The 57,043-nt window shown below is 67.4% G+C and carries 49 protein-coding genes (1 of these 49 running past the window's edge); 24 read left to right on the top strand and 25 right to left on the bottom strand.

Features of this window, described 5'->3' with window-relative positions:
• The 3 genes from AC3IS2_RS09675 to AC3IS2_RS09665 all read right to left on the bottom strand — a co-directional run.
• A protein-coding gene (locus AC3IS2_RS09675; protein ID WP_489197484.1) for a FecR family protein crosses the window boundary here: on the bottom strand, window positions 1-905 show its 5' portion. The gene continues 442 nt to the left of window position 1, outside the view; the window shows 905 of its 1,347 coding nt (coding positions 1-905); the start codon lies at window positions 903-905; its stop codon lies beyond the left edge, outside the window.
• Window positions 905-1,654, bottom strand: coding sequence for a response regulator transcription factor (locus tag AC3IS2_RS09670; RefSeq protein ID WP_489197483.1), 750 nt, complete (start codon window positions 1,652-1,654; stop codon window positions 905-907). The genes AC3IS2_RS09675 and AC3IS2_RS09670 overlap by 1 nt, the downstream gene beginning before the upstream one ends.
• 86 nt (window positions 1,655-1,740) lie before the next feature.
• Complete coding sequence (locus AC3IS2_RS09665) at window positions 1,741-2,646, bottom strand: LysR family transcriptional regulator (protein WP_489197481.1); 906 nt, start codon at window positions 2,644-2,646, stop codon at window positions 1,741-1,743.
• Between the two features lie 103 nt (window positions 2,647-2,749).
• Here AC3IS2_RS09665 and AC3IS2_RS09660 point away from each other — a divergent pair, with 103 nt between their 5' ends.
• On the top strand, window positions 2,750-4,252 hold the full coding sequence (locus AC3IS2_RS09660) for a CoA-acylating methylmalonate-semialdehyde dehydrogenase (RefSeq protein ID WP_489197480.1): 1,503 nt from the start codon (window positions 2,750-2,752) through the stop codon (window positions 4,250-4,252).
• A gap of 135 nt (window positions 4,253-4,387) precedes the next feature.
• Here the strand turns inward: AC3IS2_RS09660 and AC3IS2_RS09655 are convergent, their stop codons facing one another.
• Window positions 4,388-5,842 (bottom strand): short-chain fatty acyl-CoA regulator family protein, encoded by a 1,455-nt coding sequence (locus AC3IS2_RS09655; RefSeq protein ID WP_489197479.1) that lies wholly within the window; start codon window positions 5,840-5,842, stop codon window positions 4,388-4,390.
• 86 nt (window positions 5,843-5,928) lie between these two features.
• On the opposite strand from AC3IS2_RS09655, the gene AC3IS2_RS09650 reads away from it, so the two are divergent.
• The 6 genes from AC3IS2_RS09650 to mce all read left to right on the top strand — a co-directional run bounded on the left by AC3IS2_RS09650 (window position 5,929) and on the right by mce (window position 14,236).
• Entirely contained in the window at window positions 5,929-7,464 is a 1,536-nt protein-coding gene (locus AC3IS2_RS09650) for an acyl-CoA carboxylase subunit beta (RefSeq protein ID WP_489197477.1), read from the top strand.
• Window positions 7,465-7,529: 65 nt separating this feature from the next.
• A complete protein-coding gene (locus tag AC3IS2_RS09645) occupies window positions 7,530-8,270 on the top strand; it encodes a hypothetical protein (RefSeq protein ID WP_489197475.1) in 741 nt (246 codons plus the stop codon).
• 16 nt (window positions 8,271-8,286) lie between these two features.
• Window positions 8,287-10,263, top strand: coding sequence for an acetyl-CoA carboxylase biotin carboxylase subunit (locus tag AC3IS2_RS09640; RefSeq protein WP_489197474.1), 1,977 nt, complete (start codon window positions 8,287-8,289; stop codon window positions 10,261-10,263).
• Entirely contained in the window at window positions 10,264-11,658 is a 1,395-nt protein-coding gene (locus AC3IS2_RS09635; protein ID WP_489197473.1) for a methylmalonyl-CoA mutase family protein, read from the top strand.
• Window positions 11,655-13,814, top strand: coding sequence for a methylmalonyl-CoA mutase (gene scpA / locus AC3IS2_RS09630; protein WP_489197472.1), 2,160 nt, complete (start codon window positions 11,655-11,657; stop codon window positions 13,812-13,814). The genes AC3IS2_RS09635 and scpA overlap by 4 nt, the downstream gene beginning before the upstream one ends.
• Window positions 13,814-14,236: a methylmalonyl-CoA epimerase gene (gene mce / locus AC3IS2_RS09625; RefSeq protein WP_489197470.1), complete on the top strand. Its 423-nt coding sequence runs from the start codon at window positions 13,814-13,816 to the stop codon at window positions 14,234-14,236. Before scpA ends, mce begins: the two co-directional genes overlap by 1 nt.
• Window positions 14,237-14,275: 39 nt before the next feature.
• On the opposite strand, the gene AC3IS2_RS09620 is transcribed toward mce, so the two are convergent.
• Window positions 14,276-16,750 (bottom strand): TonB-dependent receptor plug domain-containing protein, encoded by a 2,475-nt coding sequence (locus AC3IS2_RS09620; protein ID WP_489197469.1) that lies wholly within the window; start codon window positions 16,748-16,750, stop codon window positions 14,276-14,278.
• A 223-nt stretch (window positions 16,751-16,973) separates the two neighbouring features.
• Complete coding sequence (locus AC3IS2_RS09615) at window positions 16,974-19,034, bottom strand: TonB-dependent receptor (RefSeq protein ID WP_489197467.1); 2,061 nt, start codon at window positions 19,032-19,034, stop codon at window positions 16,974-16,976.
• Window positions 19,035-19,205: 171 nt separating this feature from the next.
• On the opposite strand from AC3IS2_RS09615, the gene AC3IS2_RS09610 reads away from it, so the two are divergent.
• Window positions 19,206-20,396: a glycine C-acetyltransferase gene (locus AC3IS2_RS09610; protein WP_489197466.1), complete on the top strand. Its 1,191-nt coding sequence runs from the start codon at window positions 19,206-19,208 to the stop codon at window positions 20,394-20,396.
• A gap of 24 nt (window positions 20,397-20,420) precedes the next feature.
• Here AC3IS2_RS09610 and AC3IS2_RS09605 read toward each other — a convergent pair whose 3' ends face one another.
• Both AC3IS2_RS09605 and xrtH read right to left on the bottom strand, forming a co-directional pair.
• Window positions 20,421-21,071, bottom strand: a complete 651-nt coding sequence (locus AC3IS2_RS09605) for an exosortase H-associated membrane protein (protein WP_489197464.1) — start codon at window positions 21,069-21,071, stop codon at window positions 20,421-20,423.
• The gene (gene xrtH, locus AC3IS2_RS09600; protein ID WP_489197462.1) at window positions 21,071-21,613 is read right to left on the bottom strand and encodes an exosortase H; all 543 of its coding nucleotides are present in this window, start codon (window positions 21,611-21,613) and stop codon (window positions 21,071-21,073) included. The genes AC3IS2_RS09605 and xrtH overlap by 1 nt, the downstream gene beginning before the upstream one ends.
• 216 nt (window positions 21,614-21,829) lie before the next feature.
• Here xrtH and tdh point away from each other — a divergent pair, with 216 nt between their 5' ends.
• Entirely contained in the window at window positions 21,830-22,879 is a 1,050-nt protein-coding gene (gene tdh, locus AC3IS2_RS09595) for an L-threonine 3-dehydrogenase (protein ID WP_489197461.1), read from the top strand.
• 57 nt (window positions 22,880-22,936) lie between these two features.
• Here the strand turns inward: tdh and AC3IS2_RS09590 are convergent, their stop codons facing one another.
• A complete protein-coding gene (locus tag AC3IS2_RS09590; protein WP_489197459.1) occupies window positions 22,937-23,335 on the bottom strand; it encodes a hypothetical protein in 399 nt (132 codons plus the stop codon).
• 216 nt (window positions 23,336-23,551) lie between these two features.
• Here AC3IS2_RS09590 and rlmJ point away from each other — a divergent pair, with 216 nt between their 5' ends.
• Complete coding sequence (rlmJ, locus tag AC3IS2_RS09585; protein WP_489197458.1) at window positions 23,552-24,373, top strand: 23S rRNA (adenine(2030)-N(6))-methyltransferase RlmJ; 822 nt, start codon at window positions 23,552-23,554, stop codon at window positions 24,371-24,373.
• Here rlmJ and AC3IS2_RS09580 read toward each other — a convergent pair.
• The gene (locus AC3IS2_RS09580; protein WP_489197457.1) at window positions 24,370-24,687 is read right to left on the bottom strand and encodes an antibiotic biosynthesis monooxygenase family protein; all 318 of its coding nucleotides are present in this window, start codon (window positions 24,685-24,687) and stop codon (window positions 24,370-24,372) included. The two genes, rlmJ and AC3IS2_RS09580, sit on opposite strands and share 4 nt — an antisense overlap.
• A gap of 83 nt (window positions 24,688-24,770) precedes the next feature.
• Here AC3IS2_RS09580 and AC3IS2_RS09575 point away from each other — a divergent pair, with 83 nt between their 5' ends.
• The gene (locus tag AC3IS2_RS09575; protein ID WP_489197455.1) at window positions 24,771-25,502 is read left to right on the top strand and encodes a type 1 glutamine amidotransferase; all 732 of its coding nucleotides are present in this window, start codon (window positions 24,771-24,773) and stop codon (window positions 25,500-25,502) included.
• 90 nt (window positions 25,503-25,592) lie between these two features.
• Complete coding sequence (locus tag AC3IS2_RS09570) at window positions 25,593-28,091, top strand: hybrid sensor histidine kinase/response regulator (protein ID WP_489197454.1); 2,499 nt, start codon at window positions 25,593-25,595, stop codon at window positions 28,089-28,091.
• Between the two features lie 16 nt (window positions 28,092-28,107).
• Here AC3IS2_RS09570 and hemF read toward each other — a convergent pair whose 3' ends face one another.
• Window positions 28,108-28,962, bottom strand: a complete 855-nt coding sequence (gene hemF, locus AC3IS2_RS09565) for an oxygen-dependent coproporphyrinogen oxidase (protein ID WP_489200138.1) — start codon at window positions 28,960-28,962, stop codon at window positions 28,108-28,110.
• Between the two features lie 177 nt (window positions 28,963-29,139).
• Between hemF and AC3IS2_RS09560 the strand changes: the two genes are divergently transcribed.
• A complete protein-coding gene (locus tag AC3IS2_RS09560) occupies window positions 29,140-30,414 on the top strand; it encodes a dipeptidase (RefSeq protein ID WP_489197452.1) in 1,275 nt (424 codons plus the stop codon).
• Between the two features lie 40 nt (window positions 30,415-30,454).
• Here the strand turns inward: AC3IS2_RS09560 and AC3IS2_RS09555 are convergent, their stop codons facing one another.
• The gene (locus AC3IS2_RS09555; RefSeq protein WP_489197450.1) at window positions 30,455-30,910 is read right to left on the bottom strand and encodes a tRNA (cytidine(34)-2'-O)-methyltransferase; all 456 of its coding nucleotides are present in this window, start codon (window positions 30,908-30,910) and stop codon (window positions 30,455-30,457) included.
• A 194-nt stretch (window positions 30,911-31,104) separates the two neighbouring features.
• On the opposite strand from AC3IS2_RS09555, the gene petA reads away from it, so the two are divergent.
• The 7 genes from petA (at window position 31,105) to AC3IS2_RS09520 (ending at window position 38,187) form a co-directional block, all read left to right on the top strand.
• Window positions 31,105-31,665 (top strand): ubiquinol-cytochrome c reductase iron-sulfur subunit, encoded by a 561-nt coding sequence (gene petA, locus AC3IS2_RS09550; protein WP_489197449.1) that lies wholly within the window; start codon window positions 31,105-31,107, stop codon window positions 31,663-31,665.
• A 17-nt stretch (window positions 31,666-31,682) separates the two neighbouring features.
• Window positions 31,683-32,981, top strand: a complete 1,299-nt coding sequence (locus tag AC3IS2_RS09545; protein WP_489197448.1) for a cytochrome b — start codon at window positions 31,683-31,685, stop codon at window positions 32,979-32,981.
• 5 nt (window positions 32,982-32,986) lie between these two features.
• Window positions 32,987-33,862: a cytochrome c1 gene (locus AC3IS2_RS09540; protein ID WP_489197447.1), complete on the top strand. Its 876-nt coding sequence runs from the start codon at window positions 32,987-32,989 to the stop codon at window positions 33,860-33,862.
• Between the two features lie 117 nt (window positions 33,863-33,979).
• Window positions 33,980-34,561, top strand: a complete 582-nt coding sequence (locus AC3IS2_RS09535) for a DUF1579 domain-containing protein (RefSeq protein WP_489197446.1) — start codon at window positions 33,980-33,982, stop codon at window positions 34,559-34,561.
• Window positions 34,562-34,642: 81 nt separating this feature from the next.
• Entirely contained in the window at window positions 34,643-36,304 is a 1,662-nt protein-coding gene (locus AC3IS2_RS09530) for a M28 family metallopeptidase (RefSeq protein ID WP_489197445.1), read from the top strand.
• A 111-nt stretch (window positions 36,305-36,415) separates the two neighbouring features.
• Entirely contained in the window at window positions 36,416-38,026 is a 1,611-nt protein-coding gene (locus tag AC3IS2_RS09525) for a M28 family peptidase (protein WP_489197444.1), read from the top strand.
• On the top strand, window positions 38,026-38,187 hold the full coding sequence (locus AC3IS2_RS09520) for a hypothetical protein (protein ID WP_489197443.1): 162 nt from the start codon (window positions 38,026-38,028) through the stop codon (window positions 38,185-38,187). Before AC3IS2_RS09525 ends, AC3IS2_RS09520 begins: the two co-directional genes overlap by 1 nt.
• An 88-nt stretch (window positions 38,188-38,275) precedes the next feature.
• Here the strand turns inward: AC3IS2_RS09520 and ychF are convergent, their stop codons facing one another.
• From ychF to AC3IS2_RS09500, 4 genes are all read right to left on the bottom strand, one after another.
• Window positions 38,276-39,373: a redox-regulated ATPase YchF gene (ychF, locus tag AC3IS2_RS09515; RefSeq protein WP_489197442.1), complete on the bottom strand. Its 1,098-nt coding sequence runs from the start codon at window positions 39,371-39,373 to the stop codon at window positions 38,276-38,278.
• A 275-nt stretch (window positions 39,374-39,648) separates the two neighbouring features.
• Window positions 39,649-40,128: a copper chaperone PCu(A)C gene (locus AC3IS2_RS09510; RefSeq protein WP_489197441.1), complete on the bottom strand. Its 480-nt coding sequence runs from the start codon at window positions 40,126-40,128 to the stop codon at window positions 39,649-39,651.
• Window positions 40,129-40,149: 21 nt separating this feature from the next.
• A complete protein-coding gene (locus tag AC3IS2_RS09505; RefSeq protein WP_489197440.1) occupies window positions 40,150-42,222 on the bottom strand; it encodes a TonB-dependent receptor family protein in 2,073 nt (690 codons plus the stop codon).
• A 78-nt stretch (window positions 42,223-42,300) separates the two neighbouring features.
• Complete coding sequence (locus AC3IS2_RS09500; protein WP_489197439.1) at window positions 42,301-42,687, bottom strand: hypothetical protein; 387 nt, start codon at window positions 42,685-42,687, stop codon at window positions 42,301-42,303.
• Between the two features lie 117 nt (window positions 42,688-42,804).
• Here AC3IS2_RS09500 and AC3IS2_RS09495 point away from each other — a divergent pair, with 117 nt between their 5' ends.
• Window positions 42,805-44,205: a DUF4139 domain-containing protein gene (locus AC3IS2_RS09495; RefSeq protein WP_489197438.1), complete on the top strand. Its 1,401-nt coding sequence runs from the start codon at window positions 42,805-42,807 to the stop codon at window positions 44,203-44,205.
• Between the two features lie 4 nt (window positions 44,206-44,209).
• Window positions 44,210-45,826: a DUF4139 domain-containing protein gene (locus tag AC3IS2_RS09490; protein WP_489197436.1), complete on the top strand. Its 1,617-nt coding sequence runs from the start codon at window positions 44,210-44,212 to the stop codon at window positions 45,824-45,826.
• A gap of 166 nt (window positions 45,827-45,992) precedes the next feature.
• On the opposite strand, the gene pth is transcribed toward AC3IS2_RS09490, so the two are convergent.
• From pth to AC3IS2_RS09470, 4 genes are all read right to left on the bottom strand, one after another.
• Window positions 45,993-46,610 carry an aminoacyl-tRNA hydrolase gene (gene pth / locus AC3IS2_RS09485; protein WP_489197435.1) on the bottom strand — a complete coding sequence of 206 codons (618 nt, stop codon included), beginning with the start codon at window positions 46,608-46,610 and terminating at the stop codon, window positions 45,993-45,995.
• An 87-nt stretch (window positions 46,611-46,697) separates the two neighbouring features.
• On the bottom strand, window positions 46,698-47,300 hold the full coding sequence (locus AC3IS2_RS09480) for a 50S ribosomal protein L25/general stress protein Ctc (RefSeq protein ID WP_489197434.1): 603 nt from the start codon (window positions 47,298-47,300) through the stop codon (window positions 46,698-46,700).
• Window positions 47,301-47,445: 145 nt separating this feature from the next.
• Complete coding sequence (locus AC3IS2_RS09475; RefSeq protein ID WP_489197433.1) at window positions 47,446-48,480, bottom strand: hypothetical protein; 1,035 nt, start codon at window positions 48,478-48,480, stop codon at window positions 47,446-47,448.
• A gap of 93 nt (window positions 48,481-48,573) precedes the next feature.
• A complete protein-coding gene (locus tag AC3IS2_RS09470) occupies window positions 48,574-49,509 on the bottom strand; it encodes a ribose-phosphate pyrophosphokinase (protein WP_489197432.1) in 936 nt (311 codons plus the stop codon).
• Window positions 49,510-49,750: 241 nt separating this feature from the next.
• Here AC3IS2_RS09470 and AC3IS2_RS09465 point away from each other — a divergent pair, with 241 nt between their 5' ends.
• Both AC3IS2_RS09465 and recN read left to right on the top strand, forming a co-directional pair.
• Window positions 49,751-50,566 (top strand): outer membrane protein assembly factor BamD, encoded by an 816-nt coding sequence (locus tag AC3IS2_RS09465; protein ID WP_489200137.1) that lies wholly within the window; start codon window positions 49,751-49,753, stop codon window positions 50,564-50,566.
• Window positions 50,567-50,664: 98 nt separating this feature from the next.
• Window positions 50,665-52,362 carry a DNA repair protein RecN gene (gene recN, locus AC3IS2_RS09460; protein WP_489197431.1) on the top strand — a complete coding sequence of 566 codons (1,698 nt, stop codon included), beginning with the start codon at window positions 50,665-50,667 and terminating at the stop codon, window positions 52,360-52,362.
• Between the two features lie 186 nt (window positions 52,363-52,548).
• On the opposite strand, the gene AC3IS2_RS09455 is transcribed toward recN, so the two are convergent.
• The 5 genes from AC3IS2_RS09455 to AC3IS2_RS09435 all read right to left on the bottom strand — a co-directional run bounded on the left by AC3IS2_RS09455 (window position 52,549) and on the right by AC3IS2_RS09435 (window position 56,998).
• Window positions 52,549-53,469 carry a cobalamin biosynthesis protein CbiG gene (locus AC3IS2_RS09455; RefSeq protein ID WP_489197430.1) on the bottom strand — a complete coding sequence of 307 codons (921 nt, stop codon included), beginning with the start codon at window positions 53,467-53,469 and terminating at the stop codon, window positions 52,549-52,551.
• A 75-nt stretch (window positions 53,470-53,544) separates the two neighbouring features.
• Window positions 53,545-54,060 carry a hypothetical protein gene (locus AC3IS2_RS09450; RefSeq protein ID WP_489197428.1) on the bottom strand — a complete coding sequence of 172 codons (516 nt, stop codon included), beginning with the start codon at window positions 54,058-54,060 and terminating at the stop codon, window positions 53,545-53,547.
• Window positions 54,061-54,063: 3 nt separating this feature from the next.
• Entirely contained in the window at window positions 54,064-54,849 is a 786-nt protein-coding gene (gene xth, locus AC3IS2_RS09445; RefSeq protein WP_489197427.1) for an exodeoxyribonuclease III, read from the bottom strand.
• Window positions 54,850-54,966: 117 nt separating this feature from the next.
• Window positions 54,967-55,971 (bottom strand): hypothetical protein, encoded by a 1,005-nt coding sequence (locus AC3IS2_RS09440; RefSeq protein ID WP_489197426.1) that lies wholly within the window; start codon window positions 55,969-55,971, stop codon window positions 54,967-54,969.
• A gap of 61 nt (window positions 55,972-56,032) precedes the next feature.
• Window positions 56,033-56,998, bottom strand: a complete 966-nt coding sequence (locus tag AC3IS2_RS09435) for a hypothetical protein (protein ID WP_489197425.1) — start codon at window positions 56,996-56,998, stop codon at window positions 56,033-56,035.
• Window positions 56,999-57,043: the final 45 nt, after the last annotated feature.

The raw sequence follows: 57,043 nt of genomic DNA, 5'->3' as shown, positions 1-57,043 counted from the left end.
GCGAAGGCGTCGATCATGCCCGCATCGGTCGCCAGCCGCCCTCGGAAGCGATCAGCGCCGGGCAGGGCGTCGACTCCGAAGGTCACGTCGCGGCTCGATTGAACGTCGTCGGGACGGGTGAGCGTGGGGGCGGGCAGGAGCGGGACCAGGCGCGCGCCCGTTTCATTCGCAGTCACGCCTTCGGCGGCTGCTGCGATCGCCTCGGCCGTTCTGTCACCGGAATCGACCTCGACCCTGCCCTTGATGACCTCGGTGGCGGAGCGATCGCCGTCGTCGTCGAACGAGACGCGGAACTCGGTGCCGCGCACGGCCGAAACCGAAACGGGCGTGCGCACGACAAAGCCGCCGGGACGTTGACGGGGCGTGACGCTGGATTCGGCGCGACCGGCCTCGACCGTCATGGCGTGATCGACCGCGCCGTTGAGCGCGTAGCGCCGCAGGCGCGTCAGTCGGACCCGGCTGTTGGACGGCACGACGACATGGCTGCCGTCGGACAGGGCCAGCCGCACGAAGGCGTTGGCGCCGGTGGTCAGAACGGCGCCTTCGGATACGGTCTGTCCCTGCGTCGGGACGCCCGTCGAAGGACCCTGGGTCAGGCTCACCGCGCCCCGGAACCCGGCGATCCGCGCCTGATCCGGGTCCGCCCGCAGCAGGTTGACGGGAAAGGCCAGGGTGCGCCCCACGGTCAGGCGGCGCGGATCAGCAACCCGGTTGCTACGCTGGACCTGACGATAGTCGGTCGGACGGTTCAGATAGGCGACGGCTAGGTCGATCAGGGTGTCGCCGGGCAGCACGCGGTAGTCGATCGTCTCAGGCGCCGAAGCAGGCGCCCGTGATTGTGCGAAAGAGGGCGAGGTCGAAAGCAGCGCCGCCACAAGACCGGCGGCCATCGCCCGTTTTTGCATCATTCCGTCGTCTCTTCCGCATTCCAGGTCGCGACCGAGGCCGCGGCTGCGATCCCATAGGGCGCGTTCACGCGCTCCAGACGGTATCCGTAGCTGTAAATGGGCGTCAGACGAAAGCCCTGCTCGGGCCGCAGGCCCAGTTTGGTGCGGATCCGCGAGATGTGCATGTCCAGCGACCGGCTGTTCAGATTGGGTTCGTTGCCCCAGACGGTTTCCAGAATATAGGTCCGCGACAGGGCGCGATGCAGGTTGCGGAACAGAAGCTGCGCCAGGCCGAATTCCTTGGCGGTCAGCACCACCGTCTGGCCGTCGCGCGTCACGGCGCTGGCGGAGGCGTGGAAGACGGTGTCGCCATGCACCTCGGCCCCCGGCGCGGAGGGCTGGGCGTAGGCGCGGCGCATCAGGGCACTGATGCGCGCCGCCAGAACCGGCGGAGACAGGGGCTTGGGCAGGTAGTCGTCGGCGCCGGCGTTCAGGCCCGCCACGATGTCCTCGTCCTCGGCGCGGCTAGTGACCAGCAGCATCGGCGGCGGCGGCCGCAGGTTGGTGCGCGCCCAGGCCAGAACCTCCAGCCCAGAACGATCGGGCAGGTTCCAGTCCACGATCAGGAGATCAAAAGTGTCCTTGCGCAGCGCCGAGATCAGCGCCTGGGCGCGAGAGAAAAGCACAGGACGATAACCGAGACCCTGGGCCGTTGCGGCCATGGCTTCCAGCTGGACTGAGTCGTCGTCGAGAACTGCGATCTTCATTTTACTGAACGCTCCGGGTCCCGTTGACCATAGACCGCCGGTTCGAGGTTGTGGTCAAACTCGGCCGTTCAGAATGTAAATTTGCGTCAACTCGCGCCCTGCCGCCTTTGCGCGGCGTAGGGCGACAGGCGCTCGGCGGCATCGCGGCACAGGGCCTTGATCCAGCGCCGCGCCGCCTTCAGCCGGGCGGTGCCGTGAACCTCGCGGTGGGTGCTGAGCCAGAAGCGGCGCTCGATCAGGACATGGTCGGGCAGGACCCGCGTCAGCCTCTCGGCCAGGAAACAGGGCAGGACCCCGATCCCGCCGCCCGCCGCGATCATGTCCCGCTGGGCCCGGATCGAGGACGAGGCCAGGCGCGGCCGCAGGTTGGGGCGGATCTCGTCCAGATAATGCAGCTCCGGCGCATAGATCAGGTCATCGACGTAGCCGACGATGTCGAAGCGCGGCAGGTCGTCCACGCGCTCCGGCGCACCATGACGCGCGACGTATTCGGGCGCGGCGTAGAGGGCCAGTTGATACGGCGTCAGCGGCTCGACGATCAGGCGCGGGCTGGCGGCGGGGCTGAGGGTGATGGCCATGTCCACCTCGCGGCGGCTGGGCGACAGGAAGCCGGAACTGGCGGCCAGTTCGATGTTCAGGCCCGGATGCGCCGCCAGCAGGCCGGGCAGGGCGGGGGCCAGGACGGCGCCGCCGAAGCCCTCCGAGGCGCTGATCCGCACCGTGCCGGCGATCAGGTCGGGCCGCGTCACTCGTTCGGCGGCCTCCATCGCACTCTCGGCGTCCAGCGCCGTCTCCAGCAGTTGCGCCCCCGCCGCTGTCAGCAGCAGGCCTGAGGCCGAGCGCACCACCAGCGTCGATTTCAGCGCCGTCTCCAGCCGCGCCACGCGCCGCCCGACCGTGGCCGCGTCTATGCCCAGCCGCTGGGCCGCCGTGGCGAGCGAGCCAGCGCGCGCGGCGGCGATGAAGATGCGAACGTCGTCCCAGTCGAACATTGCAGGAATGCACAGCATAGGATGCAAGATTGCAATGGGTGGCGAGGCCTCGGTCTGCTAGGCCATGATCAAACGAACAACGACATCACAGGAAACGCCTCCCATGCGCGACATTCGCCACTTCATCGACGGTGCGGCCTTCGACGGCGCATCGGGCCGTTTCGGCGACGTGTTCAACCCCAACACCGGCGAGGTCCAGGCCCGCGTCCAGCTGGCGACCGTCGCCGAGATGGACCGCGCGGTTCAGTCGGCCCAGGCCGCGTTCGAGGGCTGGTCCAGCACCAACCCGCAGCGCCGCGCCCGCGTCATGTTCGAGTTCAAGCGCCTGGTCGAGGCCAACATGAACGAGCTGGCCGAGCTGCTGTCCTCGGAACACGGCAAGGTCATCGCCGACTCCAAGGGCGACATCCAGCGCGGCCTGGAAGTTATTGAATTTGCTTGCGGCATCCCGCACGCCCTGAAGGGCGAATACACCCAAGGCGCCGGCCCCGGCATCGACGTCTATTCCATGCGCCAGCCCCTGGGCGTGGTGGCGGGCATCACCCCGTTCAACTTCCCCGGCATGATCCCGATGTGGATGTTCGGCATGGCGATCGCCGCCGGCAACACCTTCATCCTGAAGCCGTCGGAGCGTGACCCGTCGCTGCCGGTGCGTCTGGGCGAACTGATGATGGAAGCCGGCGCACCCAAGGGCGTGCTGAACGTTGTCCACGGCGACAAGGTGGCGGTCGACGCCATCCTGACCCACCCCGACGTCCACGCCGTCAGCTTCGTCGGCTCGTCCGACATTGCTCACTACGTCTATCAGATGGGCGCCCAGCACGGGAAACGCGTCCAGGCCATGGGCGGCGCCAAGAACCACGGCATCGTCCTGCCCGACGCCGACATGGATCAGGTCATCAAGGACCTGTCGGGCGCGGCCTACGGCTCGGCCGGCGAGCGCTGCATGGCCCTGCCGGTGGTGGTGCCGGTCGGCCAGCGCACGGCGGATGAACTGCGCGAGCGTCTGGTTTCGGAAATCCCCAACCTGCGCGTCGGCGTCTCGACCGACGCCGAGGCCCATTACGGCCCGGTCGTCACCCAGACCCACAAGGACAAGGTCCTGGGCTGGATCAGCAAGGGCGTCGAGGAAGGCGCCGAACTGGTCGTCGACGGCCGCGAGTTCAGCCTGCAGGGCCACGAGAAGGGCTTCTTCATCGGCCCGTCGCTGTTCGACCACGTCAAGCCCGAGATGGAATCCTATCGCGAGGAGATCTTTGGCCCGGTGCTGCAGATCATGCGCGCCGCCAGCTTCGAGGAGGCGCTGAGCCTGCCGTCCAAGCACCAGTACGGCAACGGCGTCGCCATCTTCACCCAGAACGGCCGCGCGGCTCGCGACTTCGCCGCCCGCGTCAACGTCGGCATGGTTGGCATCAACGTGCCGATCCCGGTGCCGGTGGCCTATCACTCGTTCGGCGGCTGGAAACGTTCGGCCTTCGGCGACATCAACCAGCACGGCATGGAAGGTCTGCGGTTCTGGACCAAGACCAAGACCGTCACCGCCCGCTGGCCTGACAGCGAGCTGGAGCACGCGGACAGCTCCTTCGTCATCCCGACGATGGGCTGATGCGGTTTCCTCCCCACGCAGTGGGGAGGGGGACCACGAAGTGGTGGAGGGGCTTTCTTCGGCGGAGCGGCCCCTCCGTCTCGGCGGCTTTGCCGCCGATCCACCTCCCCATTTCATGGGGAGGAGAGGGCGCGTTCAGCTCAGCGTATACGGGATCACCCCCCGCTCGTTGTCCGGCACGCGCAGCGTTCGGTCGATGGGCGGGAAGGCCCGCTGGGCGCAGTCGGTGCGCTCGCAGATGCGGCAGCTGACGCCCATGCGGGTGGGCGGGCCGTTCAGGTCGAGGCCCGCCGCATAGACCAGCTGGTCAGCGTGTTCGATCTCGCAGCCCAACCCCAGGGCATAGCGGCGGTCCGGTTCGAGATAGGAGCCGCCCGGCTTGGACACGCTCTTGGCGATGCAGATGTAGCGTGAGCCGTCCGGCATTTCCGACAGGTTGACCAGGATGCGGTCCGGGGCGCCGAAGGCCTCGTGCACGTTCCACAGGGGGCAGGCGCCGCCGAAGCGGGCGAACTGGAACCGCGTGGCGCTGTGCCGCTTGGTGATGTTCCCGGCCATGTCCACGCGCGCGAAATAGAAGGGCACGCCGCGCCAACCGGGGCGCTGCAGCGTCGAAAGCCTGTGGCAGACCTGCTCGAAGCTGACGTGGAAGCGGTTCCTCAGCCGGTCCACGTCGTGCCGCAGTTCGCGCGCCGCCTCAAGAAAGCGACGATAGGGCAGCAGCAGGGCCCCCGCCGCATAGTTGGCCAGACCGACCCGGCAGACGTCGCGCGCGGCGGGAATGTCGAAGGCGGCGCGGTCCAGTTCATGTTCGATCAGGTCGTGGAAGCGCAGCAGCACCAACTGGTGCGCCATCAGGAAGCACCGCGTGGCGCCGGGCAGGCTGGCGTCGACATAGAGGATGCGCGCCGCAGGATCGAAGCGCCGCATGGCTCCGCGCCCGTCGCCGGTGGCCAGCCGCACCCCGCACAGGTCGTTCAGGGCGGCCTCCAGATCCCGCTCCGGGTGGCCGCCGGAACCCAGCCCCAACTGCTCCGCCAGCGCCTCCGCCGCCTGATCCAGAACGTCGATGTAGTTGTCGCGATAGTGGAAGAAGTCGCGCACCGCCTCATAGGGCAGGGCGGGGGCGGCTTGCGCCCGCTCGTCGCGGCCCAGGGTCTCGTTTAGCGTCTTCAGCCGCTCATCGAGGCGGCGATAGTCCTGGTGCAGGGCCAGGAACTGTCGCGCCAGCCGGGGGGTGTTGGTCACCGCCTGCTTTAACTCGACCGGCGAGGGGGCCTCGGCGTGGCCGGCCACGTCGGTGACGGCCTCGCGCAGGTCGGCGATCAGGCGGGCGTCGCCGTCCAGATCGAACAGGCTGGCGTCCACGTCGAAGGCCCGCGTCAGGGCGATCAGAACCCGCGCTGTCGCCGGGCGTTGATTGGTCTCGATCTGCGACAGGTAGCTGGGCGACAGGGCCAGCCGTCCGGCGCAGGCTTCCAGCGTCCAGCCGCGCGCCTCGCGCAGCTTGCGCACCTTGGCCCCGAGATAGAGTTTTTCCGCCATCGCAACTTTGCAAAACAGCCCGTCGACCTTGGCAGGCTTACGCACTTACGCCCCTTTTGCAAAGTTGCGATTGCCTTTCTGCAACGGAGCGTCTTGTTGAGCCTCAAAGATTTCAGGGAGTCGCCCACACCATGAGCCAGGCCATCCTCGAGGAGCTTGAGCGCCGTCGCGCCGCCGCCAAACTGGGCGGTGGCCAGAAGCGTATCGAGAGCCAGCATGCCAAGGGCAAGCTGACCGCGCGCGAACGGATCGAAGTCCTGCTGGACGAAGGCAGCTTCGAAGAGACCGACATGTTCGTGGAGCATCGCAGCCACGACTTCGGCATGGACCAGCAGCGCATCCCCGGCGACGGCGTCGTCACCGGGCGCGGCACCATTGGCGGCCGTCTAGTCTATGTCTTCTCCAAAGATTTCACCGTCTTCGGCGGCTCTCTTAGCGGCGCGCACGCGGCCAAGATCGTCAAGATCCAGAAGATGGCCCTGACGGCGGGCGCTCCGATCATCGGCCTGTTCGACGCGGGCGGCGCCCGCATCCAGGAAGGCGTGGAATCGCTCGCCGGTTACGCCGACATCTTCCTGCAGAACACCCTGGCCTCGGGCGTCATCCCGCAGATCTCGGTCATCATGGGCCCGTGCGCGGGCGGCGACGTCTATTCGCCGGCCATCACCGACTTCATCTTCATGGTGAAGGACACGTCCTACATGTACGTGACCGGCCCCGACGTGGTGAAGACCGTCACCAACGAGGTCGTCAGCCATGAGGACCTGGGCGGAGCCCGCGTCCACGCCGGCAAGTCGGGGGTCGCCGACGGCGCCTTCGAGAACGATCTGGAGGCCCTGTCGGAAGTTCGCCGCCTGATCGGCTTCCTGCCCCTGTCGAACCGTGAAAAGCCGCCTGTCCGCGACTCCTATGACGAGCCGGATCGCGACGAAGCGTCGCTGGATACCCTGGTCCCGACCAATCCGAACCAGCCCTACGACATGAAAGAGCTGATCCTGAAGACGGTTGACGAGGCCGACTTCTTCGAGATCGGCGCCGACTTCGCCAAGAACATCATCTGCGGCTTCGGCCGCCTGGATGGCCAGAGCGTCGGCATCGTCGCCAACCAGCCGCAAGTGCTGGCGGGCGTTCTGGACATCGACAGCAGCCGCAAGGCCGCGCGCTTCGTCCGCTTCTGCGACGCCTTCCACATTCCGCTGGTGACGCTGGTGGACGTGCCGGGCTTCATGCCGGGCACCAAGCAGGAGTACGGCGCCCTGATCAAGCACGGCGCCAAGCTGCTGTTCGCCTATGCCGAGGCCACTGTGCCCAAGCTGACGGTCATCACGCGCAAGGCCTATGGCGGCGCCTATGACGTCATGAGCTCCAAGCACCTGCGCGGCGACGTCAACTACGCCTGGCCCACCGCCGAGATCGCGGTCATGGGCGCCAAGGGCGCGGTCGAGATCATCTTCCGCAAGGAGGCCGGCGACCCCGAGGCCCTGGCGGCGCGCGAGGCCGAATACAAGGCCCGCTTCGCCAACCCCTTCGTGGCGGCGGGTCTGGGCTACATCGACGACGTCATCATGCCCCACGGCACGCGCCGCCGCCTGATCAAGGCCCTGCGGACGCTGAAGAACAAGACCCAGGAAAATCCCTGGAAGAAGCACGACAACATTCCGCTGTAACTCCGACCGTTTCCAAGGGGAGAGCCTTCAGGGTGATCACGATGCAGCTTTCAAGACCAAGGGCGATGATGGTCGCCCTGAGTTTGGCGATCGGCGCTGCGGTTGCCGGTGGGACTGCTGACGCCTGCAGTTTGGTTTCCCACGCAGACAATGGCCGTTACGTCGGCGGGGACTTGCTCGCTCAGGTTACGGCGAAGGCTGATACGATCCAGATCGTGAAGGTGTCGGCGAAGCATCTTGTCAGCCGCACCTATACTGAAGGTGACTGGTATCTCCGCTTTGGGGATAGAAATGTTCCGGCAGATTTTCCCGAGTATATCGACGAGTTCGTTTTCGAGCTTGATCCGGTGGAAACGCTGAAGATCGGGAGCTTCACCTCAGACCCTGCGTACGAGAACCATCTGCGCATTCGAGGCTATGGGCCTGAGGCGCTGCAAGGTTTGGGCGGGGAAGAAACGCAGAGCGCGTTTCGCCCCAACGCTTTGCCTTACTGGCTCTTAGAGCGCCCTGGAAACGATGGTTACGCCTTCATAGGTGCGGCGGAATATGCTGGGCTTGGGGGAGGCGAGTGCTTCTCGCCCTATGTTCTCGAAGTCGGCCAAACGCTGGTGGCGTTTCGGGGCTCACTAGGGCGCCTGTATCCAGCTTCGGGCGCATTTCCCCTCGAAATAGACGTCGAGTTCCGCACCGGACGCCAGAAGCAGCGCTTCACCCTGAATATGCAGTCTCTCGTCCCCATCGCCGGTCCCGACGACGCATTCGTGGCGCACCTACGACAAGCGCTTGCAGCAGACCGAACCAGATAAATAACTGAGATTTCAAATGTTCTCTAAAATTCTCATCGCCAACCGGGGCGAGATCGCGGTTCGCATCATCAAGACCTGCCGCAAGATGGGCATCAAGACGGTGCTCGTTTACTCGGACGCCGACGCCGGTTCGCTGGCCTGCGAGATGGCCGACGAGACCATCCACATCGGGCCGTCGCCCGCCGCCCAGTCCTATCTGATCCAGGACAAGATCGTGGACGCGGTGCGTCAGTCGGGCGCCGAGGCAGTCCACCCCGGCTTCGGCTTCCTGTCGGAAAACCCGGTGTTCGCGCGTCGTCTGGAGGCCGAGGGCATCACCTTCATCGGCCCGAACCCGCACGCCATCGAGGCCATGGGCGACAAGATCACGTCCAAGAAGTTCGCGGCTGAAGCGGGCGTCTCGACCGTGCCGGGCTATATGGGCCTGATCGACACGACCGAACACGCGGTCCAGATCGCCAACGAGATTGGCTATCCGGTCATGATCAAGGCCAGCGCCGGCGGCGGCGGCAAGGGCATCCGCGTCGCCCATTCCGACGCCGACATGGCCGAGGGCTTTGCCGCGGTGAAGGCCGAGGCCCTGACCGCGTTCGGCGACGACCGGGTCTTCCTCGAGAAGTTCATCGTCAATCCGCGCCACATCGAGATTCAGGTGCTGGGCGACAAGCACGGCAATATCGTCTCGCTGTTCGACCGCGAATGCTCGATCCAGCGCCGCAACCAGAAGGTCATCGAAGAGGCGCCGTCGCCCCTGCTGGACGACGCGACGCGCAAGGCCATGGGCGATCAGGCCATCGCTCTGGCCCGGGCCGTGAACTACGACTCGGCCGGCACTGTCGAGTTCGTGGCAGGGCAAGACCGCAGCTTCTACTTCCTGGAAATGAACACCCGTCTGCAGGTCGAGCACCCGGTGACGGAACTGATCACCGGCGTCGATCTGGTTGAACAGATGATCCGTTCGGCGGCCGGCGAGACGATGGCGTTCAAGCAGGAAGACCTGTCGATCAACGGCTGGGCCATCGAGAGCCGCATCTACGCTGAGGACCCCTATCGCGGCTTCCTGCCGTCGATCGGCCGTCTGGTGCGCTATGAGCAGCCCGAGGAAGGCGATCAGGGGGACTATACCGTCCGCAACGATTCCGGCGTCCGCGAGGGCGACGAGATCTCCATGTTCTACGACCCCATGATCGCCAAGCTGTGCGCCTGGGGCGAGACGCGCGAAGCCGCCGTCACCGGCATGGCCCGCGCGCTGGAGGACACCCACCTGTCGGGTTTGGGCCACAACGTGCCCTTCCTGTCGGCGGTGATGGATCAGGAGCGCTTCAAGTCCGGCGAGCTGTCGACCAGCTATATCAAGGACGAGTTCCCCGACGGCTTCCGCGGTCTGGAACCCAGCGAAGCGCAGAAGGACATCTTCATCACCGTGGCCGCGGCGATGAACGAGGTCCTGGCCGAGCAGGCGGGCGATCCCTCGGAACGCACCGACTGGACCGTGCTGATCGGCCGCGAGGCCCACGACGTGTCGCTGTCCTATGACGAGGCGGAGGATCTGGTCATCTCGCTGGACGAGCGCGACCTGACCCTGTCGGAAATCGACTGGCGTCCGGGCATGGCCCAGTTCCGCGCTGTGCTCGACGACGAGCCCTTCACCGCCGAGGTCAAGCGCGCGCCCGACGGCTTCGACATTCGCCACCGGGCGGCCAAGGCCCGCGTCCGCGTCCTGACCCCGCGCGCGGCCGACATGTATCAGCGCCTGCCTGAAAAGGTCGCCGCCGACACCTCCAAGCTGGTGCTGTCGCCCATGCCGGGTCTGGTCGTCGACATCCCCGTGGCCGTCGGTCAGGAGGTCAAGTCGGGCGAGACCGTCGCCATCATCGAAGCCATGAAGATGCAGAACATCCTCAAGGCCGAGCGCGACGGCGTGGTGAAGGCGGTCGGGGCCAAGGCCGGTGATCCGGTCGCCGCCGACGATGTGTTGGTGGAGTTTGCGTAAATGACGACCTTTCCCACGCCGAGCCCGCTGGAATGGCGGGAACAGGCCGAGAAGGCGCTGAAGGGGCGGGCGATCGAAAGCCTGCTCCACCTCGACGCCGACGGCCTGGTCATCCGGCCGCTCTATGCCGACGCGACCGGGGTGCAGGCGCTGCGCGCGCCGCGCACGACGGACGCCGAGGGGCGGGCGTGGGACCTGCGTACCCTGGTCGAGGGCGACGAGGCGGCGGCGATCAACGCCGCCGTCCTGACCGACCTTGAAAACGGCGCCGCCTCGGTGGTGCTGAAGGGCGCGTTCACGACCGACGAGACGACGCTGGCCGCCGCGCTGGACGGTGTGGCTCTGGAACTAGCGCCCGTCGCGCTGGATGCGGGCTTTGAAGGCGTGAAGGCCGCCGAGGCCCTGTCGGCCGTGGCCAAGGGTTCGCCCCGCGCCCAGCTGCAGTTCCACCTCGATCCGATCTCGGCCTATGCCGAGGCGGGCCCCGAATCTGGGAAGGGCGAGATCGACGCCGCCGTGAGCGAAGCGGCGGACGCCGCCGTGCGTCTGGCCGGGACCTATCCCGACGCCAAGCTGTTCCTGGCCTCGGGCCGCGTGGTGCATGAGGCCGGCGGTTCGGCGGGGCAGGAACTGGCCTTCGCCGCCGCCAGCGCTGTGGCCTACGTCAAGGCCGCCGTCCTTGCGGGCCTGACCACCGAGCAGGCGCTGAAGGGCGTGGTTCTGGGTGTGTCCGTCGACGCCGAATATTTCGACGCCCTGGCCAAGGTGCGGGCCATGCGCCTGATCTGGGCCAGCGTGTCCAAGGCCTTCGGGCATGAGACGCCTGCGATCATCGAGGCCCGCTCGTCGCGTCGGATGCTGTCGGCACGCGATCCGTGGCCGAACCTGCTGCGCCTGACCGCCGCCGGTTTCGCCGGCGCTGTCGGCGGCGCCGACGTGGTGGTGCTGGACGCCTTCACCCGCGCCGAGGGCCGTCCCGACGCCTTCGCCCGCCGTCAGGCCCGCAACACCCAGCTGGTGCTGATGGAAGAGGCCAATCTGGGCCGGGTGGATGATCCCGCCGCCGGGTCCTGGTTCCTGGACAGCCGCACCCGCGATCTGGCCGAGGCCGGCTGGAAGGAGTTCCAGTCCATCGAAGCCGAAGGCGGCGTCGTCGACGCCCTGAAACACCACCTGATCCAGCCCCGCGTCGAACGCGCGCGCGGCCAGTTGGAAGCCGCGCTGAAGGACGGCGGCCGCCACATGGTCGGCGTCACCAAATACGTCGATCCCGATCCGCGCCCGGCCCCGGTCGAGACCGCCGATCCCGCCTACATCCCCCTGCACGCCGCCGCCCTGACCCCTGTGCGCTTCGCTGCGCCCTTTGAGGTCGCATCCGAGGAGGCGAGCCAATGAGCTTCCCCGACTTCTCCAAGGTCGACCTCGACCTGACCGCGACTGGCTCAGGGCCAACGCGCGACCCTTGGCTGACGCCCGAGGGCCTGACGGTTCAAACCGCCTATGGTCCCGAGGCGCTGAATGGCCTGGACGCCATCCACGGCCTGCCGGGCTTTGCGCCCTATATGCGCGGCCCCTATCCGACCATGTATGCGGGCAATCCGTGGACGATCCGCCAGTACGCGGGCTTCTCGACCGCCGAGGAGTCCAACGCCTTCTATCGTCGCAACCTGGCGGCGGGTCAGAAGGGCCTGTCCATCGCCTTCGATCTGGCCACGCACCGGGGCTATGACAGCGACCACCCGCGGGTGAAGGGCGACGTCGGCATGGCCGGCGTGGCCATCGACAGCATTCTGGATATGCGCACCCTGTTCGACGGCATCCCGCTGGATCAGATGTCGGTGTCCATGACCATGAACGGCGCCGTCCTGCCGATCCTGGCCCTCTATGTCGTGGCGGCGGAAGAGCAGGGCGTGCCGCACGCGGCCCTGACCGGAACCATTCAGAACGACATTCTGAAGGAGTTCATGGTCCGCAACACCTACATCTATCCGCCCGCGCCCTCGATGCGGATCATCTCGGACATCTTCGCCTGGACCGCGCAGGAGACGCCGAAGTTCAACTCGATTTCCATCTCCGGCTATCACATGCAGGAGGCGGGGGCCTCGGCCGACATTGAGCTGGCCTACACGCTGTCGGACGGGCTGGAATACATCAAGGCGGGCGTCGACGCGGGCATGGACGTGGACCGGTTCGCGCCGCGCCTGTCCTTCTTCTGGGCCATCGGCATGAACTACTTCATGGAGGTGGCCAAGATGCGGGCCGGCCGCCTGTTGTGGGCTGAAAAGGTCGCCGAAAAGTTCTCGCCCAAGGACCAGCGCTCGCTGTCGCTGCGCGCTCACTGCCAGACCTCGGGCTGGAGCCTCGCGGCGCAGGACGTGTTCAACAACGTGTCGCGCACCATGGTCGAGGCCATGGCGGCGGCGGGTGGCCAGACGCAGAGCCTGCACACCAACGCCCTGGACGAGGCCCTGGCCCTGCCGACCGACTTCTCGGCCCGGATCGCGCGGAATACGCAGATCCTGCTGCAGATGGAGACGGGCCTGACCCGCACCATCGACCCCTGGGGCGGCAGCTTCTACGTCGAGCGTCTGACCCACGAACTGGCCGAGCGCGCCCGCGCCCACATGGCCGAGGTCGAGGCCCTGGGCGGCATGGCCGCCGCCATCGAGGCCGGCATCCCCAAGCTGCGCATCGAGGAATCCGCCGCCCGGACCCAGGCCTGGATCGACACCGGCAAACAGACCGTGGTCGGCGTGAACCGCTATCTGAACGACACGCCCGACAGCATTCCGATGCTGAAGGTCGACAACGCCGCCGTCCTGGCCGCCCAGATCGACAAGCTGAAACGCCTGCGCGCCGAGCGCGATCAGGCCGCGACCGACGCCGCGCTGGAGGCCCTGACCAACGGCGCGCGCGGAAACGCCAACCTGCTGGAGCTGGCGGTTCAGGCCGCCCGCGCCAAGGCCACCGTGGGCGAGATTTCCGACGCGCTGGAGGCCGCCTTTGGCCGTCACATCGCCTCGGTGAAAACCGTCTCGGGCGTCTATGGCAAGGAGGCGGGCAGCGATCCCAAGGTCGCCCGCGCCCGCGACATGGTCGCGACCTTTGTCGAGAACGACGGCGGCCCGCCGCGCATCCTGATCGCCAAGCTGGGTCAGGACGGCCACGATCGGGGCCAGAAGGTCGTCGCCACCGGCTACGGCGACATCGGCTTCGACGTGACGGCAGGAGCCCTGTTCCAGACGCCCGCCGAGGCCGCGCGCGACGCGGTGCAAAACAATGTCCACGCGGTCGGCGCCTCGTCGCTGGCGGCGGGGCACCTGACCCTGGTTCCGGAACTGCGCGCCGAGCTGGCCAAGCTGGGGCGAGAGGACATCATGATCGTGGTCGGCGGCGTCATTCCGCCCGCCGACGTCCAACCCCTGCTCGATATGGGGGCGGCGGCGGTCTATCCGCCCGGCTCGGTCATCGCCGAGACGGCGGCGGACCTGATTGAAAAGCTGAACCTGCGGCTCGGCTACGCCCAGCCTGCGCCGGCGGAGACAAAGTAATGATCGGCAACCTGAACCACGTCGGCGTCGCCACGCCCTCCATCGCTGACTCGATCAAGCTGTATCGCGACATCCTGGGCGCGACGAAGATCGGCGAACCGTTCGATCTGCCGTCGCAGGGGGTGAAGGTCTGCTTCATCGACACGCCGACGGCCCAGATCGAACTGATCGAGCCCTATGACGAAACTAGCCCGATCACTGGTTTCCTGGCCAAGAACCCCAAGGGCGGCCAGCACCACGTCTGCTTCGAGGTGGCCGACATCCACGCCGCCGTCGCCGAGATGCGCGCCAAGGGCGTGACCATCCTGGGCACCGGCGAACCCCGCATCGGCGCCCACGGCACGCCGGTCGTCTTCCTGCACCCCAAGGAGATGGGCGGGGTTCTGATTGAACTGATGGAAGCGCCGAAAGAGGCGCACTAAGTCAAAAGGCCCGGTCGATGACCGGGCCTTTTCTTTTCGTTAGAACAGGATCTTGCGCAGACTGATGCGGAAGGTCCGGCCCAGCGGGTCCAGATAGTCGCTCTGATAGGACAGCGGCGTGTTCCCTTGCGCGTCGCGGACTTCGAGGCGCGAGTCGAACAGGTTCTCGACGCCGAAGTTGATGCGCGCACCCTTCAGCCAAGGATATTTCTCGACCCAGCTCGCACGCGACGACAGGTCGGCGAAGACGTTCAGCCCGACCGTCGTCTGGTCCGAGAAGGTCAGGTCCTGCGCGCCCGAGCCGCCGCCGTCGATATGGGTGGAATCCCGCCAGTTGGCGTGCATGAAGGCGCCCATGCCGCTCTTGAACACGCCGGCCTGCATCTGGATTTCGTTCTTCGGCTGACCGCCGCGCGAGCCCGTGGCGGCGCCGTTCAGCAGGTCCAGCACCGGCAGGCCGTCGCGGATCGTGATCTCATCCTGGATCCGGTAGGTGTGATAGAGCGAGAAGTTGAAACGGCCCTGGCCCGGTTGCCCGCCGCCGCCGCGCGGACCGCCGCCCATCCGCATCATCGGGCCGCCCCCGCCGCCCGGCCCCCCGCTGCTGATCGTCATCGTGGAGGGGCCGCCGCCGCCCATGCGCGAGCCGCCGCCGGGGCCGCCAGAACGCGGCCCGCCGGGACCGCCCATGCCCATGCGCGCCGCTGCGGCCGGGTCCGGCTTGCCGAAGGGGGTGGAGTAGTTGAAGCCCCAGCGGACTTCTTGGCGTTCGGTCCCCTGGAAGTTCAGGGGACGGGCGTCGATCGACAGAAGATTGCCTTCCGCGTCGCGGGTGAAGCGTTCCGGCAGGGCGGCTTCCAGTTCCGGGGTGATGGTCGGGAAGGCGGCGATCGAGTCGTCGACCTGGGTCCGCGTATAGTTGGCGGTCAGGCGCAGGTCCTTGTCCTTGATCGGGGTCAGATTGATCCCGAACCGCAGGGTCTTCCTGGTTTCTTCGGACAGGCCGAGGTTGCCGCCCTCGATGCGGGTGATGTTGACCGACTGGCCGGTGGCGAAGTCGTAGACCGGCACGTTGGGGGTCGAGATCGTCGGGTCGTTCAACTGCGACATCGACGGGGCGTTCTGTTCCTCGGCGTAGCTGGCCGAGACGTTGAACGGCTCCCACGGTGTCCAGTTCAGGCCCAGTGTGTAGGAGGTCAGGCCGCCGAAGTCCGACAGGTCTTCATAGCCCAGGTTCAGATTGGCCGAGAGATCGCCCAGAACGCTGAGGACTTCACGGCTCTTGCTGGCGATGGGCAGGTTGAAATTGCCCGAGGCGCTGGCGCGGTCGCGCGACAGCGAGCGTTCCGAAAAGACGCCCGACCGCACACTCTCGGAGTCGAGGGTCTGGGTGTTGAAGCCGACCTTGAGGGTCGAGTTCAGATTGCCGGCTGGACCTTCCCAGGCGTTGCCGTTGAACACGGCCTCGACGTTGGCCAGGCTGGAGACCGAGCGGGCGGTGTCGACGCCGCGCGCGGGAATGGCCGGCAGGTCAGGGAAGGGGGTGATCGTCCCCGTGCGCGTCTTGGTCTCGGTGCGGTCGTAGCCGCCCGTCAGCGTCCAGCGCCAGTCGCCCAGGAAGCCGTCGGCGACGAAGCCCGCCTTGCCCGCCAGGGTGTCGTTGATGCGCGACAAGGGGCTGTTGTCGGGCGGGGGCAGGCTGACGCCCGGCAGGCCCAGGTAGCTGAAGCTGGTGGTGTCCTCCAGGCTGCCGCTGACCGTCAGGGCCGTCGTGCCGTTCAGATCGCGCATCATCGAGCCGCGGACCGTGCCCTGTTCGCGCTCAGGCAACAGGGTGCGATAGGCGTTCGGGTCAACGGCTGCGGGCGCGCCGTCGGTGGCGCGGATGATGTTGCGCTCGGTCTCGAACAGCGGCGTGTCGTTCTGGTAGCCCAGATCCATCGTCCAGCGCTGCTTGCCGGCGATGCGCAGGAAGTTGCTTTCCAATTGGGTGGAGGTGCGGCCGCCCTGATCGGGGCGGCGCGTGCTGGCTTGCAGGGTGACGGAGCGGAACTGCGCCTTCAGGACGAAGTTCACCACGCGCTGGTCGGCGGTGTAGCCATAGGCGAGGGCGGCGTCCTCGGGCAGGACTTCGGTGCGCTCGATGGCCTCCGGCGGGATGCCCTGGATTTCCTGGAAGCCCGAGATGCGGCGGCCGTTGACCAGCAGCACCGGCATGCCGCCGCCACCACGCGAACTGCGCGTCTGCGGCTCGAGGGCGGTCAGAAGCTCGGCGATGCTGCTGGCGCCATAGGCCTTGATCTGTTCCTCATCCAGAACCAGCTCGGGTTCGAAATCGCCCACGGCCGCGCCGCGCTTGGCGCTGGTCGTGGCGATCTCGCCCAGGTCGTAGGTTTCTTCCTCGTCGTTCTTTCTGGCCTGTGTCTGGGCCTGTTGCGTCGGTGCGACCTCGACCGGCGCCGCGACGGCGGGGTCCAAAGAGGCGAGAGCGAGCAACATCACGACGGGCGACATGCGAAATCCTGACAGAATGCGGGGGCGGTGGACGTCGCCCCCCGTTGACGTCTGTCAGTTCGCTTAGAGACCCATGTGCGCCGAATAATGGCGGTTCACGGCCTTCAAGATTAAAGCCCTGTAATGCTGCAGAGGAACCACAACGAAGCTGACAGGTCTGTTCAAACGCAAGAAGGGGCGAAGTCCGTCGGACCTCGCCCCCTCTTTTTTATTTGGCTTGTTTCTAGAAGCGGGCGCGGACGCCGACCACCAGGTTACGGCCTCGCTGCGGCGCGACCTCGGCCAGGAAGGAGGCGTGGTTCAGCGCCAGTTCGTCCAGCAGGTTGGTCCCGCGCAGGAAGATCTGCGACTTCACGCCCGCCAGTTCGACGTCATAGGCCACGGTGGCGTTGACCATGTTGTAGCCCGGCGTCTCGCTTTCGAAGGCGGCGATGTCGTTCTGCTTGAAGGTGCGGCTGTATTCCACGTCACCGGACCACGGTCCGGAGAAGGCTTCGGCGCGGACGCCGACGCGGGCGGCGGGGATGCGGGGCAGATTGCCGCCGTCGCCCTTCAGTTCGCCGCGCACATAGTCGCCGAACACCGTGGCCGACAGCCAGGGCGTCAGTTGCTGGCGCACCTCACCCTCGATCCCGGTGAAGGTGGCGTCGGCCTGGCTGTATTGGATCAGGCGGAAGTCCTCGAACTGGTCCAGCGTCCGGGCGAAGATGTAGTCGTCATAGATGTAGTGATAGGCGCTGACCGAGGCGGTGGTGGATCCGGCGGTCTTGCGCAGCGTCAGTTCCAGCGCATTCGCCGTTTCGACGTCGAGGTTCGCGTCGCCCATCTCATAGGTGTTGGTCGCCAGGTGGACGCCGTCGGCATACAGCTCCTGGGCCGAGGGGGCGCGTTGCGAGCGCGACAGCGACACGGCGCCGGTCCAGCCGGGCATGAAGTGCCAGACCGCCGAACCCGAGATCGAGAAGGGCTTGTGCTCGGCGTCCGCCAGGCCCAGGGCCGAGGCCTCCTGCCATTCCTGACGCAGGGCGCCCTCGAAGTGCCAGTCGCCGAGTTCGTATTCCTCCATCACGAACAGGCCGGTGTTCTTGGTCGTGCTGGGGGCCAGGAAGCTCTCCTCGCCGACGGCGGCGAAGTCGCTCTTGCTCAGTTGCAGGCCGACCACGCCCTTGAAGCCGGCGATCTCGCGATGCTGGGCCTCGATGCGGCCGTCATAGCCCTCGTTGGTGAAGGTGGTCGAGACGACGCCTTCTTCCAGTTCCTGATGCTGATAGTCGGTGTAGCCGGCGCGCAGGCGCACGTTCTCGATGCCGGGCAGGGGGGCGCGCAGTTCGCCACGCAGATCGAAGCGGCGGCTCTTCAACCGAACCTCGGGCACACCGTGTTCGCCCTCATGGTCGTGATCGTGGTCGTCGTCCTCGCCCCCATGCGAACCGCAGTGCAGGGTGTCGCCATGGGGGTGGCAGCCTTCGAACTCGTGCTCGTGCCCGGCCAAGCCATAGCGGCTGGTCTGTTCGGTGTAGGCCGCGCCCAGATAGCCGCGCGATCCGATGTAGGAGGCGCCGAGCGTCGCGGTCGAGGTCTCGTTGTAGGAGCCGTCCAGACGCGGCTCGGCCTGGTCGGGCACCTTGTAGTCGTCGGCCTTGCGGGCGGCGGCCTCGACGCGGACGGCGAAGTTGCCGGCGCCGACCGTGGCGCCGACCACGCCGGCTTCTTCATTGTCGACCGAGCCGCGACGGTATTCGACCACGGCCTCGCCGCCCTCAGCCGGGACACGGGTGGGGATCTTCTTGTCCAGCAGGTTGACCGCGCCGCCGATGGCGCCGCCGCCATAGAGAAGCGCGGCCGGGCCGCGCAGGATTTCGATGCCTTCCAGCAGCAGGGGCTCGCCCGAGATGGCGTGGTCGGGCGAGACCTCGGAGGCGTCCATCAGGCCCGCGCCTTCGCTCAGCACCTTGACGCGCGGAGCGGCCTGACCACGCACCACCGGGCGGCTGGCCCCGCCGCCGAAGGTGTCCGAATTGACGCCGGGAATGCCGCTGAGGGTGTCGCCCAGGGTCGACTGGCGACGGTGGACCAGTACGTCGCCGCTCAACAGGGCGACGTGCGAACCGACGTCGTCGCCGGCCCGGCCCAGGGGCAGGGCGCGGACCACGACATCCGCGATCTCGGTCGGCTCATCCTGCTGCGCCGTCTGGACGACGTCGTCAGCGGCGAAGGCGTTGCTGGAGAGGGCGGCGGCCCCGGCGGCGGTCAGCAGGAAGGTTTGAAGTCGCAAGGCACGCATCCCCGTTACAATGTCGCGAACTTGATATGTTATAGTGTATCAGTTCGCAACCGCCGCGCTCGATTTCTTTCCAAGCGGAGCCTTTGGACGACGATCGACGCCTCAGCGTCCGCCCCCGGCGTCTGAGATCGGGGGTTCAAACCGACCGGGATTCAGCGTAGCGGAGCAGACATGACCCAGATTTTCTATGACCGCATCTCCGCTGAACTGGCTGATATCGACGCCCAGGGCCTGACCAAGCCCGAGCGCGTCATCGCCTCGCGTCAGGGGCCGGTGATTTCGGTGAATGGCCGCGATGTCCTGAACTTCTGCGCCAACAACTACCTCGGCCTCGCCGGCGACGAGCGCGTGACCCAGGCGGGCATCAGGGCGATGGAGAAGTGGGGCGCGGGCACGGCCTCGGTCCGCTTCATCTGCGGCACGCTGGAAATCCACAAGGAGCTGGAACGGGCTATCGCCGACTACCTCGGCTTTGAGGACACGATCCTGTTCGCCGCCGCCTTCGACGCCAACGGCGGCATCTTCGAGCCTCTGTTCGGGGCTGAGGACGCCATCGTCTCCGACAGCCTGAACCACGCCTCGATCATCGACGGCGTGCGCCTGTGCAAGGCCAAGCGCTATCGCTTCGCCACCTCGGACATGGCCGACCTGGAGGCCCAGCTGAAGCAGGCCCGGGCCGACGGCGCGCGCGAGATCATCATCGCCACCGACGGCGCCTTCTCGATGGACGGCTATATCGCCAAGCTGAAGGACATCCGGGCCCTGGCCGACCAGTACGGCGCCCTGATCATGGTCGACGACTGCCACGCCACGGGCTTCATGGGCGACAAGGGCCGCGGCTCCTACGCCTACAACGGCGTCGAGGTGGACTTCGTCACCGGCACCTTCGGCAAGGCCCTGGGCGGCGCCATGGGCGGCTTCATCTGCGCCCGCTCCAACGTCGTGGCCCTGCTGAAGCAGCGGGCGCGGCCCTACCTCTTCTCGAACGCCCTGGCGCCCGCTGTCTGCGGCTCGTCGCTGGAGGCCATCCGCATCGCCGCGGGCGAGGAGGGCGACGCCCTGCGCGCCCAGCTGTTCGCCAACGCCGCGCGCTTCCGCTCGGCCATGACGGCGGCGGGCTTCACCCTGCAGCCGGGCGAGCACCCCATCATCCCGGTCATGCTGGGCGACGCCAAGCTGGCGCAGGACATGGCGGCGCGGATGCTGGAACTGGGCGTCTACGTGATCGGGTTCAGCTTCCCGGTGGTGCCGCGCGGTCAGGCCCGCATCCGCACCCAGATGTCGGCGGCGCACACCTTTGAACAGATCGACGCCGCCGTGGCCGCCTTTACTCAGGCGGGCAAGGAGCTGGGGGTCATCTGACCCCCAGTTTGCTTTCGGGCGAACTCAGTCCTTCAGGCTGTCGTCGGCCATGATGACCGACCGGCCTGCGGGGTTGAGCGCAGCCCACAGCAGGACAGCGGCGACCAGCGGCGCCACCGACATGCCGATGTAGCGGCCGATGATGGCGATCTGCGCCATGACGGCGGGCAGGGGCGGCTGATCCAGCGCCTGTCGCGCGCTCGCGCTGGGCGGAGCCAGGGCGGGGTTCAGCTGCGCCGCCAGATCGCCCCAGATCAGGGACGTCAGCGACAGGGTGAACAGCAGCGTCAGGGCAGCGACCGTCACGACCGCCGCCTTGATGGGGCGCGTCGTGCGCGGCGGGGCGGTCAGGAAGGCCAGGGCCAGCGGGAACCCGAGCAGCAGTCGCCGGATCGCCGTCTCCGCGACGTCATAGTTCACGGGAACGCCCCCGCTGGTCAGACGGGTGCCGACAATCCAGCCGCCGTCCGCGCCCACGCCGATCTCGCCCGTCAGTCCGAACAGCCGGAACACCAGGCCCGCCAGTGGCCGCAGCCCGGCCGCCGCCAGATCGGCGCCCCACAGCCACCACGGCGGCAGCAGCAGGATGAACATCCCCAGCGACCACAGGCCGAAGCGACGGCGCGCGGCCTCTTCCGGCGTGCGGGCGCCCAGGGTCTCGAACCAGGCGGCCATCAGGCGGGCTCCTCTGCGGCGGTCTTGGGGGCCTTGCCAGGCTGGCGGCTCTGCCAGCGGGTCCAGAAGAAGAAGACCAGCAGGCCTTCCAGCCCGATCATCGCGTCCCAGACGTAATGGTGGAAGAACTCGAACAGGGATTCAGACCCGCGCGACAGATACAGCAGGCTGATGATCCGCAGCAGGTTGACCAGTTGCAGCGCGAGGACGCCGACGCCGGCGCCGATCAATCCGTCGCGTAGCCGGCCCGGGAAGGCCAGGATGGCGGCGATCAGCAGAGCGCAGACTTCGACCGCATTGCAGCCGGCCAGCACCTGAACCGCGCCGTGTCCGTCGGCGAAGCGCAGGATGTCGCCCTGCGCCAGAACCCGGCTGTCGAACGGCTTCAGCACCAGGGCGCAGATGTCGACCAGCAGCTGGGTGAAGGGCTGGACGAACAGCCGCTCGGCCCACGGCGTGGCCAGGACGCTGAACAGTGTCACGGCCAGTAAGGCGAACAGGCCCAGATACTGGACCGCAGGGGATTTGAAAAAGCGCGGCATGAGCTGGCGAAACGTCCACTGTCGGCGTCGCCGGGCGGAGACCAGCGTCTGGAAGATGTGTCGCTAGCTGATTCACAGGCGCCCGCACAGGCCTGTGCGTCTCAGTGTTATGCGACGGATTGACTGGTGGGCGTGGCGCAAGTTTTCCTTCGGACCGCTTGCGGTCCTCGCCAAGGCGGCCTAGCGGCTGCGTCTGACCTATCAGGAGCATGATCCATGACCGCCACCATGAAGGCCCTGGCCAAGACCAAACCCGGCGTCGGGCTGGAGCTGATTGACGCGCCGATCCCCGTCGCGGGTGACGAGGACGTGCTGATCCGCGTCCACCGCACCGCCGTCTGCGGCACCGACATCCACATCTGGAACTGGGACGAGTGGTCCCAGAAGAACGTGCCGGTGCCGATGATCACCGGCCACGAGTTCGCCGGCGAGATCGTCGCCATCGGCAAGGATGTGGATCGCCGCCTCAAGATCGGCCAGCGCGTCTCGGCCGAGGGGCACGTCATCGACCTGAACTCCGAAGCGGCCCGCGCCGGCCACTTCCACCTGGACCCCGACACGCGCGGCATCGGCGTGAACCGTCAGGGCGCCTTCGCCGAGTTCGTGGTGGCCCCGGCCTTCAACGTCATCGAGCTGCCCGACGACGTGCCCTATGAGATCGGCTCGATCCTGGACCCCTTCGGCAACGCCGTGCACACGGCGCAGCAGTTCGATCTGCTGGGCGAGGACGTGCTGGTCACGGGCGCCGGTCCCATCGGCATGATGGCCGCCGCCGTGGCGCGCCACGCGGGCGCCCGCACCGTGGTCCTGACCGATATCAACGACTTCCGTCTGGAACTGGCGCAAAAGGTTGCGCCGGGCGTGCGCACGGTGAACACCACCAAGGAGGACCTGCGCGACGTCATGCATGAGCTGGGCCTCAAGGTCGGCTTCGACGTGGCGCTGGAGATGTCGGGCTCGCCCATCGCCTTCAAGCAGTGCGTCGACACCCTGATCATGGGCGGCGGCATGGCCCTGCTGGGCATTCCGTCGAAGCCGATGGAGACGGACTGGGGCACGATCATCCTGAAGGCCCTGACCATCAAGGGCGTCTATGGCCGCGAGATGTTCACCACCTGGCGCAAGATGCTGGGCCTGCTGAAGGCCGGTCTGGACCTGTCGCCGCTGATCACCCACCAGATGCCCTATCAGGACTTCGAGCGGGGCTTCGAGGCCATGCGCTCGGGCCAGTCGGGCAAGGTGGTTCTGAACTGGGACAAGGCGTAACCGCCCGACGCCCGATGATTTCGGCCCCCTGACCGCAAGGCAGGGGGCCTTTTCGTATCAGGCGATGGCTGCGCGCGATCCGGTGGCGCGGAAGACGATGATCGCAAACAGCACCATGCCCAGCAGGATCACCAGGCCCGATAGGGCCAGAACGGGCTGGGCCAGGGCCAGGGCCGGTTGATACTGGATCAGCACGACTGGAAGGCTGGGGACCATCATCACCACGCCCGTCACGGCGACCCAGAAATGCGCCCAGGCCAGCCTGCCCCGCCCGGCCTGCGGCACGACGCGATAGAACAGACCGTAGATCGACATCGACACCCAGCCCAGCAGGTTCAGGTGGGCGTGGGCGCTGTCGGTCGAATGATCATGGGTCGCGCCCATGACGTTGCCCCAGATCATGCCGATCAGGGCGGCCACGACGGCAAGGCGCAGGAAGATGTTCGACAGGGTCATATGATCGCTCCGGTTTCGGGCGCGGCTTGCCGCATAAATAACACCGGTCTATCGTTTATCCAATCTGCAATGCCGTAAGCGTCCGCATCAGCGCCTTGTCAAAGCCTGTCCCTTGGACCCGGGCAGCGCGGCATGATCTCCGGCCTCGACATGCGCGGATGCCGAGGGTTCCGCTATTCGACTTGACCGCAGGCGCGAGGCGGGAGACGAGCGGGCATGAATTATCGCCACAGCTTTCACGCCGGAAACTTCGCCGACCTGGTCAAGCACGCCCTGGTCCTGTGGCTGCTGAAGGAGCGGCAGGAACAGGGGTCTGTCACCGTCATCGACACCCATGCGGGCGCGGGCCTCTATGACCTGTCGGGCGACGGGGCGCGGTCCAGGGAGGCCGAGGCGGGCGTGGCGCGGCTGATGACCGCCGAGGACCGGCCGCCGCTGATCGAGGCGCTGGCGGCCGAAGTGGCGGCCCTGAACCCGGACGGCGGCGCGCGCTTCTATCCGGGTTCGCCGCTGCTGATCGCGCGCGCTTTGCGTGACGGCGACCGCTACCTGGGCTTCGAGTTCAATCCCCCCGTGCAGGAGATGCTGGCCGAGGCCCTGGCTGACTGGCCCGCCGCCGAGGGGCGTGAAGGCGACGGCTATGTCGAGGCGCTGAAGGCGGCGCGCGGGGCGAAGGGGCCGCTGGTCCTGATCGACCCGCCGTTCGAGCGGCCCGACGACTATGTCCGCTCGGCCGAGACCGCCGCCGCCATCGTCCGCCATGATCGCACCGCGACCGTGGCCATCTGGACCCCGCTGAAGGACATGGAGACCTTTGACGGCTTCATCCGCCGTCTGGAGGAGGCGAAGGTCGGGCGGGTGCTGGTCGCCGAGGCGCGGCTGCGCCCGTTGAACAACCCGATGAAGATGAACGGCTGCACCATGACGGTGGTCAATCCGCCCTCGGGCGCGGAGGCGGCGGCGGGGGAAATCTGCGGCTGGGTGGCGGCGACCCTGGGCGATGCGGGCGCGCGGGCCGAGGTCTGGCGCGCAGGTTAGGCCTCCACGACCTCGCCTGGTTCGTAGAGGTGAGGCTCGAAGGTGGCGATGGCCAGGATCGGCTCCATCGCGGCCATGACTGCAGGATGGCGCGTCATGGCCTTCCATTCCGAGGCTCCGGCCCAGATGGCATGATTGGCGACAACGCGACCGTTCAGGCCTCGATGCAGGGTCGCCGAGACGAAGCCGGGCAGGGCGCGCTGCACCTGCGCCAGGGCCGTCAGGTGCTCGATCAGATCCTCCTGACGGCGCGCGTCGCACTTGAAGATATTGATCAGGACGACCGGAGAATTGGCGTTCGCGTCGGCGGTCATGAAGGGCGGCCTCGTTGCAATCGCCTGACTTCTACCCCAATCCAGAGACAGACGCTTCCTTCTCCCCGCTGGAAAACGCCGAAATGACTCGTATCGCCATTCTGGAAACCGGCCACCCGCCCGAACATCTGCGGGACGCCTTTGACGACTATCCCGCGCGCTTCCGCGCCCTGCTGGGCGAGAACGTGCCGACGACGCGGTTCGACGTGCAGTCGGGGCACCTTCCGGAAGATCCGTCCGTCTATACCGGCGTCATCGTCACCGGCTCGGCGGCGGGGGTCTATGACGACCTGCCGTGGATTGCCCCTCTGGTGGACTGGCTGCGGGCGGCGCGAGGCAAGACCCGGCTGCTGGGCATCTGCTTCGGCCATCAGGTCCTGGCCCATGCCTTTGGCGGCAAGGTCGAGAAGTCGCACAAGGGCTGGGGCGTCGGCCTGCATCGCTACGATGTCGTCAGCCGTGAGCCCTGGATGCATCCGCGGGCGCCCTCTATCGCCATTCCCGTGTCGCATCAGGATCAGGTGGTCGCGGTCGCGCCGGATACGCGGGTGATCGCGTCGTGCGAGTTCACACCCTACGCCGGTCTGGCCTGGGGCGAGGACGCCATCAGTTTCCAGTGCCACCCGGAGTTTCAGCCGGCCTACGCCGCCGCCCTGATCGAGGGGCGGCGCGGTGATCGTATTCCGCACGATCTGGCGGACGAGGCCCTGTTGAGCCTGGAAGGCGCCAACGACCGCGCCGTGCTGACGGCCTGGATTCGCGCCTATCTGCTGCTGACCCCGCCGCCGGTGGAGGGCGACGGCAGCGGCATCTGAAGCCCCGGCGGGCGACCCGCCTCATTGCGCGGCGCTAAACCTTGTTCAACTTATGGCGTGCAAGGCTGATGCGTTCAGTCTGGAAACGTCATGTCTTCACTCAGAGTCGCGGGCATCGCGGCTGCCGCATTATTGTTCAGCGGAGCGGCGACGGTGGAGGCCGCGCCGGGCGAGCGTTCGGTTGTCGATCTCGCCCAGGCGCTAGAGCAGCGCGCGGCCAGGACGAATTTCGCCAAGTTGGAAGCCTTCGGAATGGAGGCGTACAAGCGCCGCGACCGCGAGGGGCTGAACCGTCTCTATCATGTGACCTGGACGATCTTGAATCAGGGCGAGTTCGAGCGCGCGGCGGTCTGGAACCGGCGCCTTGAGCAAAAGGCGCGGGCGCAGCACGACCAACGCTATGTTCAGATCGCCCATCTGAACGCCCTGACGGCGCGCTATGATCAGGGTGATCTGACGGTCGACGCCGAACTGAGCCGGATCGCCGAGACGACCGGCGACTGGTTCGTGAAGGCGCATGCGTCTCGCTTGGCCGCCTTGAGCCTGATGGATCAGGATCGCGTCGGGGAGGGGTTGAAGCTGCTGACCCTGGCCGAAGCCGAGATCCCCGCAGACGATCCCTTCGCCGACACGGCGCACGCCGGCCTGTGGGAGGTGACCGGCATGGGGCTGATGAAGCTGAATGACGTGGTCGGCGCGGCCATGGCCTTTCAGCGCTTCGAGATCGAGTTTTCCAATCCAGACTATCCGCGGCCGGATTTCGACAGTCTTTACAATCTGACCAAGATGGCGGTGCAGGTGGGGGATCTGACGGGGGCGCAACGCTACTACGCCGCCCATCATCGCCTGACGCAGCGTGCGGGGCTGGAAAGCCTGGCGGTCTATGACGCCGGCCTATGCGCCGTCGTGGCGGACGCCCGGCAGGAGCCGCAAGAGGTCCTGGCCTGTCTTGAGCCCTATGGCGAAAGCCTGGGCGCCGCCGCCTTTCTGGCGCTGGAGGTCCTGCCGCTGCGGGCGGTCGCCCGGGCGCGCACGGGGCAATTGGACGCCGCGCGCCGGGATCTCGAAGCACTGCGGCGGCTGGATGTCGAGGGCGGGGTCGATTCCCACGTCGCCCTGGTCCAGGCCGAACTGCTGTTCGCCAGCGGGCGGGCGTCCGAGGCCTATGAGGTGCTGCGCACCTATGAACGCAACCGCGAGGTTTCGGCCGCGCAGCGTTTCAGCTCGGGCATCCGTCAGGTCACGGGGGACATGCAGGAGCAGTTGGCCGAGCGGCGGCGTCAGCTGGAAACCGCCCGCGCCAACACTGAACTTCAGCGGACGGTGATCCGCTGGCAGAACTGGATCGTCGGCATCGGCGTGGTCTTCATGCTGTCGGCGCTGCTGACGCTCCTGTGGCAAAGGCGCCAGGCCAAGCAGCTTCGCAGCGCTCGGTTCAGGGCGGAAGAGGCCAATCGCGCCAAGAGCGAGTTCCTGGCCAACATGAGCCACGAAATCCGCACGCCGCTGAACGGCGTCGTGGCCATGGCCGACGCCCTCAGCCAACGCAATCTGGCGCCCGAAGAGCATGAAATGGCCGAGGTGATCCGTTCGTCCGGCGTCACCCTGGAGCGGCTGCTCTCGGATATTCTGGACAGCGCCCGCATCGAGTCCGGTCAGGTGACGATCGAACAGGCGCCCTTCCATCTGGGCCGGGCCGTCCATGACGTGATCGCCCTGTGGCGCGTGCCGGCGGGAGAGAAGGGGGTGGCCCTGGTCGCAGACGTCCACCCGTCGCTGCATGCCGTGGTGGAAGGCGACGCCGTGCGCGTTCGCCAGATCCTGACCAACCTGGTCAGCAACGCCCTGAAGTTCACGGTCGAGGGCGAGGTGAGCCTCAAGGTCGAGCCGGCCGAGGAGGGGCGCGTCCGCTTCACCATCAGGGATACCGGCGTCGGTTTCGACGACGAGCAGAAGGCCCGCATCTTTGGGCGGTTCCAGCAGGCGGACGGCTCGATCACCCGGCGCTTCGGCGGAACGGGGCTGGGCCTGGCCATTTCGCGTGAACTGGCGGCCCTGATGGGCGGGACGCTGGAGTGCGACAGCACGCCGGGGCAGGGCGCCGCCTTCTGGTTCGAAATCCCTCTGCCGCCCGCGGAGAGCGGGCAGGAGGCGGCAAGGGAGATTGCGCCCGAGGTCGATGTCCGGGCGCGGCCCCTGAGCGTGCTGCTGGCCGACGACCACCCCGCCAACCGCAAGGTGATCGAGGTCATGCTGTCGGCGACGGCGATGGATCTGATAGCGGTCGAGGACGGGCGTCAGGCCCTGGACGCCTTCACGCGCGGCGACTTCGACCTGGTGCTGATGGACATGCAGATGCCGGTGATGGACGGACTGACCGCCACCGCCGCCATTCGCGCCTTCGAGGCGCAGAATGGGCGTACGCCGACGCCCATTCTGATGCTGACCGCCAACGCCATGGCCGAGCACGTCGAGGCGGGGCGGGCGGCGGGCGCAGACGGCCACCTGACCAAGCCGCTGACCCTCGCGGCCCTGTTCGACGGCATCGCCCGCGCGATGGCCCAGGGCGAGCGCGCCAAGGTGGCCTGAGGGGGTTAGGCCGTCGTCAGGGCCACTTCACCACGGGCGGCATGGAGCTGAGGATCGACTCGACGTTGCCGCCGGTCTTCAGCCCGAACATGGTGCCGCGGTCGTACAGCAGGTTGAACTCGACGTAGCGGCCGCGCCGGATCAGCTGTTCCTCGCGCTCCTCGGGCGTCCAGGCCTCGGTCATGCGGCCTGAGACGATCCTGGAATAGACGTCGAGGAAGGCCTTGCCGACGTCCTGGGTGAAGGCGAAGTCGCGTTCCCAGTCGCCGCTGTCGTGGTGGTCGTAGAAGATGCCGCCGGTGCCGCGCGGTTCGTTGCGGTGGGGCAGGAAGAAGTACTCGTCGCACCACTGCTTGTACTTGGCGTGCCAAGCCGGGTCATAGGCGTCGCAGACGCCCTGCATCGCCGCGTGGAAGGCCTCGGTGTCCGGGTGGTCCTGACGGCGGTCCGCGTCCAGCACCGGCGTCAGGTCGCCGCCGCCGCCGAACCAGGTCTTGGTGGTCGAGATCAGGCGGGTGTTCATGTGCACCGCCGGGACGCGCGGGCTGACCGGGTGGCAGATCAGACTGATGCCGGTGGCGTAGAAGCGCGGGTCCTCCTCGGCGCCGGGCACGTTCCTGGCGTAGTCGGCGGGGAAGGTTCCGTGGACGGTCGAGCAGTGGACGCCGACCTTTTCGAACAGGCGGCCGTGCATCATGCCCATGACGCCGCCGCCGCCCTCCTGGCGGTCCCAGGGCGTGCGCACGAAGCGGCCCGGTTCGCCGGGGAAGAGGTCGGCGGGGGCGGCGTCTTCCAGGGCCTCGAAACCGGCGTGAATCTGATCACGCAGGGTTTCGAACCAGACGCGGGCGCGCTCGCGATGCTCGACCATCAGGGTAGGGGCAGCTTGGATCATCAGGGCTTCAACCATGACGGACGGCCTTTGTGAACTGTCAGGGGTGCCGCTTGATGCGCCGTGTCGTCGCGTGGGGCCTTGATCCAGATCAGACCCGGTTCCCATGCCGCGCCGCCTGTGCCAGCGTGGCCTTATCAGTTTTGAGGGGACATCATGATCCGCACCGCCTTGCTCGCCGCCGTTTCGCTCGCCGTTCTGGCCGGACCCGCCATGGCTCAGCAGGTAAGCGCCGACGCCGCGGGGCCGGAGCGGGTGCGTCAGATCCTGCGCCGCACGCCGTTGATTGATGGTCACAACGACCTGCCCTGGGCCTTGAGGCAGGGCTTTGGGAACGATCCGTATCGTGTTGATCTGGCGATCAATCTGGATGCCTCGTCCGACCTGCACACGGACATTCCGCGCCTGCGCGCCGGGGGCGTCGGCGGTCAGTTCTGGTCGGTCTATGTCCCCGCCAGCCTGGAGCCGGTCGAGGCGGTCAAGGCCACCTTCGAGCAGATCGACACGGTCAAGCGCATCGCCGCCGCCTACCCCTCGGTGTTCGAGATCGCGACCACCGCCGACGACATCAGCCGCATCCACAAGGCGGGCCGCATCGCCAGCCTGATCGGCATGGAGGGCGGCTACTCCATCGACGATTCCCTGGGGCTGCTGCGCGAGTTTTACGATTCGGGCGCGCGCTACATGACGCTGACCCACTCCAAGACCACGACCTGGGCCGACAGCGCCACGGATGCGCCCAAGTGGGGCGGCCTGTCGCCCTTCGGCGAGCAGGTGGTCAAGGAGATGAACCGTCTCGGCATGATGGTGGACCTGAGCCACGTCTCCGAGGAGACGATGACCGACGCGATCCGCGTCTCGACGGCCCCGGTGATCTTCTCGCACTCGTCGGCGCGGGCGGTGACGGGCCATGCGCGCAACGTGCCGGACGCCGTGCTGCGTCAGATGCCGGCCAACGGCGGCATCGTCATGGTGACATTCGTTCCGGGCTTCATCAGCGAGGCCGTGCGCGCTTCGGGCGCCGCGCGCGGGGCCGAGATGACGCGGCTGACGGCTCTGAACCCCGGCGATCCTGCGGCGGTCAAGGCGGGCATGGAGGCCTTCATCGCCGCCAACCCCGCGCCCAAGGCGACGCTGGACGACGTGGTGGCTCACATCCAGCACGTTCGCGACGTGGCCGGGATCGATCATGTCGGCCTGGGCGGCGATTTTGACGGGGTGGACAGCCTGCCTGTGGGGGTCGAGGGCGTGGACGCCTATCCGCGCATCCTGGCCGAACTGATGCGTCGCGGCTGGTCCGAGGCCGACATTCGCAAACTGGCGGGCGAGAATCTGCTGCGGACCATGCGCGGCGTCGAGCGCGCGGCCACGGCCCAGCGTGGCGAGCGCCCCAACTTGGCGCAACTGCCGAACGACGGCGCGCCGGACTAGGGGCGGATATTTTCCCTCCCCATGAAGGGGAGGGAGGCTGTCAGCGGACCGGCAACTCGCCCAACTGCCTCAGCCCTTCCCACAGGGCGATGCCGGCGCTGACCGACAGGTTCAGCGAGCGCGTTTCCGGGCGGATGGGGATGAAGACCCGGGCGTCGGCGGTGTCATGGACGTAATCCGGCGCGCCGGCGCTTTCCTTGCCGAACAGCAGGGTGTCGTCCGGACGGAATTCGAAATTCGTCAGGGGCGTCGCCCCCTTCGTCGTGAACAGCACCAGGCGACCGCCCGGGCGGTCGCGCAGGAAGGCGTCCCAGTCGGCGTGGCGGGTCATGTGGCTGAGCGGACCGTAGTCCAGCGCCGCGCGCTTCATGGCGCGGTCGTCAAAGCGGAAGCCTGTCGGCTCGATCACGTGCAGATCCACGCCGAAACAGGCACTCTGGCGGATGCAGGCGCCCACATTCTGCGGGATGTCAGGTTGAAAAAGGGCGAGACGCATTCTAAGGCCGTCATACGCGCGGGGCGGGGTCTTGTCGCGGTCTTTGTTGCGACTGTTTCGCAAGTTGTGTCAGCAACTTGCATCGACAGCCGTAATCGCAGGGCCGCCGGCAACTTCTGCCGTTCCGCAAGGACGATCCATGCCGACGACTATCCCCTTCCGGGGCGGGCGATCGGGAGTGCAGAGGTGAGAGCGTGGCCGAATCGGTCGTGAATGCTGAAGGGCCTGATGGCCAACACGGGGGCGGCGACGCCACCCGCCGCGATTTCATCCACATCGCCGCCGGCGCCGCCGCAGTCGGTGCGGGCGTGATGGTGGCCTGGCCGCTGATCAACCAGATGAACCCCGCCGCCGACACCCTGGCCCTGGCGTCGATCGAATTCGATCTGACCAAGGTTCAGGAAGGCCAGCAGGTCGTCATCAAATGGCAGGGCAAGCCGGTCTTCGTGCGCTATCGCACCCCCGCCGAGCTGAAGCGCGTCGTCGCCGACGATCATTCTTCGGATCTGAAGGATCCGCAGACGGACGCCGAGCGGACCAAGCCGGGCCATGAGAAATATCTGGTCGTCATCGGTTCGTGCACCCACCTGGGCTGCGTCCCAACCTTCGGTTCGGGCGACTACGGCGGCTGGTTCTGCCCCTGCCACGGTTCGCACTACGACGCCTCGGGCCGTATCCGTAAGGGACCGGCGCCGATCAACCTGGTGGTGCCGAACTACGAATATATGTCCGACACCCGCGTCAAAATCGGCTGAGGACGGACAGAGGACCCATGAGCGATCACGAATCCACCTACGTCCCGAAGACCGCTTTTGAGCGGTGGATGGACACCCGCCTGCCGATCATCCGTTTCGGCATGGACTACGCCAACCTGCCGACCCCCCGGAACCTGAACTACTGGTGGACCTTCGGCGGCATCCTGGCCCTGTGCCTGATGACGCAGATCATCACCGGCATCGTTCTGGCCATGCACTATACGCCGAACACGGCCCTGGCCTTTGAATCGGTCGAGCGCATCATGCGCGACGTCAACGGCGGCTGGCTGATCCGCTATGTGCACGCCAACGGCGCGTCGATGTTCTTCATCGCCGTCTACCTGCACATGCTGCGAGGTCTCTACTACGGCTCCTACAAGGCGCCGCGCGAGATGATCTGGATCGTCGGCTGCCTGATCTTCTTCCTGATGATCGCCACCGCCTTCCTGGGCTACGTCCTGCCCTGGGGCCAGATGTCCTTCTGGGGCGCTGAGGTCATAACCAACCTGATCGGCGCCATTCCGGTCATCGGCGAGCCGGTCCTGATCTGGCTGCGCGGCGGCCCGGCGATCGACAACGCCACGCTGAACCGCTTCTTCTCGCTGCACTACCTGCTGCCGTTCGTCATCGCCGGCTGCGTGGTGCTGCACCTGTGGGCCCTGCACGCCGCCGGTCAGAACAACCCGGTCGGCATCCTGATCCCGAAGGACCGCGAGAAGAAGGACATGCTGCCCTTCCACCCGTACTTCACGGTCAAGGACGGCTTTGCGATCATCCTCTTCCTGATCCTGTTCGCGGTCTTCGTCTTCTATCAGCCGAACGCCCTGGGCCACGCCGACAACTACATTCCGGCCAACCCGCTGCAGACCCCGGCCCACATCGTCCCGGAATGGTACATGCTGCCGTTCTACGCGATCCTGCGCGCCATCCCCGACAAGTTCGGCGGCGTGGTGGCCATGTTCGGCGCCATCGGCGTGCTGTTCGTCCTGCCCTGGCTGGACACGTCCAAGGTGCGCTCGATGCGCTACCGCCCGACGATGCGCACCTGCTTCATCATCTTCCTGTTCGTGTGCTTCGGCCTCGGCTGGTGCGGTGGTCAGTTGCCGGACGCCCCGGTCATCCCGGGCATGCCCAGCTTCACCCTGTTCGACGGTCAGCTGAACTCCTACCTGTGGCTGACGCGCCTGTTCACGGCCTACTACTTCATCTTCTTCCTGGTGCTGATGCCGTTCCTCGGCCTGCGCGAGAAGCCGCTGCCGGTCCCGGCGACGATTTCCGAGCCGGTCCTGTCGGGCGACGCCGAGCAGAAGGGCTGAGCGCGATGATTTCCAACGAGAAGAAAACCGTGTCCGTGCGCAAGATCCTCGTCACCCTGACGGCCGCTCTGGGCCTGGTCGCCGTCGCCGCTCCGGCGATGGCCGCCGGCGGCGCCAAGCATCCGCGCAGCGGCGGCTTCAGCTTCGAGGGGCCGTTCGGCACCTATGATCAGGGCCAGCTGCAGCGCGGCTACAAGGTCTACAAGGAAGTCTGCGCCTCGTGCCACGGCATGAACCTGGTGCATTTCCGTAACCTGGGCGACAAGCACGGGCCGTTCTGGAACCCGGAATATCCGAACCCGAACGACAACCCGGTCGTGAAGGCTCTGGCCAAGGAAGTTCAGGTCCCGGACATCGACAGCGAGACGGGCGAGGCGCTGATGCGCGACGCCACCACCGCCGACAAGTTCCCGAACCCCTATCCGAACGCCACGGCGGCGGCTGCCGCCAACGGCGGCGCGGCTCCGCCTGACCTGTCGGTCATGGCCAAGGCCCGTCACGACGGCGCCAACTACATCTACTCGCTGCTGTCGGGTTACGGCGCTCCGCCCAAGGGTCTGAAGATGACCTCGGCGCAGCACTACAACCCCTATATGGCCGGCGACCTGACCCCGTTCTGGGAAGGCGAGGGCCACGCCCCTCCGGGCGGCTTCATCGCCATGCCCGCGCCGCTCCGCGACGGCCAAGTCACCTATGACGACGGCACCAAGGCCAGCGTCGATCAGATGGCCAAGGACGTCGCCGCCTTCATCGCCTGGACTTCCGAGCCCAAGGCGACCGAGCGCAAGCAGACGGGCTTTGGCGTGATCATCTTCCTGCTGCTGTTCGCAGGGATCACCTACGCCAGCTACCGCCGCATCTGGAAGGGCGTTGCCCACTAAGGGTGATGCACCTTCGAGGCGAGATGACCCGCCGGAGCGATCCGGCGGGTTTTTTCATGTCCGATTGCCTTGGCTGAAAAAGTGCTTTACATGACAAAGTCAAAGGGAGATTTGCTGATGAAGCCGTTCGCCTGTCTGGTGCTTTCCGCCGTCCTTCTGGCCGCTGTTCCTGTCGCGGCCCATGCCCAGATGCCCGCCTCGCCCAACGGCAGCGAGGCCCAGCGCGCGGCTATAGATCGGCTAGGTTTTCTGGATGGGGAATGGCGCGGCGAGGCGACCATCCACGGCCCCGCCGGACCCATGACCCTGACCCAGACGGAACGTGTCGGTTCGATGTTGGGCGGCTCGATCAAGGTCATCGAGGGCCGAGGTTACGCCGCCGACGGCTCGACCCTGTTCAACGCCATGGCCACGGTTTCATGGGATGCCCGCGCCGGCCGCTATGGCTTCAGGTCCTACGCCCAGGGCTATTCGGGCGACTATGCCTTTGAAGTCACCGATAATGGCTTCCGCTGGGAGACGCCGGCCGGTCCCAATGCGAAGATGCAGTATGTGGCCGTGGTGCTTGATGGAACCTGGCACGAGGTCGGCACCCTGGTGGCCGAGGGCCAGCCGCCGCGCCAGATGATCGAGATGCGGCTGACCCGGATCGGCGATACCGATTGGCCGGCGGGCGGGGCGGTTGATCCGACGCCCTGAGCGCCGGCATCCGCCGCATCGACACGACGGATTTCGGCCGATAGGGTCCGGGCCTCTGATTTGGTTGAGGGGTCTGTCTCCATGCGTTTGATGTCGTCCGCCGCCGTCCTGATCTTCGCCGCCTCGCTCGCGGCCTGCGCCACCAGCGGGGAGGGCGCAAACGCGCCCGTCGTCGCCCAGTTCGACGCGGCGCGCATCTCGCAGGACATCAAGGTTCTGGCGGACGACAGCTTCGAAGGGCGCGGCATCGCCACCCCGGCCGAGGCCAAGGTCGTCGACTACCTGAGCCGCCAGTATGCGGCGGCGGGCTTTGCGCCGGGCGGCGAGAACGGCGGCTGGACCCAGTCGGTCGCGCTGAACCGCTTCACCGTCTCCAACGTCAGCGGTCAGATCAAGGTCGGCGACTGGACGCAGGCCCTGGCCCAGGGCCAGCAGGCCACCATCACCACGCGCCTGCCCGGCAACGGCGTCGACCTGCGCGGCAAGCCGCTGGTCTTCGTCGGCTACGGCACCAACGCGCCCGAGCGCGGCTGGAACGATTTCAAGACCGACGTGCGCGGCAAGGTCATCGTCGTCCTGGTCAACGACGCCGACTTCGAGGAGCCGGCGCTGAACACCTTCGGCGGCGAGGCCATGACCTACTACGGCCGCTGGACCTACAAGTACGAGGAGGCCGCCCGTCAGGGCGCGGCGGGCGTGCTGATCGTCCACGAGACCAAGCCCGCCTCCTACGGCTGGACCACCGTGGCCAACTCCTGGTCCGTGCCGCAGTTCGACATCGTACGTCAGAACCCCTCGGCCGAGCGCGTGCCGATGGAGGCCTGGATCCAGCGCGATGTGGCCGTGGACCTGTTCCGCCACGCCGGGCTCGATTTCGAGCAGGAGAAGATCAAGGCCCGCAGCCGCGATTTCCGGCCGGTGGAACTGGCGGGCGCGACCATCGACGCCAAGTTCGACGTGAAGACCGACCGCATCACCACCCACAACGTCGTGGCCAAGCTGGAGGGCGCGAGCCACCCGAACGAGACCATCCTCTACACCGGCCACTGGGACCACATCGGCATGGGCGAGCCGGACGCCAACGGCGACCGGATCTTCAACGGCGCGGTGGACAACGCCTCGGGCACGGCGGGGCTGCTGGAGCTGGCGCGCGCCTTCGCCGCCGGGCCGCGTCCGCAGCGGTCGATCGTCATGATCAGCTTCACCGGTGAGGAAAGCGGACTGCTCGGCTCGGAGTTCTACGCCGCCAATCCGCTCTATTCGCTGGAGACCACGGTCGCCGGCTTCAATTTGGATGCGACCAACGTCCTGGGCCGGATGAGCAAGCTGGGCGTCACCGGCTACGGCCAGTCTGATCTGGACGAGCGCGTCATTGCCCTGGCGGCCGCCCAGGGACGCGGCTTCCAGGGCGACGCCAGCGCCGGAGCGGGCATCTACTTCCGGTCGGATCACTTCCCCCTGGCCAAGCGCGGCGTGCCGATGGGCTATCTGTCCTCGACCGGCGACTTTGTGGACGAGCCGATCGCGCCGCGTCTGGCCGCAGCCGCTGAATACCGCGCCAACCGCTATCACCAGGCCGCCGACGAGTGGGAGCCGAACTGGGACTATAGCGGCATGATCCAGGATCTTTCGGTCGTCTTCCAGGCCGGTCAGGCTCTGGCCAACAGCCGCGACTGGCCGCAGTGGAAGCCGGGTTCGGAGTTCGGTCCGGCGCGCACGGTCAGCGACGCGCGCCGCAAATAGGCCGAGGCTGATCGGCCTTCGCTGAATATGACAAAACATTAAGGGGCGGCTCCGCAGGGGGCCGCCCTATTGTTTTTGCGAAACGCCCCGGGGGAGGGTGAAGGAGACACCATGCATCGTCGGTTCATCAGCGGCGTCGCCGCCGCAGCCCTTCTGCTTGTCGCTGGTTCGGCCGCGGCGCAGGACTTTTCGGCCCAGCGCCTGTCGGACGAGATCCGCACCATCAGCGCTGACGACTTCCAGGGCCGCTATCCAGGCACGGACGGCGAGAAGAAGACGCTGGACTGGCTGCAGGCCCAGTATGAGGCCATGGGCCTGGCGCCCGGCGGTCCGAACGGCCAATGGCTGCAGGTCATCGACCTGCTGCGCTACACCCCCGTCGCTGACGCCGCCAAGGCCAGCTGGACCGGCGCAGACGGTCAGGTCCATGTCCTGACGCCCGGAACCGACATCACCCTGCGGGCGGTCAGCAACGACGGCAAGGCGGCGATCGCCAACGCAGGGGTCGTCTTCGTCGGCCACGGCATTTACGCGCCCGAGCGCGGCTGGGACGACTACGGCGATCTGGACGTGACGGGCAAGGTCGTTCTCGTCGTCGGCGGCGAGCCGGACGGCGACCTGTTCAACGGGCCTTACGCCACCAACTATCAGTCCGGCGCCTACAAGGCGGACGAGGCCAAGCGCCGTGGCGCCCTCGGCGTCATCACCGTGTCGAAGGCCGCAGCAAGCGACACCGCCTGGACCCGGATGGCGCAGGGCAATGGCCGCACCCGCACCCTGACGCCTGGCGCAGCCGACCTCGAGTTCTCGGGCACGATCAACGCCGACACGGCCAAGGCCCTGGGCCTGGATATCGCTGAACTGGCGCCGCGCGCCGCGACCGGCGATTTCCGCGCCTTCGCCGTGCCCGGCGTGACCCTGTCGGTCGAGACGGCCGAGACCATCGACACCCTGCGCACCCACAACCTGCTGGCCAGGATTCCGGGCGCCAAGCGTCCGAACGAGACCATCATCTATTCGGCCCACTGGGACCACGTCGGCGTCAACGAGCACGCCGCCGGCGACGACAAGATCTTCAACGGCGCCTGGGACAACGCTTCGGGCACCATCGGCGTGCTGGAGATGGCGCGTCAGCTGAAGGCGGCGCCCGCGCCGGACCGCACCATCGTCTTCGCCCACATGGCGGCCGAGGAAATGGGTCTGCTGGGCGCCTACGCCTATGCCGCCGATCCGGTCTATCCGCTGGAGACGACGGTGGCCGACATCAACATCGACATGCTGCCGCTGTCGGGGCCGACCCGCGACGTGCCGATCTTCGGCAAGGGCCAGAACAGCCTGGAAGACGACCTTCAGGCCCTGGCCGAGAAGGAAGGCCGCTATGTCTCTGACGACGGGCAGCCGGAGCAGGGCTTCTACTACCGTTCCGACCACTTCCCCTTCGCCCGGGCGGGCGTGCCGGCCTTGATGCCGTGGCACGGCGTGGACTGGGTGGACGGCGGCAAGGAGGCCGGTCTGGCGGCGTGGAAGGCCAAGTTCGGCGCCGACTATCACAAGCCGACCGATGAATGGTCCGCCGACTGGGACCTGCGCTCGGCGGTCGAGAACCTGACGCTGCTGTACCGACTGGGCCTGCAACTGGCCAACAGCGACACATGGCCGACCTGGAAGCCGACATCCGAGTTCGGCCAGGTGCGAGCCGCCAGCGACGCGGCGCGGCGATAATGCGGCACCTCGGGTTTCAGGCTTTGGCGGTTTCGTTCAGGCGCAAGCCCTTCAGCACCTTGCTCGCGGTCATAGCCGTGATGGTCGCTGTTCGGCTTTTGGGCGAGTTCGCTGCGGGTTTTATCGACGGACTGGTCGTGGGCTTCACCGACGCCGCCTGATCGTCAGCGCGGCTCCCACATGGAAAGGCCCTCCGCCTGTCGCCGGGCGGAGGGCCTTTTCTGTTCCTCGGAGGCGAGGAACGCCTGCTTAGTTGTTGAACAGGAAGTGCATCACGTCGCCGTCCTTGACGACATAGGCCTTGCCTTCGGCGCGCATCTTGCCGGCTTCCTTGGCGCCCGCTTCGCCCTTCAGCGCGACATAGTCGTCGAAGGCGATGGTCTCGCCGCGGATGAAGCCCTTTTCGAAGTCGGTGTGGATCACGCCGGCGGCCTGGGGGGCGGTGGCGCCGACCGGGATGGTCCAGGCGCGGGCTTCCTTGGGACCGACCGTGAAGTAGGTCTGCAGGCCCAGCAGCTTGTAGGCCTCGCGGATCAGGCGGTTCAGGCCGGGCTCTTCCAGACCCAGGGTCTCGAGGAACTCCTTCTGCTCCTCGTCGTCCAGGACGGCGATTTCCGACTCGATCTGGGCCGAGATGACCACCGAGTTGGCGTGGTCCTCGGCGGCGCGCTTGGCGACCAGGGCCGACAGGTCGTTGCCCTTGTCGGCCGAGCCTTCCTCGACGTTGGCGACGTAGAGGGCGGGCAGGGCCGTCAGCAGTTGCAGCATGTCCCAGGCCTTCTTGTCCTCCTTGGACACCTCGGCCAGACGCGCGGGCTTGCCGTCGCGCAGCTTCTCCAGCGCGGCGTCGATCAGCTTCAGCGTCAGCTGGGATTCCTTGTCGCCGCCCTTGGCGCGCTTCTCGACCTGAACGCGACGGCGCTCCAGGCTCTCGAGGTCGGCCAGCATCAGCTCGGTCTCGATGATCTCGAGGTCCGAGATCGGGTCGATGCGGTTCTCGACGTGGGTGATGTCGTCATCGACGAAGCAGCGGGCGACGAAGGCCACGGCGTCGCAGTCGCGGATGTTGGCCAGGAACTGGTTGCCCAGGCCCTCGCCCTTGGACGCGCCGCGCACCAGGCCGGCCACGTCGACGAAGGTGATCCGCGCGGGGATGATTTCCTTCGAACCGGCGATCTCCGCCAGCGTGTTCAGACGGGCTTCCGGCACGGCCACGTCGCCGGTGTTCGGCTCGATGGTGCAGAACGGATAGTTGGCGGCCTGGGCCGCCGCCGTCTTGGTCAGGGCGTTGAACAGGGTGGACTTGCCGACGTTGGGCAGGCCGACGATCGCGACTTTAAGAGCCATGGGATTCCTCGTGAGCGCGAGCCTTTAGCGGGTTCGGGCCTGTTTGTCAGGTGCGGCGGTGTCTGAACCCTCTCCGTTGGGAGAGGGCTTGAGCCTCCAAGAGCGAAGCGATTGGAAAAGGCGAAAGGGTGAGGGGCTACCCTGCAAGTCGGCGGGAGCCGTGGCGCGGCGGCTTGCGCCGACTGCTGCCGGCAACCCTCACCCTTTCGCGAAAGAACGTTCGCTTCGCTCTCGTGCGCTCAAGCCCTCTCCCATCGGGAGAGGGAAGGCTGCTGCTACTCCTCGGAATCCACCACCGGCGGCTGCTTGATCGCCGCGTGGACGCCGATGGCCGGGGCCTTCTCGAACGTCAGGGTGAAGGAGGCCACGCCGCCGTCGACCAGCGGATCGCGCAGGCCCATCAGCATGATGTGGGTCGAGCCGGGCTTCAGCTCGACCTTCTGACCGGCGGGCAGGGGCAGGCCGTCCTTCAGCTCGCCCATGCTCATGACGCCGTTCTCCATCTTCATCTCATGGATCTGGGCGCTATCGGCCAGAGCGGTCGAGACGCTGAGCAGCCGGTCGTCCGAGCCCGCCGTCAGGGTGACGTAGCAGCCGCCGACCTTGGCCCCGTTCGGCGTCGGGCGGCACCAGGCGTCGGCGACCGTGATGGTTCCGGGCGCGGCGGCGGTTTCAGCGGGCTTGTCCGCGGGCTGGCCGCAGGCGGTCAGCGCGAGGGCGCCGAGGGCGCTGAGGATCAGGGTGTGTTTGGTCATCATGGTTCCTTGATAGGCCAATTAGTAGGCTAGGCGGAGGCCGACGAAAACGGAGCGGCCCTCGCCGGGGAAGAAGACGCTGGTCGAGGCCGTGCGGGCGTCGGTCACGGCGGAGAACTCGCCGACGTAACGTTCGTCGGTCAGGTTTCGGGCGTCGATGAAGACGGACAGGCCGTCGCGCACGTCGAAGCCCGCCGTCAGGCCCAGTAGGGCGTAGTCGGGCGCCTTCATCGTGTTGGCGTAGTCGACATAGGGCTGGCTGATCCGCCACTCGACCGAGGGGGTGACGAAGAGGCCTGACGGATGCCGCCAGGTCAGCTCGGCCCGGTACTGATGCTGAGGCACGACCGGCAGGCGGTTGTCGCCCCAGCGAGCGTCGCCATCGAAGCGGAAGTCGCTCCAGGTGTAGGTCTGGCGCAGCAACAGGGAGCCGTCCGCCAGTTCGACCGGCAGGCGCCAGTCCAGACCGGCTTCGATGCCTTGATGGATGGTCCGGTCGGCGTTGAAGGTGGCGGCGGGAATGTCCGGCCCGATGATGAAGTTCAGGATCTCGCCGTCGATCCGGCTGCGATAGGCGGTGACATCCCAGGCGAAGGGGCCGCGTCTGCCGCGTGTGCCGATCTCGGCGGTCCAGGCGTCCTGTACCTGCACCGGCGTGAAGCCGGTCAGCGGCGCCTGCACCAGGGCGCCATAGGCCGGCGGCTCGACCGAGCGGGTCACGTTGGCGAAGACCTGGGCGCCGTCGTCAGCCTCCCACAGCAGGCCCAGGCGCGGAGAGAACCAGTCGTAGTCGATGGCGTCGTCATTGGCGGGCTTCAATCGGTCCTGATAATCGCGCGTGGCCCGGCCCCAGGAACCGCCCGCGACCAGCGCCAGCCGGTCGGTGACGAACAGCCGTCCCTCGGCGAAGACGTCCAGCCCGGTCGCCTGTTGCCGGCCGTTCGCCGTCAGCGCTCCGCGCTTGCCGCCGACGTTGACGTAGCGCAGGGCGTCCAGATCGCCGTCGCGCCAGCTGAAGCCGTAGAAGGCGTCGGCGCGCAGGCCCGCCACCTGGCCCGTCCAGTCGATGCGGCCAAAGGCGCCTTTCGTCTGGCTTTCCTGATCCACGACCTGGAAGATCGGGTGATAGAGCGACTTCTCCCAACCCCAGATCGCGCCCTCGAACAGCGTGGTCTCGGTCAGCCGCCAGCGGGTCTGCAGCGTCAGCCGTTTCAGCGTCTGGTCGCGAGCGGTGTCGTTGATGATGTTGTTGGTCGGGGCCATGCGCGGGGCTTCCAGCGCCTGTTTCAGCGTCAGTGAGCCAGGAACCGACTGCTGGATGTCGGCGGCCTGGGCGATCAGGCGGACCTCGCGGTCCTGACCGAAGGCGCGCCCGACATTGAGGGTCAGACGGCCCTGCGACTGGTCACTCTGCTGGCGATAGCCGTCGGTCTTCATGCCCGAGACCGCGGCGAAGACGTCCCAGTCGCCGTGCTCGCGCGCCAGTTCGCCATGGACGCGGTAGGTGTCGTAGCTGCCGTTCTCAAACTGCAGGACGTTGTCATGCAGGGCCGTGCGGCCCGTCGGCGTGACCAGGTTGATCGCCCCGCCCAACTGCGCCCCGCCGAAGCGTAGGGTGTTCGATCCCTTCCACACCTCGATGTAGCGGGCGCTCAGGGCGTCCACGCCCTGAAAGTCGGAAAAGCCGTCAGCATCGGCGAACGGCACGCCGTCCTGGGCGAACAGGACGCCCCGCTGATGGAAGCCCTGGGCCAGGCCCGAGCCGCGAATGGAGAGGCGGCTTTCCTCGCCATAGCGTTTCTGGGCCAGGACGCCGGGGACATTCCTCAGGGTGTCTGCGAAGCCCTGGGCGAAGCGGTCGGCGTAGCTCTCGGCCGAGACGACAGCGACGGCGCCGGGGGTGCGGCTGAGGCGGTCGCGCGCCTCGGCCACGACGGCGGGATCTTCGGCGTTGCGGCGGCCGGTGACGATGATGCTGTCGACGACGGTGGCGGGGGCGTCAGACTCGGGCAGGTCGGCGGCAAGGGCGAAGGTCGGCGCCAGGCAGGCGCCGATGAGCAGCGCGCACGGCGCCGCGGTGGTCTTGAAAGACATGGAACTGAAATCCTGAAAACAGAGGTGCGATCGCGGGCGTCGTCATGGGACGCGCGCGAGCGGGCAGGGGGTCTGGCTTCAGGCGTGGGGAGGGGCGGTGGACGGCGGACGCGGCGGGGCGCGGGCCGGGGGCGGGGGGCTGACGCGGAAGGGCGTGTAGGCGACGGGCTCGACCATGCGGACGGCCGGGGCCGGCGTCGGCGCGGGCGGTGCGGGCAGGGCGGCCAGCAGCGGCATGACGCAGGCGGCGCACTTGGCCCCGACGTGCCTGTTGACCGGCCCATCGACGCCGCCCGACTGGATCGTCTGCGGCCCTTCGGCCGAGCAGATGACGATGGGCTGGCCGGGAACCGAGGCCGCCAGGGCTGCGAACGGCAACAGGGTTCCGATCACGATGGCGAACGTCGCGGCCAGGAAGGCCAGCGAACGCGCTGTCGACCAGTTTTCACTCTGGGACCGGGTCACGGGGCGGGGCTTAAACCTTCCCATGACGTGAAGCTAGAGCGACGGGACGCCGCGCGCCCTCGACAAATGCGGTTGCCCCATGCCAGCGTAGCTGTCGGACAGCCATCGAGGGACTTCATGATCCGCGCACTCGGCCCCTTTGCTCTCGCCCTTCTCCTGGCCGCGCCCGCAGCCGCGCAACAGGTGGAGGAGGGGCCAGGCGGTCCCGACCGCGTCTCCCTGACCGTCTATAATCAAAACATCGCCCTGGTGGAGGACCTGCGGAACCTGAACGTGCCCGCCGGGCGTTCGCGTCAGGAATTCCCGGGCGTTTCGGCCAGCATCCGGCCCGAGACCGTCGGCCTGTCGGGGCGCGGCCTGTCGGTGGTCGAGCAGAACTTCGACTATGACCTGCTGACGCCCGGCAAGCTGATGGAAAGCGCCGTGGGCGGCGACATCGGTATCGTCCGCACCAACCCCGGCTCGGGCGCGCAGACGACCGAGCGCGCCCGCGTCCTGGCGGCGAATCAAGGCGTGGTGCTGCAGATCGGCGACCGCATCGAGGTGCTGCGCGACGACGGCGTGCCGACCCGCGTCATCTTTGACCGCGTGCCGGCCAATCTGCGTCCGCGCCCGACCCTCAGCGTCACCCTGGACGCCCAGGGCGGGGGGCGGCGCGAGACGACGCTCAGCTATCTGACCACCGGCCTGCAATGGAAGGCCGACTATGTGGCCCGCTTCGATGAAAAGGCGGGCAAGCTGGACCTGACCGGCTGGGTGACGATCTCCAACAGTTCGGGCGCGACGTTCAGCAACGCCCAGACGCGGGTGGTGGCCGGCGACGTCAATCTGGTCAATCAGGGCGGCTACAACTCCTACAGCCGTTCGACGCGAGGGAACGGGACCCAGACGGGCGGGCAGGGCGCTCTGGCCGACGTCTATGTCTATCCGCTGCCCGAGGCTGTCACCGTCGCCAACAACCAGACCAAGCAGGTCGGCCTGATCGACGCGGCCGGGGTTCCCGCGACCAAACGCTATCTGAACGTCATCAATGGCTTCCAGACCTTCGAGGAGCCTGTCGCGGCCGAGGTCGGCGTCATCTTCAGCAACGGCTCGGGCAATGCCGCCCGCGCCCTGCCGGCCGGGGTCATGCGCGTCTATGTCAAGGACGAGGCGGGCGAGCCCCGCTTCATCGGCGAGGATCAGGTCGATCACTCGCCCGCCGGGTCCGAGATCGTGGTCACGACCGGCGACGCCTTCGACGTGACGGTGCAGCCGCGTCTGGTGACGTCGGAGCGGGTGTCCAAGCGCCTCGTGGACTATTTCCGCACCCGCTATGCGATGGAATACACCGTCCGCAACGCCCGGCCCGAGCCGGTGACGGTCGAGGTGCGTCAGCGCGGCCTGGGCCGCGACACGGAACTGAGCGAGCAGAGCATCAACGGTGAAATGCGCGACGCCCGCACCGTGGTCTGGCGCGTGCCGGTGCCCGCCAACGGCGAGACCAAGCTGACCGCGACCATCACGACCGGCGGCTGATCCGATGCGCCGTCTGTTGGCGATCACCACGGCTCTGACGTTTCTGGGGCCGACCGCCTGGGCCCCCGTCGCCTGGGCGCAGAGCGAAAGCGTCTCCGCGCGCCCGGACGCGGCGACCGTGGTCATCTATCGCGACCAGCCGGTCGATACGGTCCAACTGATGGAGCAGTCGCGCCAGTCTTGGAACCGGCTGGACCAGCAGGGGCTGGCCCTGATCGTCGAGACGCGCACGGTCGATCTGCCGGCGGGCGAGGGGATCATCCGCTTTCGCGGCGTCGCCACCGGCATCGTGCCGCAGAGCGCGGTGTTGGAAGGCCTGCCCGCCCATGTGGTCGAGCGCAACACGGACTTCGACCTGCTGTCGCCCGCCAGTCTGATGGAGAAGTCGGTGGGCGAGGTGGTGCGCGTGGTCCGCACCAATCCCGCGACCGGCGAACAGGTGGAAAAGGCCGCCGTGATCCGTGCAGGCGCGCAGGGCACGGTGCTGGAGATCGACGGCCGGTTCGAGGCGCTGGACTGTTCCGGCCAGACCGAGCGCGTCATCTTCGACCGCGTGCCCGAGGGGCTGGGCGACCAGCCGGTGCTGTCAGTGCGGACGCGGGCCGAGAAGGCGGGGCGCCACACCGTCACCCTGGCCTATCTGGCGACGGGACTGCAGTGGTCGGCCGACTATGTGGCGCGGCTGGACCCCAGCGACGGCACGCTGGACCTGACCGGCTGGCTGACGCTGGCCAACTTCGGCGGGACCGGCTTCCCCGACGCCCCGGTGCAGGTGGTGGCCGGGACGCTGAGGAAGGACGCCGGCACCATCCCGGTGGAGCCGCTGTTGCGTTATCCGCAGAACAATTGCTGGCCGCAGGGGACAACGACGTTCGGGGCGGGCGAATTCACCGAGTATGGCGGACCGCCGCCGCCGCCGCCGCCAGCGCCGCCGCCGCCGCCGGTGATGGCCATGGCGCGCGCCGCGACGGAGGACATCGTCGTCACCGGCAGCCGCATCGCCCGGCAGGGTGAACTGGGCGACTACAAGATCTACACCCTGCCGGAGCCGACCACGGTGGCCGCGCGCCAGACCAAGCAGGTCCGCTTCCTTGAGCGGGAGGGCGTGGCCTATGAGCGGGTCTATCGGGCGAACGTGCTCAATGAAGACGACCAATCCCGTCCGACCGCCATCGTCGTGAAGCTGAAGAACGAAGAAGGCGCCGGCCTCGGCGTGGCCCTGCCGGGCGGTTCGGTGGCGGTGATGCAGCCGGACGGAGCGGGCGGGGTCCTGCTGGCCGGTCAGGACAGATTCGCGGACAAGGGCGTTGGCCTGCTGGTGCGTCTTGGTTTCGGCGAATCGCCGGACGTGCGGGTGCAGACGCGGCTGGTGAAGTCGGGCCGCTCGACGCGCGGCGCGGTGACGACGGAACGCACCGAGGTCGAGACCACGGTCACGAACGCTCGTTCCGAGCCTGTCACTGTGGAACTGGGCGCCGGCGCGGCCATGCAGCGCGGCTTCCGTATCCGCAGCCAGTCAGTTCGCAGCCGTATCGACGACACGGGCTATCCGGTCTGGACCTTGACGGTCCCGGCGAACGGGGCGGTGACGTTGAACGCGGCCTGGACCACGACGAACTGAGCTGTGCGTCTCTCCCTCCCCTTTATGGGGAGGGTGGCTGAGGCCGTAGGCCGAAGACGGGTGGGGCGGCTGGGCAGCTCAGGCGCGGCGTCTATTTCACCAAGCCCTCCCCACCCGGTCGCTTCGCGACCACCCTCCCCATGAAGGGGAGGGAGAGGCGTCTGCGTCACTCCCCGCGCGCCGCCTGACGCGGGCTGAACTTGGGCGCGGGGGCCAGGCGCATGACCTCGCCCTGATAGCGTTCGTCGTCGCCCGCGGCGGCGAAGGGAAGGGCGTCGGCGCAGGCTTGCAGCAGGGCGTCCAGCCAGGGCTTCTCGGCCTTGTGGAAGTCGCCGAGGACGTGCGGCATGACCAGATGGCTCTCGCCCGGATGGCCGATGCCTAGGCGGCCGCGACGGAAGTCGGCGCCCAGGTGGCTGATCAGGCTGCGGATGCCGTTCTGGCCCGCCGCGCCGCCGCCGGTCTTCATGCGGAAGCGGCCGGGGGCCAGGTCGATCTCGTCGTGAAAGACGATGATCTCGCTGGGCTTGATCTTGTAGAAGCGCGCCGCCTCGCCGACGGCGCGGCCGCTCTCGTTCATATAGGTCTGCGGCTTCATCAGCAGGACCTTGACCGGGCCGTCAGCGCTATCGACCTCGCCCTCGCTGACGATGGACTGGAACTTGGCCCGCTCGGGACCGAAGCGCCATCGGCGCGCGATCTCGTCCACGGCCATGAAGCCGATGTTGTGGCGGTTCTTTTCGTATTTGGCGCCCGGATTGCCCAGACCGGCGATGATGATCATGGGGACCTCATGCCCGCTGATCCGGGCAAAGAAAAGCCCTGCCGGGCGAACCCGGCAGGGCTGAACTTTTCAGACCGATTGAAACCCTTAGGCTTCGACGGTGGTGTCGCCGGCTTCCGACTGAGCAGCCGAGGAGGCCTTGATCGTGGCGATCATGAAGTCGCGGTCGGTGATGACAGCGGTCGCGCCCTTAGGCAGGACGATGTCCGACATGCGGATGTTCTCGCCGATTTCGCGGCCCTTCAGGTCGACGACCAGTTCTTCCGGGATCTGATCGGCGGCGACCATGATCTCGACCGAGTGACGGACGACTTCCAGCATGCCGCCGGCGCGGGTGAAGGGGGCTTCGTCAGCGTTCTTGAAGTGAACGGCGATCTCGATCTTGACCGGAGCGCTGGCGTCGACGCGCATCAGGTCGAAGTGCAGCGGGCGGTCCGACACGGGGTCGAACTGGACCGTCTTGGCGATGACCGGCTGGGTCTCATCGCCGTACTTCAGGGTCACCAGGTGGCCCAGCAGCTTGCCGGTGTAGAGGGACTTGCGGAAGTCCTTCTCGTTCACCGAGATCGAGACGGGGGCCTTGTCGCCACCGTACAGGATGCCAGGCACGGCGCCCGAGCGACGAACAGCGCGTGCGCTGCCGGTACCCACGCCTTCACGGACGTCAACGTTCAGAATGATCTCGGCCATCGGGCTCGCCTCAACAACAACAGATACGCCGCGCCAACCGGGGCCCGCGCGGCGGGGTCATGAACCCTCGAATTCAAGAGGGCGGGCTATTACACGGAACAGGGGGCGGACGCAACCGCCCCGGTCCGATCAGCCCGCCTTGGCGTCAGTTTGTGGCGCCGCCCGGCGTCGAATTCGACGCCACGTTGGTTGCGGCGGGGGGCGCCGACGTCCGCGTCGGGCCTGTATACTGGGCCGTGCATTGCGCCAGATCGCGCACGATGTGCCGTCCGGTGCAGAAAATGTCCTCATAGCTGGGACGCGACGCCGCCAGGCACTGGAACAGCATCAGCTTGGACATGTTCAGGCAGAACTCGTTGTTCGATTCGCTGGTCAGCGCATCCGTATTGGTCCTGGCGTCGTCGCCGGCGGCGCCCAGGGCGGCCAGGGCGGCGATCGCCAGCGAGTTGACGACAGCGGGCGTGAAGGGGGCGCCGTGCTGGGCCGGGGTCAGGCCCAGGCCCGAACCGTTGTTGGCGGCGGCGAACAGGCGCGCGCTTTCCTCGGCCGAGGGCAGTTGGACGACCGACAGGGTCTTGGCGCCCTGCAGGCGGACTTCGCGGTGCGGGATGGGGGTGACGGCCCAGCGACGGCGCGGGTCGCGGCGTTCCTGGATGGTGTAGGCGTCGCCCTCGACGGCCTCGGCGATGGCGGTGAGGGTCGCGATGTCCTTGCCCATGGTCGAGACGATCAGCCCAGCCGCCGCGTCGGCGCCGGGCAGGGTGGCGGCGTAGGCGGGGTCCAGGACGATGCGCGCGATCATCTGCTGACGCTGCGCCGGATTGGTCGCAAACTGACGCACGCCCGCCACGTATTCAGGCGACTGCAGGGCCAGGATCGAGCCGTAGGCGATCATGCCGCGCGACAACTGGCCGGGTTCGTAGGCCGCACCCTTGCGGATGGCGGCCTGAATCGATTCTGCGTCGGGGAAACCGGCCTGGATGCTGCCGACCTCGCGCACGAAGGCGACATAGACTGAAGCGGCCTGCGCCACGCTTTCATTGAGGGCGACGGGCGGCGGCGGCGTGACGGCCGGCGGGGGAGGCGGCGCCTCCGGCGCGGGGGTCGAGCAACTGGCCAGAAGTGCGGCGACGGCGACAGCGGCGACGGACAGGCCGCGGTTCAGAAAGGCCTGGGACATCGGCGAACTTCCCTACGTATTGGACGCGGGACACGGCGAGGCGCCCCAGGAACTGATGGCGCTTATATCGTGAAGGGAATGGTTATTCGAAGGTTAATCGAAAAGCTTGGAGACGGACTCTTCGTTGGCGATCCGCCGAATAGCCTCGCCAATCAAAGGCGCGACGGACACGGTGCGGATTTTCCCACACTTCAAAACTTCGTCAGGCTGTTCGATGGAATCGGTGATGACCAGTTCCTTCAGCGGGCCGTTGGTGACGCGCTGGACCGCCGGACCCGACAGGACGCCGTGGCTGATATAGGCCGAGACCTCGGTCGCGCCGCGGTCGATCAGGGCCTGGGCCGCGTTGACCAGGGTGCCGCCCGAATCGACGATGTCGTCGAACAGGATGCAGCGGCGGCCTTCGACGTCGCCGATGATGTTCATGACTTCGCTCTCGCCCGCCTTGGGGCGGCGCTTGTCGACGATGGCCAGGTCCGCATCCAGCCGCTTGGCCAGCGAGCGGGCGCGCACCACGCCGCCGACGTCGGGCGAGACGATCATCAGGTCGTCGCCGCGCGGATAGTGGTCCTTGATGTCCTGGGCCAGAACCGGCGTGGCCACCAGGTTGTCGGTCGGAATGTCGAAGAAGCCCTGAATCTGACCGGCGTGCAGATCCATGGTCAGGACGCGGTCAGCGCCCGCGCGGGTGATCAGATTGGCGACCAGCTTGGCCGAGATCGGCGTGCGGCCCCCGGTCTTCCGGTCCTGACGGGCGTAGCCGAAGTAGGGCATGACCGCCGTGATCCGTCGCGCCGACGCCCGCACCAGGGCGTCGGTCATGATCAGCAGCTCCATCAGATTGTCGTTGGCCGGATAGGAGGTCGACTGGATGATGAAGACGTCCTCGCCGCGGACGTTCTCTTCGATGACGGCGAAGACCTCGTTGTCGGCGAATCGTTTCACCTGGGCCTTGGTCAGCGGCATGTCGAGGTGGGTGGCGATGGCCTGGGACAGAGTCCGGTTCGAATTGCCAGAGAGCAGCTTCATTACCGGTCATCCTTTTGCCGTCATCGCTGCGCCAATGAGCGCAGTCGTTTCTGGACGCGCTCTTTAGCAGCGGATCGCCGTGCATCAACCCGTCATGACGGATTTCGCTGCATTGGCATGGTCGCCGTCGCTGCTATAGAGGTCGGCGTAACGACAGCGGCGCACCGGGGGTGCGCTGTGACCAAGGCATCTTAAGAGGTCGCCCTTGCCCGCTTCGAAGTCCCGTTCCGGCCTGATCCTGATGACGGTCGCCGTCGCCGCCCTGACGGTTTCCGCCTGCGCGGGGAACAAGCCGCGTCAGCGACTGGCCTATGAAGAACGTCCGGTCGAGCTGCTCTACAACACGGGCTATCAGCGTCTGCAGTCCAAGCGCTGGACCGACGCCGTCGACTATTTCCAGGAAGTCGAGCGTCAGCACCCCTATTCGGAGTGGTCGCGCCGCGCGATCCTGATGCAGGTCTACGCCTACTATCAGAACAATAATTATCAGGACGCCATCGCGGCGGCTGACCGTTTCATCGCCCTGTTCCCCGGCAATCCGTCGGCGGCCTACGCCTTCTACATGCGCGCCATCTGCAACTTCGAGCAGATCGTCGATGTCGGCCGGGACCAAGCCTACGCCGAGGCCGCTCTGGCCGGTCTGCGCGACGTGGCGCGCCGCTATCCCAACACGGCCTACGCCACCGACGCCCGCGTCAAGATCGACATGGTCAACGACCAGCTGGCCGGCAAGGAAATGGCCGTGGGCCGCTTCTATCAGCGCGCCAACCAGCCGCTGGCCGCGATCAACCGCTACAAGGCTGTGATCAACAACGAAGCCTTCCAGCGCAGCTCGCACACGCCCGAGGCCCTGTATCGCCTGGTCGAGGTCAACGTCAGCCTGGGTCTGACCGAGGAAGCGACGCGCAACGCCGCCGTCCTGGGCCACAACTATCCCGGCAGCCCCTGGTACGCCGAGGCCTACGCCCTGTTGAGCGAGCGTGGTCAGCGTCCGGACGTGCAGCCGCAAGCCAAGCGCGAGAGCTGGCTGCAACGGATCATCCCCGGCGGGGCCTGATCCGACGGGGGCAATCTGTTGGGGGATCGGCGGAAAGACGCTGCGTTCCCCTTCTGTTTCCGGCTAGAGTGGGGCGTGAAGTCGAATCAAGCTGGCCCATGCTGACCACTCTCTCGATCCGTGACGTCGTCCTCGTCGACGCCCTCGACCTGGAGGTCGGCGAGGGGCTGACCGTGCTGACCGGCGAGACCGGGGCCGGCAAGTCCATCATCCTTGACGCCCTGGGCCTGGCCCTTGGCGCGCGCGGCGACGCTGGCCTTGTGCGCTCGGGCGCCAAGCAGGCGGTCGCCACCGCCGTCTTCACCGCCCCCGATGACGAGGCCCTGATCGCGCTTCTGGCCGAACGCGGCTTCGAGGTCGCGCCGGGCGAGGAGCTGATCCTGCGCCGCGTCGTCTCGGCCGACGGCCGCAGCCGGGCCTACGTCAATGATCAGCCGGCGGGCGTCACGGCGCTGCGCGAGATAGGCGCCCTGCTGGTCGAGGTCCACGGCCAGCACGAGACGGTCGGCCTGCTGGACTGGAAGACCCACCGCGCCCTGCTGGACAACTATGGCGGCCTGCAGCCCCAGCTGTCGGGCGTCGCGGCCGCCGCCGACCGCTTGAAGGCCGCGCAGGGGCGGCTGGACGAACTGGAGGCCTCCGCCGCCGAGGCCGCCGCCAAGGCTGAGGAGATCGCGCTCAACCTGGCCGAACTCGACGCCCTGGATCCGCAGCCGGACGAGGAGACCGAACTAGCCGGCGAGCGCGCCATCCTGGGCGCCTCGGAAAAGGCCGTGGCCGATCTGGCCGACGCCCGCAACCTGCTGGGCGGGGACAAGCTGAGCCAGCGACTGGCCTCGGCCCTGCGCGCCGTCGAACACGCCCGCCAGCGCGCCGTTCAGGCGGGCGCCGAGGGCGACAACCTGATCATCATCAAGCTGGGTCTGGCCGCCGAAGCCGTGGACCGCGCCCTGGTCGAGGCGACCGAGGCGGTCGCCGCCGTGGACGCCGCCGCCGACGCTTTCGACTTCGAGCCGGGCCGTTTGGACAAGGCGGAGGAGCGGCTGTTCAGCCTGCGCGCCGCCGCTCGCAAGCTGAACACCACGGTCGACGCCCTGCCGGCGCTGCGGGTGCGTCTGCGCGAGCAACTGCGTCTGATCGAGGATGGGGCCGAGGCCCTGACCAATGCTCGTAGGGATGTGGCCGTGGCCATCGAGGCCTATGACGTGGCCGCCATGCTGCTGACCTCGGCGCGCGAGGCGGCGGGCGATCGTCTGGTCGCCGCCGTCATGGGCGAGCTGGGCCCGCTGAAGCTGGACCGCGCCCGTTTCCGCGTCACCCTGGACCCCATCGAAGGCCGTCGTGGGCCGCTGGGCGTCGAGACGGTGCGATTCGAGGTCGCCACCAACGCCGGCACGCCGTTCGGTCCGCTGGACACCGTGGCCTCGGGCGGCGAACTGGCTCGCTTCGCCCTGGCCATGAAGGCGGCCCTGGCCAGCCGCGAGGACCAGCGCCAGCCGGTCATGATCTTCGACGAGGTCGATCAGGGCGTCGGCGGCGCCGTGGCCGAGGCCGTCGGCGGGCGCTTGCAACGCCTGTCCAGCGGCGCTCAGGTCCTGGTCGTGACCCACAGCCCCCAGGTCGCCTCACGCGGCCACGCCCACTGGAAGGTCCGCAAGGCCGACCACGACGGCCACACCCGCACCTCCATCGACGTGCTGGAGCCCCATCCGCGTCAGGAAGAGATCGCCCGAATGCTGTCGGGCGCCGAAATCACCGACGAGGCGCGGGCGGCGGCGCGGGTGCTGATCGGGTAGCTGTCTTCCTTCTCCCCTTGAGGGAGAAGGTGTCATGCGCAGCATGACGGATGAGGGGTGTCGGCGGCGCCCTTGAGGTCTTGTCGATCCCGAGGGGCGAACCGTCATCGAAGCCGATGCGCTCACACCCCTCATCCGTCGGCCTCCGGCCGCCACCTTCTCCCTCAAGGGGAGAAGGAAGCCAGCTTAAACCCCCAGAATCCAACCCTCTTCGCTCTCGACCTGAGCCACCAGCGCCTCATCCGCCGTCTTCGGCGGGGCGAAGGCCTTCTGCAGCGTGCCGGCGTCGTCCATCTGGGCGAAGGCTTCGGCGGCGGTGCGGACCTGGGCCTGGGTCTTGTATTCCTTGACGCCCTCGGCGCTGACCTGACGCTTGGCGTCGAACAGGGCGGGCCAGACTTCGACGACGACGGCCGACAGCGGCTCGACGTCGGCCTCGGTCAGTTCACGCCAGCCGGTGTTGAAGGGCCAGACGGCGGCCGAGGCGCCCAGCTTGTCCAGCAGGCGGCGCAGCATGGGCACGCCGACCAGGGTCAGGCCGCCGACGGCGCCGGCGCCGTGCATCTGCCAGACGCTCTTGGGCGGCAGCTTGTCCTTGCGCGCGGTCTGTTCCGTGGCGCGGAACTCAGGGATGTCGGCGCCGGCGCCCTCCGGCGGCTTGGTCGTGGTCAGCCAGCGCTGGGCCTGGCTGGCGGGGGCGCCCCAGAAAGGCCAGGCCTCATCGGTCATCAGGCGGTTCATCTTGGCCGCGACCTGATAGCGGTTGTTGGTGTTGTCGGCCTTGTCGACGATGTTGGCGGCCAGGAACTTGCCCATGGCCTCCCACGGGCGGCCGTCCAGCTTCAGCCGCGCCGCCGTGCCGACGGGGAAGCCGAAATCGAAGTCGAAGCCGACCAGGACGCGGTCGCCGCGCTTGCGGTGCTCAGCCAGCAGGTCGGCGATCAGGGCCTCGCCCTCGGCGCGCGAGGCGACGTTGTGGGTCTCGGTATAGAGGCGGAAACGCACGTCGCGCTTGGCGACGCCGACCCACAGGGTCTGCTCGCCCAGCTTCTTGCCTTCGGCGGCGGTCCAGTCGGCGATGATGTAGGCGTCGAAGAGACGGGCCACGGCGGGCTCCTGAGAACTCGAGAAACAGTAGAGGCGCCGGGTTCTAGCCTTCCGCGACGAGGCCGGGAAGGGCGATCAGCGCTTCATCAGGGCTTCGACGTGCGACAACCAGCGGCGCCCCAGCCTCAGCGCCTCGGACGGCGATCCGGTCGAGGCCGGCAGGTCGGCGTTCCACAGGGCCAGTTCGAACTCGGGATTGCGCGCATCGTCGAACATCAGCCGCAGCACGACCTGTTCGGCGTCCGGCACGACGACGTCCAGATCCTTGCGCAGGGCGCCGCGTCGGGCGCGGGCGACCACGTGGCCGTCGACGATGATCTCGCCGCCCTCGATCTCGTCAAAGCCATAGACCAGTCCCTGGACGCCGCGCTGCCACAGCACCACCACCTGACCGTTGTCGAAATCAAGAGCGGCGGCGCGGCCTTCGGCGGGCGACAGGGCCTCGGTGTCGGCGGGCCGCCCCAGGGATTTCAGCAAGGCCCGCTTCAGCCGCCGTTCCGGCTCCATCCACCAGGACAGAATCAGGGCGCCGGTCGTCAGGAAGGCGGCGGCCAGGGCGATCAGCAGGATGGCCCTGAGCGTCTCGCTCATGGATCAGGCCTCCAGGTCCAGATCGACCACCACGGGGACGTGGTCGCTGGGCTTGTCCATGTCGCGGGCGTCGCGGTGGGTCTCGATGCCGCGGAAGCGGTCGGCGGCCTGGGGCGACAGCAGGGCGAAGTCGATGCGGATGCCGTTGTTCCGCTGCCAGGCGCCGGCCTGATAGTCCCAGAAGGTGTAGGTGCCGGCGGGTTCTCCGGCCAGGTCGTGGCTGTCGGCGAAGCCCAGCCATTTCAGGGCGCGGAAGGCTTCACGGCTTTCGGTCTGGAACAGGGCGTCCTCGGCCCAGGCGGCGGGGTTCTTGGCGTCCTCAGCCTCGGGAATGACGTTGTAGTCGCCGCACAGGGCCAGCGGCTCTTCATAGGCCAGCAGGGCCTTGGCGTGGTCGTGCAGGCGCTGGAACCAGGCCAGCTTGTAGGCGAATTTCTCGGTGCCGATCGGATTGCCGTTGGGCAGGTAGATGGCGGCGACGCGCGCCGGAACCGGCGCCTCGATCACGGCCTCCAGATAACGGGCCTGTTCGTCGCTGTCGTCGCCGGGCAGGCCGCGCCGGATGTCGGACAGGGGGAATTTCGAGAGGATGGCGACGCCGTTGTAGGTCTTTTGACCGTGAGTCTCGACGTTGTAGCCCAGGCTTTCAAAGGCCTCGCGCGGGAATTTCTCGTCCACGCATTTGATTTCCTGGAAGCAGACGACGTCGGGATTGGCCGATTCCAGCCAGGCCAGCACGGTGGGCAGGCGGGCGTTGACCGAGTTCACGTTCCAGGTGGCGATGCGCATGGGGCCAAGGCTAAGGCGCGTCGCGTTCGGCGAAAAGAGGTAGCCAAAAACTAAGGTGGAAAACAAAGACGCCGCCGGATCGCTCCGGCGGCGCTTCGTTCGACGATCAGGCGTGGCTTACGCTTGCGGCGTGGCGGCCGGAGGCGTCGTCGTCAGCTTGCAGCCGCCGCCGATCTGTTGGGCGGTGGCGCAGGGGTAGACCTGCTGCACAGCGTGTTCGGCGTTGAAGCGGACGATGGAGCCTTCGGCGCCGGCGCAGGTCACTTCGATGAAGCGGCCGTTGGCGTTCTGGCCCATCAGGCGGACCTGCTGGACGTCGCAGGCGGCGGCTTCCGAACCGACCAGCCACGACTTGACCGTCGCGGCCTGTTCAGCGGGCGTGGTGAACAGGCAGGTGGCGTTCTGGCTCATGATCTGCAGGCACTCGGTCTTCTCCCAGCCCGAGGCGTTCTTCTCGATCCAGTAGCCGTCCGCACCGGCGCAGCCGATCTCATAGATCACGGCGCCTTCGCTGGAGCGTCCGCGCACCTTGGCGTCGTCAACCGTGCAGGCCACGCCGGCCTGGGTAGCATAACCCTTCAGGAAGCCCTGGATGTCCAGATTGCCGGGCAGGGTGCAGGTGGGGCCGGTCGCGGCTTCGGGATTCGCCGTGCGAGCGGCCTGCGCCTGGCTGTCGAGAATGACGCAGTCGGCCAGTTGCGGCGGCGTGGAAGCAACCAGAATGTAGCCCGGCCCGCCGGCGCAGGTCACTTCGTAGATCTTCAACTGTTCGGCAGATTGACCGAGGAATTTGGCTTCGCCGACGGCGCACGACGTCGAGCCGGCGGCCAGAATCGCTTCCGCCTCAGCCTTGATCGCAGCGGGGTCGGGAGCGGCGGCTTCCTGCTGGCGGCCGCCGCGGCGCTGTTGGCGCTCGCCGGACGGTGCGCCGCGAACGCGGCCGGGGGTCACGACTTCGGAGCGGACGCCGTCGCCGCCGGGGCGGCTGGTGTCGGCGCCCGGACGGTCCGCCTTGTTGTTGACGTAGCTCGCCTCCTGAGCCGTGGCGAGCGCGGGGCTCAGGGTCATGACGGCCAAGCCGGCTACGATCCCCAAGGCGCGGCTGAAACGTTTGATGGTCACTGAAAGGGCTCCCTCGGCCTCTGCTGGATGCGGAAAGCCTTGGCGGGGTCTTTCGACCTGGTCAAGCGCCGCTAGGCGCCGTCAGTTTGCAGCCGCCGATCCGCTGGGCGGTGGCGCAGGGATAAACCTGCTGCACGGCGCGTTCGGCGTTGAAGCGGACGATGGAGCCTTCGGCGCCGGCGCAGGCCACTTCGATGAAGCGGCCGTTGGCGTTCTCACCCATCAGACGGACCTGCTGAACGTCGCAGGCGGCGGCTTCCGAGTCGACCAGCCAGGATTTGACCGTCGCGGCCTGTTCAGCCGGGGTGGTGAGCTGGCAGGTGGCGTTCTGGCTGATGATCTGCAGGCACTCGGTCTTCTCCCAGCCTGAGGCGTTCTGTTCGATCCAGTAGCCGTCCGCGCCCGCGCAGCCGATTTCATAGATCACGGGGCCATCGCCGGAGCGTCCGCGCACCTTGGCGTCGTCAACCGTGCAGGCCACGCCGGCCTGGGCGGCGTAGAGCTTCAGGAAGCCTTGGATGTCCTGATTGCCGGGAAGGGTGCAGGTGGGGCCGGTCTCGGCCTGACTGTCCAACAGGACGCAGTCGACCACTTGGGGCGGGGTGGAGGCGACAAGAATGTAACCTGCCTCCCCTGCGCAGGTCACTTCGTAGATTTTGTCCTGTTGGGCGGGTTGCGCCAGAAGCTTGGCCTCGCCCACGGCGCACGACGTCGAACTGGCGGCCAGAATCGCTTCGGCCTCGGCCCTGACTGCTGCGGGATTGCTGCGGCGTTGCTGGCGATCTTCCGGCGAAGTCCTGGGGACTCGGGTTCCGGTCACCACTTCCGAACGAACGCCGTCGCCGCCGGGGCGGCTGGTGTCCGGGCCAGTGCGACCTGCACGTATGTTGCCATAGCCATGTTGCTGCGCCGTCGCGAGCGTCGGACTCAGCGTCGTGACGGCCAGGCCGATGGCGACCCCCAAGACGCGGCTGAAACGTTTGATGGTCACAACATGGCTTCCCTTGACCGCATCATGGATGCGCAAGTCTTGTCTGGGTGCTGCAATTTGGTCAAGCGCCGTTATGCGAGA

It is taken from the genome of Brevundimonas sp. KH_025 (genome assembly GCF_057839885.1).
Note: the sequence above shows the minus strand (reverse complement) of the source record. Positions and strands in the feature narration are given on the sequence as shown.

Coding starts and splice junctions, on each gene's coding strand:
- AC3IS2_RS09670 (WP_489197483.1), bottom strand. CDS start 1,654: ATGAAGATCGCAGTTCTCGACGACGACTCAGTCCAGCTGGAAGCCATG.
- AC3IS2_RS09665 (WP_489197481.1), bottom strand. CDS start 2,646: ATGTTCGACTGGGACGACGTTCGCATCTTCATCGCCGCCGCGCGCGCT.
- AC3IS2_RS09660 (WP_489197480.1), top strand. CDS start 2,750: ATGCGCGACATTCGCCACTTCATCGACGGTGCGGCCTTCGACGGCGCA.
- AC3IS2_RS09650 (WP_489197477.1), top strand. CDS start 5,929: ATGAGCCAGGCCATCCTCGAGGAGCTTGAGCGCCGTCGCGCCGCCGCC.
- AC3IS2_RS09645 (WP_489197475.1), top strand. CDS start 7,530: ATGATGGTCGCCCTGAGTTTGGCGATCGGCGCTGCGGTTGCCGGTGGG.
- AC3IS2_RS09640 (WP_489197474.1), top strand. CDS start 8,287: ATGTTCTCTAAAATTCTCATCGCCAACCGGGGCGAGATCGCGGTTCGC.
- AC3IS2_RS09635 (WP_489197473.1), top strand. CDS start 10,264: ATGACGACCTTTCCCACGCCGAGCCCGCTGGAATGGCGGGAACAGGCC.
- scpA (WP_489197472.1), top strand. CDS start 11,655: ATGAGCTTCCCCGACTTCTCCAAGGTCGACCTCGACCTGACCGCGACT.
- mce (WP_489197470.1), top strand. CDS start 13,814: ATGATCGGCAACCTGAACCACGTCGGCGTCGCCACGCCCTCCATCGCT.
- AC3IS2_RS09620 (WP_489197469.1), bottom strand. CDS start 16,750: ATGTCGCCCGTCGTGATGTTGCTCGCTCTCGCCTCTTTGGACCCCGCC.
- AC3IS2_RS09615 (WP_489197467.1), bottom strand. CDS start 19,034: ATGCGTGCCTTGCGACTTCAAACCTTCCTGCTGACCGCCGCCGGGGCC.
- AC3IS2_RS09610 (WP_489197466.1), top strand. CDS start 19,206: ATGACCCAGATTTTCTATGACCGCATCTCCGCTGAACTGGCTGATATC.
- AC3IS2_RS09605 (WP_489197464.1), bottom strand. CDS start 21,071: ATGGCCGCCTGGTTCGAGACCCTGGGCGCCCGCACGCCGGAAGAGGCC.
- xrtH (WP_489197462.1), bottom strand. CDS start 21,613: ATGCCGCGCTTTTTCAAATCCCCTGCGGTCCAGTATCTGGGCCTGTTC.
- tdh (WP_489197461.1), top strand. CDS start 21,830: ATGACCGCCACCATGAAGGCCCTGGCCAAGACCAAACCCGGCGTCGGG.
- AC3IS2_RS09590 (WP_489197459.1), bottom strand. CDS start 23,335: ATGACCCTGTCGAACATCTTCCTGCGCCTTGCCGTCGTGGCCGCCCTG.
- rlmJ (WP_489197458.1), top strand. CDS start 23,552: ATGAATTATCGCCACAGCTTTCACGCCGGAAACTTCGCCGACCTGGTC.
- AC3IS2_RS09580 (WP_489197457.1), bottom strand. CDS start 24,687: ATGACCGCCGACGCGAACGCCAATTCTCCGGTCGTCCTGATCAATATC.
- AC3IS2_RS09575 (WP_489197455.1), top strand. CDS start 24,771: ATGACTCGTATCGCCATTCTGGAAACCGGCCACCCGCCCGAACATCTG.
- AC3IS2_RS09570 (WP_489197454.1), top strand. CDS start 25,593: ATGTCTTCACTCAGAGTCGCGGGCATCGCGGCTGCCGCATTATTGTTC.
- hemF (WP_489200138.1), bottom strand. CDS start 28,962: ATGGTCGAGCATCGCGAGCGCGCCCGCGTCTGGTTCGAAACCCTGCGT.
- AC3IS2_RS09560 (WP_489197452.1), top strand. CDS start 29,140: ATGATCCGCACCGCCTTGCTCGCCGCCGTTTCGCTCGCCGTTCTGGCC.
- AC3IS2_RS09555 (WP_489197450.1), bottom strand. CDS start 30,910: ATGCGTCTCGCCCTTTTTCAACCTGACATCCCGCAGAATGTGGGCGCC.
- AC3IS2_RS09545 (WP_489197448.1), top strand. CDS start 31,683: ATGAGCGATCACGAATCCACCTACGTCCCGAAGACCGCTTTTGAGCGG.
- AC3IS2_RS09540 (WP_489197447.1), top strand. CDS start 32,987: ATGATTTCCAACGAGAAGAAAACCGTGTCCGTGCGCAAGATCCTCGTC.
- AC3IS2_RS09535 (WP_489197446.1), top strand. CDS start 33,980: ATGAAGCCGTTCGCCTGTCTGGTGCTTTCCGCCGTCCTTCTGGCCGCT.
- AC3IS2_RS09530 (WP_489197445.1), top strand. CDS start 34,643: ATGCGTTTGATGTCGTCCGCCGCCGTCCTGATCTTCGCCGCCTCGCTC.
- AC3IS2_RS09525 (WP_489197444.1), top strand. CDS start 36,416: ATGCATCGTCGGTTCATCAGCGGCGTCGCCGCCGCAGCCCTTCTGCTT.
- AC3IS2_RS09520 (WP_489197443.1), top strand. CDS start 38,026: ATGCGGCACCTCGGGTTTCAGGCTTTGGCGGTTTCGTTCAGGCGCAAG.
- ychF (WP_489197442.1), bottom strand. CDS start 39,373: ATGGCTCTTAAAGTCGCGATCGTCGGCCTGCCCAACGTCGGCAAGTCC.
- AC3IS2_RS09510 (WP_489197441.1), bottom strand. CDS start 40,128: ATGACCAAACACACCCTGATCCTCAGCGCCCTCGGCGCCCTCGCGCTG.
- AC3IS2_RS09505 (WP_489197440.1), bottom strand. CDS start 42,222: ATGTCTTTCAAGACCACCGCGGCGCCGTGCGCGCTGCTCATCGGCGCC.
- AC3IS2_RS09495 (WP_489197438.1), top strand. CDS start 42,805: ATGATCCGCGCACTCGGCCCCTTTGCTCTCGCCCTTCTCCTGGCCGCG.
- AC3IS2_RS09490 (WP_489197436.1), top strand. CDS start 44,210: ATGCGCCGTCTGTTGGCGATCACCACGGCTCTGACGTTTCTGGGGCCG.
- pth (WP_489197435.1), bottom strand. CDS start 46,610: ATGATCATCATCGCCGGTCTGGGCAATCCGGGCGCCAAATACGAAAAG.
- AC3IS2_RS09480 (WP_489197434.1), bottom strand. CDS start 47,300: ATGGCCGAGATCATTCTGAACGTTGACGTCCGTGAAGGCGTGGGTACC.
- AC3IS2_RS09475 (WP_489197433.1), bottom strand. CDS start 48,480: ATGTCCCAGGCCTTTCTGAACCGCGGCCTGTCCGTCGCCGCTGTCGCC.
- AC3IS2_RS09470 (WP_489197432.1), bottom strand. CDS start 49,509: ATGAAGCTGCTCTCTGGCAATTCGAACCGGACTCTGTCCCAGGCCATC.
- AC3IS2_RS09465 (WP_489200137.1), top strand. CDS start 49,751: ATGACGGTCGCCGTCGCCGCCCTGACGGTTTCCGCCTGCGCGGGGAAC.
- recN (WP_489197431.1), top strand. CDS start 50,665: ATGCTGACCACTCTCTCGATCCGTGACGTCGTCCTCGTCGACGCCCTC.
- AC3IS2_RS09450 (WP_489197428.1), bottom strand. CDS start 54,060: ATGAGCGAGACGCTCAGGGCCATCCTGCTGATCGCCCTGGCCGCCGCC.
- xth (WP_489197427.1), bottom strand. CDS start 54,849: ATGCGCATCGCCACCTGGAACGTGAACTCGGTCAACGCCCGCCTGCCC.